The sequence below is a fragment of the Streptomyces sp. NPDC003691 genome, from assembly GCF_053981115.1.
Genome location: NZ_JBSFNQ010000018.1, coordinates 1 through 54,358, shown reverse-complemented (window position 1 = coordinate 54,358; position 54,358 = coordinate 1). Strand labels below are relative to the sequence as shown.

The following is a 54,358-nucleotide window of genomic DNA, read 5'->3' as shown; positions in this document are numbered from 1 at the left end:
GCGGCGCGTGAAGGTTTCCGCGGGACGCCGGACCGCGAGAGCACCGGGGCACCGGACCGCCAGGGCCACCGGCCCGCCGTCGGGACCGCCGGGACACCGGGACACCAGCACCGGCACCGGCACCGGCACCGGCACCGGCACCGGAAACGTACGGTCACCGGCCCCGGGAAACGGGAACGCGAGAGCGCGGACGCCCGGTGGTGATCCGGTGCGTCCGCGCTCCCGTCAACGCTCGGTATTCGGTTGTCCTACGGGCGGGCGGTTACTTCTTGCCCTTGCCGCCCTTGCCCTTGCCGGGCTCGCCACGCTTGTTGGCGACCTCGACATGAACGGGCTGGTCGGCGTTGTCCGCCGTGATGGTGAACGGACCCTTCACGGGGTTGTCCGGCAGGACGTAGCCCTCGGGCACATCCGTCTCCAGCAGGTAGTACGTCCCGAGCGGCAACTCGTCGAACGTGCAGTTGCCGGAGCGGTCCGTGGCGCAGCCGGGGCCGGCCATGGTGTCGGGCGGGGTGCCGTTGAGCGCCCTGGTCTGGAGACCGGCGAAGCCGTTGGTCTCCTCCCACAGCTCGAACACCGCGCCCGCGAGGGGCCTGCCGGTCTTGGCGTCGGTCTTGTGGACGTCGATCTCGCCGGTGGGCGGGGTCGGCGTCCGGGTGTTCTCGGCGGTGACGGACACGCCCTGCGGGGCGTTCTCGGCCGTCAGCGTGAGCGGGAAGACCGGGTTCGCCGGCAGGTCGTAACCCGCCGGGGCCTGCGTCTCCTGCCAGTAGTACTGGCCCACCTCGACCGTGGCCGTGCAGGTGCCGTTCGCGGGCGTCGTGCAGGGGCTGCCGATCGTGGTGTCCGGGTTGATACCGATGGTCTGGAGACCGGGAACCCCGTTGGTCTCCTCCCAGAGCTGGAACACCGCACCCGCGAGCGGGGCGTCCGTCTCCGAGTCCACCTTCACCACGGAGACATCACCGCGGACCGGCGGCGTCTGCGTGTTCTCCGCCGTCACCGTCACCCCGCCCGGAATCTCGTTCTCGGTGAGGATGACCGGGAACACCGGGTCGGCCGGCAGGTCGTAACCCGCCGGGGCGGCGGTCTCGCGCCAGTAGTACGTCCCCGGGACGACGTCCCGGCTGCACCGGCCGTTGGCACCCGTGGTGCACGAGGGGCTGAGCTGCGTGTCCGGGTTCATCCCCGCGACCTGGAGACCGGGAACCCCGTTCGTCTCCTGCCACAGCTCGAACACCGCACCCGCGAGCGGGTCGCCCGACTCCGAGTCGACCTTCACCACGGTGACCGGCGCTTCGCCGGGCGGGGTGGCGGTGTTCTCGGCGGTGACGGTCACGCCCTGCGGGGCGTTCTCGGCCGTCAGCGTGAGCGGGAAGACCGGGTTGGCCGGCAGGTCGTAACCGTTCGGCGCCTGGGTCTCCTGCCAGTAGTACTGGCCCACCTCGGCGGTCTCGGTGCAGGTGCCGTTGGCGGGCGTCGTGCACGGAGCGCCGATGGAGGTGTCCGGGTTGATACCGGTGGTCTGGAGACCGGGAACGCCGTTGGTCTCCTTCCAGAGCTGGAACACCGCGCCCGCGAGCGGGGCGTCCGTCGCCGAGTCGACCTTGAGCACCGAGACATCACCGCGGACCGGCGGCGTCTGGGTGTTCTCCGCGGTCACCGTCACACCGCCCGGAATCTCTTCCTCGGTGAGCGTGATCGGGAAGACCGGGTTCGCCGGGAGGTCGTAGCCCGCCGGGGCCTGCGTCTCCTGCCAGTAGTACTGGCCCACCTGGACGGTGGCGGAGCAGGTGCCGTTGGCGGGCGTCGTGCACGGGCTGCCGACGGAGGTGTCGGGGTTCCCGCCCGTGGTCTGGAGACCGGGGATCCCGTTCGTCTCCCGCCAGAGCTGGAACACCGCGCCCGCGAGCGGGTCGCCGGTCACCGAGTCCTGCTTGACGACCCGTACCGGTGCCTCGCCGGGAGGCGTCCGGACGTTCTCCGCGACGACGGAGACGCCTTCGGCCGCGTTCTCCTCGGTGAGGACCAGCGGGCCGAAGACCGGGTTGAGCGGCAGGTCGTAGCCGGGCGGGGCCGCGGTCTCCTGCCAGTAGTACTGACCGGTCTCGACGGTCCGGGTGCAGGTGCCGTTCGCGGGCGTCGTGCACGGGGTGCCGATCGTGGAGTCCGGGTTGATACCGGTGGTCTGGAGACCGGGAACCCCGTTCGTCTCCTCCCACAGCTGGAACACACCGCCCGCGAGCGGAGCGCCCGTCACCGAGTCCTCCTTGACGACGGAGACGTCGCCGAGGACGGGCTCGGGAATCGCGACGTTCTCGGCGGTGACCGAGACTCCGCCCGGGATGTCCTGCTCGGTGAGCGTGAGCGGGAAGACCGGGTTCGCCGGGAGCTGGTAGCCCGCCGGAGCCGTGATCTCGACCCAGTAGTACGTACCGGCGACGACGTCACGGCTGCACCGGCCGTCCGCGCCGGTCGTGCAGTCCGGGTTGACCTTGGTGTCCGGGGTCATTCCGGTGGTCTGGAGGCCGGGGATCCCGTTGGTCTCCTGCCAGAACTGGAAGACGGCGCCCGCGAGCGGGGCGTTCGTCTCCGAGTCGACCTTGACGACGGTCACCGGGCCCTCGCCGGGAGGTACCGGGGTCTCGGTGTTGGTGACGGCGACGCTCACACCTGTGGAGGCGTTCTCCTCGGTGAGGGTGAGCGGGAAGACCGTCGTGGCGGGCAGGTCGTAGCCGGGCGGGGCCGAGACCTCGCGCCAGTAGTACGTGCCCAGCGGCACGATCCGGGAGCACTCGCCGACCACGTCGGTGGTGCAGTCCGGCGGGAGCTGGGTGTCCGGGTCGGCGCCGGCGGTCTGGAGACCGGGTACGCCGTTGGTCTCCTGCCACAGCTCGAAGATCGCCCCGGCGAGCGGCAGGCCCGTCTCCGAGTCGGTCTTCTCGACGGAGATCTCACCGGTGACCGGGGTCCGGCTGTTGTCGGCCGTGACGGTCACGCCGTCCGGTACGTCGTCGGCGGTCAGGACCACCGGGAAGACCGGGTTGGCGGGCAGGTCGTAGCCGGGCGGGGCCGCGGTCTCCTGCCAGTAGTACGTACCGGGGACGACGGTCTGCGAGCAGGTGCCGTCGACGCCGGTCACACAGGGGGAGCCGACCTGGTCGTCGGGGGAGACGCCGGTGGTCTGGAGGCCCGGAACGCCGTTGGACTCCTCCCACAGCTGGAAGGTGGCACCGGCCAGCGGGAGGCCCGTGGTGGCGTCCTCCTTGACCACCCGCACCGGGGCGGTCGGGACCGGGGTGGAGCAGTCCGGCAGGTCACCGTTGAACGGGTACGCGTGGAACTCCTGGCCACCGCCGGCCCCGACCACACTGGTGTGGGTGATGTTGCCGGTGGAGAAGAAGCGGCCGTTGGTGCCCGGGAGGGTGACGGTCGTGTTCGACGACTGGTTGCCGACCAGGACGCTGCCCTGGAACTGGCCGGTGCCGCGGAGGGTGACCGTCGAGGCGTCCGGGAAGTTCCACAGCAGCCGCTCGCGGAGCTGGTTGAACGGGTCCGTGTCGAACGGGCTGCCGCTGTAGGTGTTGATGGTGCGGCTGGCACCCAGCAGGTTCACCAGGATGGTGGCGTTCGCCGGGATGTTGTTGAAGACGATCCCCTGCTGTCCGCCGGTGTTCGTCTGGAGGTCGAAGTTGACGTTGAAGACCTGGAGCGCGGAGCTGCCGTCACCGGTGAAGGTGGTCTGACCGCCCTCGTTGACCGCCGTTCCGGTGGCCGGGCGCTCCCCGGTCTCGGTGCGCGCGTAGCACTGGCTGGAGGCCGTGAGCTGGTTGCGCAGCGCGGTGTAGGGGGCCGCCGCGTTGGGGTCCTGGATGGGGGTGCCCGTAACCGTGCCGGTCAGAGTGCCCGCGTAGCGGACGTTGCCGCCGTCGGCGAGCAGGCTCTGCCCGGCCGCCACGGAGACGTTGCCGCCGGTGGTGAGGAAGTCGGTGCCGTCGTCCGGGGGGACGCGGGAGCCGACGCCGACGATGCCGATGTTGTAGATGGAGCTGCCGCCCGCGGCCTTGTTCTGGTCGAAGTTGCCGAGGACGACGACCTTGCCCTCGGCCTCGGCCGCCCGCTCGCGGACATTGAAGTTGCCGCCCGCGAAGATATTGATGTTGTTGTCGCGGCCCGTGATGGGGCCGTTGTTGATCGGCGGGTACGGGTTCGGGCAGGGCGGGGTCCCCGGAATGCAGGGGCCGAGCCCGCCGGGCAGCGGGGCCCGCCGGAGCTGGGCCTTGTGGGGCTTGAAGGCACGTGCCTTGTTCCTGGCGGCCTTGCCGCCGCTCTCCTTCCCGTTCCCGGCCCGCTCCGGGGCCGCGCCCCGGTCCTGACCCGTCGGGGAGACGACGCGCTCCTCCTGGGAGGTCGGCGGCGCCGGAGCGGCCCAGGACATACCCGGGCCCAGCGCAAGCGCGGGTGCGGTCGCCGCGAGGACGGCACAGGCGACGCCTGTGGTCCGGGAGCGTTGTCGCAGCCGCGCGAGAACTGCTCGCATCACATCGGCTTCTCTCGTTAGGTGAGGTGAGTCCCGATCCGGGAATCCCCGCCCCAGGCTGATCAGGGGCATCGCGCGGGCGCGGACGACACTCCCCGGGCATCGCCCGGAAAGATCGGACAATCACCCGGGGGTGGTAGCGGCTGTGGACCTCCTGGCCCTATCGGCGCCCGGGCCCTCCGTTCTCGGACGGCAGGGGAACCGGCGGGCGCCGGGCCCGGGCACAGACGGCGGAAACCGGTCCCGGGCGCAACTGAAATTCGCTGGCGCACAGCAGCGGGCGGAGGCAGGCTCACGCGTGAACGCGGTGATCATGAACTTCCGTTCCCTGCCGCAATCCCTTCCCCGATCAGGAACGGCGCCCCCATGCACCTGTCCCCGGCCCTCGATGCCGACGCCGTACGCGCACTGCTCTCCCTGGACGGCACCCCTGTCCGGCGGGTGACGGAAGGGACCGGGCAGGCGATCTGGGCCATCGGCGACGACCGGGTGCTCCGGCTGGCGAAGGACCGGGAGACGACCCGGCGGCAACGGCGGGAGACCGCGCTGCGGGACACCCTGCGCGGACGGCTCCCGGTGCCGGTGCCGGAGACCCTGGCGAGCGGCACATGGGCGCCGGGGCTCTCGTACACCGTGGACACCCGGCTCCCGGGGGTCTCCGCGGAGGAGCGTCCGGTGTCCGGCGCGGGGGAGCTGGACCTGTCCGGGATGCTGGCGGCCCTGAGGTCGTACGGGGCGGAGCGGGTCGCGGGGGTGGAGCGGGCTGCCGGGGCCGGGCCGGGCGCGGGGGACGAGTCGGTGGGGGATGGGCCCGTGGTGGACGGGCCGGTGGTGGACGGGCTCGTGGGCGACGGGCCGGTGGTGGACGGGTCGGTCATAGGGGCCGGCGCAGGGGACGGGCCGGGCGTGGACGGGCTGCTCCGGGAACCGGTCCGCGATCCGGCCGGGCTGCGGGAGGAGGCGCTGCGCGCGGCCCGCGGACCGGCGGCGGACCTGGGGCTCGACCCCGGTCTGGTGCTGCGGCGCCTCGCCGACGTACCGCCGCCCGCCGCCCCGGACACGGCCGTACTCCTCCACAACGGGCTCACGGGCGGGCATCTGCTGACCGGGAACGACGGCGGGATCTCCGGGGTGCTCGGCTGGACGGACGCGGCGCTGGGCGATCCGGCCGAGGACATCGCCGGACTGGCGGGCTCCGTCGGGGCGGCCGCCGCCGTCCGGGCCGCGGCACTGGCCTCGTACGGGCCGGAGGTCTGTCTGCGCGGGCTCTGGCTGGCCCGCTGCGACACCCTCGCCGGGCTGGCCGCGCGACTCCGCGAATCCGGAGCCGAATCCGAACCCGGCTCCGGCTCCGGCTCCGGCTCCGGCTCCGGCTCACTGTCCCTGCTGCGGGCCCGGCGCCGCCGTGCCTGGCAGCTCACCCCGCTCGACCTGTAGGAACGCGGTCGCCAGGGGCCGTTGTCAGTGCGGTGGTGCACTATCGGGAGCGACGGGCAGGACAGCACAGCACAGGCACGAGCAGTACGGGTCACCGGCCGCGGCCGGGAGAGGGCGGGCCGGCATGGCGATCACCAACGAGAAGGTGGCGGGACACGCCTTCCTGGAGCGGCTCTTCAGGGACGACTACTACCCGCGGCATCTGATTGCCGAGGGGCGGACGATCCTGCTGGAGCTGTGCGAGCGGATCGAGCGGGAGCGCCCGGCGGACCTCACCGCGCTCTACGCCCTCACGGCGGAGGCCACCGAGCGGTTCAACGAGCTGGACGAGAAACTGCGGAACGCGGACAGCGAGATAGAGACCGTGGCACGGGACGAGATAGCCGTGGACTTCCACTTCGTGGCGACCGCCTACGGCTTCCCCGAGGCGGATATGGAGGAGCTGGTCGCCGAGCGCGACTGGTGACCCGCGGCAGCGGATCGGCCGGGGCGGGCGGCTGGTTCACCCATTTCTTCGCGGATGCCTCAGCGGGGCGTCAGCCGGAAGAGCCGGATACGGCGCTCCGTCCGCTCCTGGTAGACCGCGTACGGCGGCCAGAAGTCGAGCAGCTCCGCCCAGGCCGCCGCCCGCTCCTCACCCTCCAGCAGCCGCGCCCGGACGGGGATCTCCCGGCCCCGCCAGCTGATCCCGGCCTCGGGGTGGGCCAGGAGGTTGGCGGACCAGGCGGGGTGTCCGGCGCGCCCGAAGTTGGAGCCGACGAGCAGCCATGATTCGGTGTCCGCGCCGTCGTGCCCGCCGTCGGCGGGGCGGTGGAGGGAGGCGAGGGGGATCGTCCGCGGGAGTCCGCTCTTCGCGCCCCGGGCGGTGAGGACGACACCGGGCAGCATCCGCGCGCTGGGCAGCACCCGGCCGCGGGTGAGCCGGTGCACCGCCCGGTCGACGGCCGGGAGGATCCGCGGCGCGATCCTGGCGAAGGCCCTGGTGGCGGAGGCCCGCTGGACCGTGCGGTAGAGCGCTCCCCGGCGGTTCATCCCACATCCTCTCCGGTGGCCGGGCCGGTCCCGGCGACGGCCGGATCCGGCTGATGCTCCTGCTCCTGCTGAGGCCGGGACTGGTTCTGGGGCTCGAGCTGCGAGTGTTGGTCCGCGGCCCGGTTCGCACGGTCCACCGGATCCGTACCGCCCGTCGGGGAAAAGAGCCCCGCCTGCTCGGCGGCATGCGCCCGCAGTGCGTGGACCGGTCCGAACAGCAGCTCGTCGGCCGCGGCCCGTTTGAAGAAGAGATGCGCGTCGTGCTCCCAGGTGAAACCGATGCCGCCGTGCAGTTGGACGGTCTCCGCCGCGACCGTCCGCAGGGTCTCCAGGGCCTGTCCGAGCGCCAGGCCCGCGTCGGCGGGGTGCCGCGCGGCCCAGGCGGCCGCCGAACGGGCCGCTCGGACCCCGACATAGAGGTCGGCGAGCCGGTGCTTGACCGCCTGGAAGGATCCGATCGGGCGGCCGAACTGCTCCCGCTGCCCGGCGTACCCGACCGTGGCCCGCAGCGCGCTCTCCGCCGCGCCGACGGCCTCGGCGGCGACGAACGCGGCCGCCCCGGCGCCCGTCAGCGTGAGCGCCGCGGCCACCGCGCTACCGCTTCCGGCCGTGCCGGGCGCACCGAGGAGCCGGGCCTGGCAGTCACGGAGCTGCACCCGGGCCTGGGGGCGGGTCTCGTCCAGGGTGGTGCGGCGGGTGCGGGTCAGACCGGGGGCGTCGCCGGGGACGAGAAAGAGGAGCGTACGGCTGCGCGGATAGCCGCCGGTGTGCGCGGCAACGAGCAGCAGTCCGGCGCTGTGGCCGTCGAGCACCTGGTCGGCCTCCCCGTACAGCACCCAGTCGTCGCCGGAGGGGCCGCCCGTCCGCCGCGCCTGGACGCCTCCGGCGCGGCCGCCGCCCGCCCAGCTCCCGACGGCCGTACCGCCGCCCGCCCCGGCGACCAGACCGAGCGCGGTGGCCAGTGCCCCGCCGGGGACGGCGAGTGCGCAGGTCAGCGAACCATCGGCGATACGCGGCAGCAGGGCTGCCCGCTGTTCGGGGGTGCCGAGCGCGGCAACAAGGGGGGCGGCGAGCACGGCGGTGGCCAGCAGCGGCGAGGGCAGCAGGGCACCTCCGGTCTCCTCCGCGGCGACGGCCAGCTCCGGCAGCCCGCAGCCGACGCCGCCGTACTCCTCGGGGAGCGCGAGCCCGGGCAGCCCGAGCTTCCCGGCGAGCACCGGCCAGAGCGCGGTGTCATAGCCCTCCGGGGTCCCCACGGCTTGCCGGTTCCGGGGGCCGCCGGCCCGCCGGGCCAACAGGTCGCGCAGGGTGTGCCGGATCCCGTCGTGCGCCCCGGCGGCACCGACGACGGCGTCCCCGCCCGCCGCCACACCCCCGTCGGCACCCATACCCCCGCCCGTCTCCACACCCTCGCCCGTCTCCGCACCCCCGCCCGTTTCGACACCCCCGCCGGTGTCCACGCCCGTGCCCGTGTTCATGTCCACGAGACCCCCCTTTCTGACGGGCCGTCATATTAGAGCGGCGCACCCCGGATGGACACCCCCGCGCGGAAGTCCGCCCGAGGCCCGCCCGAGTCCGCACCCTCCCCCGGCCATCCCCATCTGATGTACCGTCAGATTCATGGCTGCCACCACCACCAGCGCCGGTGTCCGGCCCGGCCGTACCCCCCGGCGACGCACCGCCGTCGCCGGGATCGCCCTCGCGGACTGCGGGCGGCTGGACGGGACCACCCCGTACGCCCTGCACGCCCAGGCCGCCCGCCGGGCCCTCGCCGACTCCGGGCTCGACCGCTCCGTGATCGACGGCTTCGCCTCCGCCGGGCTCGGCACGCTCGCCCCCGCCGAGGTGGCGGGGTATCTGGGCCTGCGCCCGCGCTGGGTGGACTCGACCTCCGTGGGCGGCGCGACCTGGGAGGTGATGGCCGCCCATGCCGCCGATGCCATCGCGGCCGGGCATGCCAACGCCGTACTCCTCGTCTACGGCTCCACCGCACGCGCCGATATCAGGGCGGGCCGCCGTACCGCCGGGCTCTCCCTCGGCAACCGGGGCCCGCTCCAGTTCGAGGCGCCGTACGGGCACACGCTGATCGCCAAGTACGCGATGGCGGCCCGCCGCCATATGCACCGCTACGGCACCACGCCCGAGCAGTTGGCCGCGGTCGCCGTGCAGGCCCGGGCACATGCCGCGCGCAACCCGGACGCCATGTTCCGTACCCCCCTCACCGTGGACGACGTCCTCGGCGGCCCGATGGTCGCCGATCCGTTCACCAAGCTGCACTGCTGCATCCGCAGCGACGGCGGCTGCGCGGTGCTGCTCGTCGCCGAGGAGTACGCCGCCGATATCGCCGGGCCTCCCGTATGGATCCTCGGCACCGGCGAGTACGTCTCGCACTCGGCGATGTCGGAGTGGGAGGACTTCACCGTCTCCCCGGCCGCGGTCTCCGGGCGGCTCGCCTTCGAGCGGGCGGGGGTGTCCCCGGCGGAGATGGACATCGCCCAGCTCTACGACGCCTTCACCTATATGACCCTGGTGACCCTGGAGGATCTCGGGTTCTGCGCCAAGGGCGAGGGCGGCGCGTTCGTGGAGAAGGGGCGGATCGGCCCGGACGGCGAACTGCCCGTGAACACCGACGGCGGGGGGCTCTCGGCCTGCCATCCGGGGATGCGCGGTCTGTTCCTGCTGGTGGAGGCGGTACGCCAACTGCGGGGCGAGGCCGGGCCGCACCAGGTCCGGGGGCGGGACGGCGGCCTGCCGCGGCTGGCCGCGGCATCCGGGACGGGTGGCTGGTTCTGTTCGTCGGCCACGGTCGTCCTGGGCCGCGACTGACCGGCCGGGACGGCGGGCGGGACGGGCAGGCGCCCGGCGGCGCGGCAGCCCCCGCAGGCCCATCGCCCCGCGCCCCCGCGCCCCGCCTGCGACGATCACCCCATGGACACCAACACCCCGGCGACGGCAGGGTCCCAGGACGCCTTCCGCGCACTGCTGCACGCCCAGCGCGTCTGGGAGAGCCCGCTGCCCGCCTTCGACCCGGACACGGCCCCCGGCGAACCGCTGCCCCTCTTCCACCGCTGGTTCGCCGAGGCGGTCGCCGCGGGCCAGCCCGAACCGCACACCATGACCCTGGCCACGGTCGCCGACGACGGCGGACCCGACGCGCGGATCGTGATGCTGCACGACGCGGACTCCCGCGGCTGGCACTTCGCCTCCCACTCCACCAGCGCCAAGGGCCGCCAGCTCGCCGCCCGCCCGGCAGCCGCGCTCACCTTCTACTGGCCGGTGCAGGGGCGCCAGATCCGGCTCCGCGGCAGGGTCACCGCGCTGGGCGCCCACGAGAGCCTGGCCGATCTGCACGCCCGGTCGACGGGTGCGCTCGCCGCGGCCCTCACCGGCCGGCAGAGCGAGCCGTTGCCCGACTCGGCCACGCTGGCCGCGGCCTCGCGGGCGGCCTGGGAGCGCGCACAGGCCGAACCCGGCGCCCCGGTACCGACCTGGACCCGGTACGTACTGGCTCCGGACGAGGCGGAGTTCTTCCAGGGCGACGCGGCCCGCCGCCATGTCCGGCTCCGCTACCGCCGTACGCCCGCCACCGACCGGACGCCCTCCGCCGACCGGACGGCCTCCACCACCGCACCGGGCTGGTCGCGCGGGCTGCTCTGGCCGTAACGGCACAACCGGAGCAGCAGCACAACCGGAGCAGCCGGGCGGCCGCGATGTCCGGGACCACGAGGACGGAGCCCGCGGGGCCGCCTCCTACGGCTGCTCCTCCCGTACCCCCTCCGGGCGGAAGACTGGCACGACAACAGCACCCTCACCCTCCGCCCCTTCCCCTTCTTCCTCCATGACCCGGAAGGTCACCTCCAGCCGCATCCCGATCCTCAGCCGCCCCTCCTCGCACTCCACCACCTCGGTCATCAGCCTGGGCCCTTCCTCCAGTTCGACCACCGCCGCGATATACGGCACCCGGCGGTCGAACGGCGGGAGGTCGTTGCGGTGGACGACGGACCAGGTGTAGAGCGTGGCGCGGCCGGTGGCGGCCACCCACTCACCGTCTCCGCTCCAGCAGTACGGACAGAACTCCCTCGGGTAGTGATGCGGCTTCCCGCAGGCCCGGCAGTGGCGGAGCAGCAGCGCACCGGCGGCCGCGGCGTCCCAGTAGGGGCGGGTGAAGTCGTCGATCTCGGGGCTGGCTGCGGTCACCGGGCGCTTCCCTCCGCTTTGAACTGACGCTCCATCAGTTCTCGTCGGCTCAGTTCACCTCCGGCAGCCCCGAACGCACAAGAGGCGACCCCGGTCGGCCGGAAACGAAAGCGGACGGAGGCCGCGTGATCAATTCGCAATCGATTCCCTTCCCGGCCGAGACCCATGGGGTGACCACGCGATTACGCTCACGCATCATGGACACCGACCGCACCGCCGATATGCCCGTCTATGTCATCGGGGGCGGTCCGGCCGGACTGGCGACCGCCGCCGCCCTGCGGGAGCGGGACGTACGCGCCGTGGTGCTGGAGAAGTCCCCTGCGGTCGGCGCCTCCTGGCGCGGCCACTACGACTGCCTGCGGCTGCACACCAGCCGCCGCAAGTCCGCCCTGCCCGGCCTGTCGATGCCCCGCTCCTTCGGCCGCTGGGTCTCCCGCGACGACGTCGTCCGCTATCTGGAGAAGTACGCGGAGTTCCATGAACTCGATGTCGTGACGGGGGTCGAGGTCAGCCGGGTGGACGCCGTCCCGGCCCCGGACCCCGCCCCGGCCCCGGGACGGTGGAGAGGCCGGAGACGGCGGACGGCCCCGCCGTCCTGGCTGCTGCACGCCACCGGCGGCCGGCGGCTCACGGGGCGCGCGGTCGTCGTCGCCACCGGCTACAGCCACACCCCCCGGCTGCCCGACTGGCCGGGCCTCCCGTCCTTCACCCGGCCGCTGCTCCACGCCCGCGAGTACCGCAACCCGGCACCGTACGAAGGCATGGACGTCCTGGTCGTCGGCGCGGGCAACACGGGCGCGGAGATCGCGGTCGATCTGGCCGGGGGCGGTGCGGCGCGGGTACGGCTGGCGGTCCGCACTCCCCCGCACATCGTGCGCCGCAGCACCCTGGGGTGGACCGCGCAGCACAGCGCGATCCTGACCCGGCGGCTGCCCGTGGCGGTGGTGGACCGGCTGGCCCGCGCACAGGCGGCGGTGGCCGTACCGGACCTCTCCGCATACGGGCTGCCGCGCCCCGAGCGGGGGCTCTACACCCGGGTCCGGGAGGGCGCCCTGCCGGTCCAGGACATCGGCCTGGTGCGGGCCGTACGGCGGGGGGCCGTGGAGCCGGTCGCGGCGGTGGAGTCGTTCGACGGGGACACGGTGGTACTGGCCGGCGGGGAGAAGCTGTCGCCGGACGTGGTGATCGCCGCCACGGGGTACGAGCGCGGGCTCGGCGGGATGCTCGGCCATCTCGGCGTGCTGGACGAGCGGGGACGGCCGTTGAACCGGGGGCACCGCTGCCCGGCCGGGGCTCCCGGGCTGTACTTCACCGGGTTCACCAATCCGCTGACGGGGATGCTGCGGGAGATCGCGCTCGACGCGGAGCGGATCGCGAAGTCGGTCGCCGGCGGCTGACCCGGGCGCGAAGTCGGCCACCGACCGCAGGCCCCGGGTATGTGGAAGCCGGCGTCAGTGGCGTGGACGGCCGGCCGGGGCGCGCCGGGCGGGACACGGCGCGCGCAGCGCCGGGACGGGACGAGCCGCCCCCGGCGGAAAGAAGAGGCCGACGGCGCGGGCGCCGCGGCGATATGGCTGTGTAGCGGTGTTGCGATGCTGCGGTGTTGCGGTGTTGCGGTGTTGCGGTGTTGCGGTGTTGCGGTGTTGCGACGGCATGGACGACCCCGCCGCCGGGGGTGGGGTGAGAGCGTCCGGCGCCGGCCGCGTCCGGCCCCGGGTGCACTTTCACCGTTCTTTACGTTCTTGACCCTCGGTGGTTCCGCACCGCCTGTCGGCGCGCGGAAGTCCTAGGGGATCAGCGGGTGAGACCCGGCTCCCAGTCGGGGTCGACCGGGGCCGCGCCGGGCTCCCAGTCCGGGTCGACGGCTCCCGAGCGGAAGCCGATCACGTCGTTTCCGGCCAGTGCAAACCCCGCCCACCCGTTCATGATCTTCATACTGATACCTCCGGATTTCTCGCAGGGGTGTGACCATGCGCCATCCGACGGTCCCCACCCCGTTGTTCCCAGCGAGCGCATCGTACGTGAGTACGGTTCATCACCTCTCCTTTATTTAGGCGCAGCTCAGAGAGCCGATCAGGGGGTTGCGCGGGGGCGCGGGGCAATGCCCGGGCGAACCGGGCGACGCGCCGCGGACGGATGGGATCCGGATGCGCCGGACAGTGACCGTGGGACTTCCCGCGGTGAATTCACCGGTTACTTCCGGCCAGCGAACAGAGCCCCGGACAGGGGCCGCACAGCCCGGCCGACCGGGCGCCGGAAGGCCCGCGGAGCACGTGCGGGGGCGGACGGATCAGTCCGAATATCGGCGTCTGAAACGAGGGCGCCAGGGTAAAGAAATGGCAAGGGTCATCACGAGGTGGCAGCACCGCCCTTTCCCTGCACGCCTGTTCCTGACATGGCGTCAGTTCTGTAATCTGACTGTGCGTCAGTTAAAGGGCCGGCAGAGACGAGACGAAGGCACGCACGCCCACGAAGCCCGTTCACGGGTGACCGCCCGTTCACGGGCGCACGGGCGGGCACGCTCGACCCGGCACCGGCAACGAGAGTCAGAGCAATGAGCAGCGAGCAACGAGCAGGGAGCGGAGCTCACCGATGCTTGGATCTACTCACGGCACCCTCACCTCGGATCTGCGGGCGCGCGTCGATGCCTGCGGAGAGCAGGCCCGCGACGCCGTCCACGACTCCGCGTCCACCGTGGCGTCCGCCGGGGACACGGATGTCAGCGGCCGCCCCCTGTACGCCCCGGTCCCCGATCTCGACCGCTTCTTCCGTCCGTCGTCCGTCGCGGTGGTCGGCGCGTCCGATGCGGAGGGCCGCCCGAACACCGGCATCACCCGGCAGCTCGTCGCCTGGTCGGAGCGGGTGGGTGCCCGGCTCCACCCCGTACACCCCTCGCGTACCGAGGTCTTCGGCATTCCCTGCGTACCGCGGCTGGCCGCGGTACCGGAGCCGGTCGATCTGGCGGTGCTCCTGGTCGGCGATCCGCTGCCGCTCGTCGGGGAACTGGCCGAGGCGAAGGTGAAGTTCGCCGTCGCCTTCGCCTCCGGATATGCGGAGACGGGCGAGGACGGCGCGGCGGCTCAGGAGCGGCTCGCCGCCGCCGTGGCGCGGGCGGGCGTCCGGCTGCTCGGGCCGAACACCAATCTCAACGCCTTCGAGGAGTTCCGCGAGGACCTCGAAGGACCGGCCATCGCCCTGATCACCCAGTCCGGCCACCAGGGGCGCCCGGTCTTCACCCTCCAGCAGCTGGGTATCCGGCTCTCCCACTGGGCGCCCACGGGCAATGAGGCGGATCTGGAGACGGCGGACTTCATCTCGTACTTCGCGGAGCGGCCCGAGGTCGGCGCCATCGCCTGCTATGTGGAGGGGCTGAAGGACGGCCGCGCGTTTCTGCTGGCGGCCGACCGGGCGGCGCGGCGCGGGGTGCCGGTCGTCGCCGTCAAGGTGGGGCGGACGGAGACCGGGGCCCGTACGGCCGCCTCGCACACGGGCAAGCTGACCGGGGCGGACCGGGTCGTCGACGCCGCCATGCGGCAGTACGGCGTGATCCGGGTCGACGGCCTCGACGAACTCCAGGACACCTCCGCCCTGCTGGCCAGGGCCCGGCCGCCCCGGGCCGACGGGGTGGTGGTGTATTCGATCTCCGGCGGCACCGGCGCGCATTTCGCCGATCTGGCGACGGCGGCCGGGCTGCGGCTGCCCCGGCTCTCCGAGGCCAGGCAGACGGAGCTGCACCAGTGGATCCCGGACGAGCTGAGCGTGGCGAACCCCGTGGACAACGGCGGCCACCCGGTGGGCGACTGGCGCGGCCGGAAGATCATCGACGCGATTCTGGCGGATCCGGCCGTCGGGGTGCTGATCTGCCCGATCACCGGCCCCTTCCCGCCGATGAGCGACCGGCTCGCCCGGGATCTGGTCGCGGCGGCCGAGGAGACGGACAAGCTGGTCTGTGTGGTGTGGGGCTCCCCCGTCGGCACCGAGCCCGCCTACCGGGAGACCCTCCTCGGGTCCTCCCGGGTGGCGACCTTCCGTACCTTCGCCAACTGCATTACGGCGGTCCGCGCCCATCTCGACCACCACCGCTTCACCACGGGATACCGCTCCCCCTTCGACGAGGCGCCCCGCACCCCCTCGCCGTCCTTCCGCAAGGCGCAGGCGCTGCTGCGGCCGGGCTCCCGGCTGAGCGAGCACGGCGCCAAACAGCTTCTCCGGGCCTATGGGATCCGGGTGCCGCGCGAGCAGTTGGTGACCAGTGCGGCGGCGGCCGTCCGGGCGGCCGGTCTGGTGGGCTACCCGGTGGTCATGAAGGCGTCCGGGAGCCTGCTCGCCCACAAGACCGAACTGGGCCTGGTGAAGATCGGGCTGACCTCGGCCAGCCAGGTCAGGGACGCCTACCGGGAGCTGACCGAGATCGCCCGGTGCGAGGGCACGGACCTCGACGGCATCCTGGTCTGCCAGATGGTGGAGCGGGGCGCGGAGATGGTCGTCGGCGTCGTCCGGGACCCGCTCTTCGGCCCGACGGTCACCGTGGGCCTGGGCGGGATCCTGGTGGAGGTGCTCCGGGACACCGCCGTCCGCGTCCCGCCGTTCGGCGAGGACCAGGCCCGCTCCATGCTGGCCGAACTGCGCGGCCGGGCCCTGCTGGACGGGGTGCGCGGCGGGCCACCGCTGGATGTGGACGCGCTGGTGGAGGTGATCCTGCGGGTGCAGCGGATGGCGCTGGAGCTGGGCGACGAACTCGCCGAACTGGACATCAACCCCCTGATGGTCCTGCCCCGCGGTCAGGGCGCGGTGGCCCTGGACGCGCTGGCGGTCTGCCGGTGAGCGTCGCCCCCGCCCCCGGGGTCCTCCACACCTCGGAGAACGGCGTCCTGTGGCTCGTACTCAACCGCCCGGACGTGCTGAACGCCCTCACCGCGGAGCAGCGGGAGCTGCTGATAACCCTGCTGTCCGGCGCCTCGGCGGACCCGGCGGTCCGGGCGGTCGTGCTCACCGCCACCGGCAAGGGCTTCTGCGCGGGCGCGGACCTGCGGAGCGGCCCGGCGGCGGGCGAGCGCACCGCCGGGGATGTTGCCCGGCTGATCCGCCGGGGCGCCCAGCGTCTGATCTCGGCGGTCCTGGACTGCGAGAAGCCGGTGATCGCGGCGGTCAACGGCACGGCGGCGGGGCTGGGCGCGCAGCTCGCCTTCGCCTGCGATCTGGTGATCGCCTCGGCGGAGGCCCGGTTCATCGAGGTCTTCGCCCGCCGCGGTCTGGTCCCGGACGGCGGCGGCGCCTATCTGCTGCCGCGCCTGATCGGCCCGCGGCGGGCCAAGGAGCTGATGTTCTTCGGCGATGCCCTGCCGGCGTCGGAGGCCGAGCGGTGGGGTCTGGTCAACCGGGTCGTCCCGGCGGCGGACCTGGAGAAGACCGCCCGCGCCTGGGCCGACCGTCTGGCAGGCGGCCCGACCCGGGCGCTGTCCCTCACCAAAGAGCTGGTGAACGCCTCCCTGGACACCGACCGCGCCACGGCGTTCGCGGCGGAGGCGGCGGCGGTGGAGATCGCTATGACGACCCACGACGCCCGGGAGGGCGTGGCGAGCTTCCGCGAACGGCGGAGTCCGCGCTACGAGGGCCGCTGAGCGCGGAAGCCCGGCTTACGAGGACCGCCCCAACCCGGATGCCCGCGTTACGAAGACCGCCCGGCCCGGGAGCCCGCGTTGCGGAGGGCGCCGAGCACCCGGTGCGCGGCCCGGGCCACCCGGCCGGTGGGGAGGTCCGGCTCCGGCCGGTCGGCGGGGGCAGCGGGGTCCGCGGGGGCAGCCGCGCCGTAGCCGTCCGCGGCCAGCGCGCTCGCCTCCTGCCAGCTCATCAGCTCCCGGACGCCGGTGAAGAAGGGGGCCGCGTCCGCGGGCTCCAGCACCTTCTCCAGGACGAGGCTGCCGGGGACGCGCGGCAGGAACCGTACGGCCTTGTAGTGGTGCCGGAAGACCGGCGGGTCCAGAACGAGCGTACGGACACCGTCGACCACCGGGATCAGGTCCGGGGCCGTGGCGCTCCATATCCAGCGGCCGGACGGCTCGGCGAAGTTGAAGGACTCCAGGACGCCCGGGGCCTCGTCCAGCCGGCAGACGTCGACCGGGGCGGTACTGCTCAGCGCGACCGCCTCGGCGCCCGGCGCCTCCCCGGGCAGATGCCCGCCGCCGATGAGGACATCCGCCATCAGCGTCTGGAGCTGGTAGTTGCCGGAGATGCCGCTCATCCGCATCCGGAAGGCCCGCCCGGAGGACCGGTCGAGGACCAGCAGGGGCTCGTCGTCGAGGAGCAGCAGCGCCCGCAGTACGCACTGGAGGTCACCGATCTGCGGTTCGAGCCTGCGGGCCAGCTCCACCAGGGCGTCCCGGTCGGCGAGCCCGTCCGGGCCCGACAAGTCGGCCCGCACCCGGGGGTCGGCCAGGACGGCGACGGCGGCCTTCTCCCAGTGGTGCACGGTCAGCCAGCCGAAGTACGGGGTGTGCCAGACCTCCCCGTAGTCGGGGCCGAAGGCCTTCTGCTGCTCCGGGCTCGGCGGGCCGGACGGGTCCGGCGGCTCGCTCTCCGCGCCGTAGTGCTCCGCCCACAGCGCGCTGAACTCCAGGGCCTGCTCCATGGCATGCCGCAGACAGCCGAGCACGGGCCGCGCGCAGTCGACCGCGTCGGCCTCCCACTCGACCAGGGCCCCCACGAAAACGCCGAAGGCGGCCGAGTGCCACTGCGGCAGGTCCTCCAGATGCCGGGCGAGATGCGGCCCCAGCTCCGGGGAGTTCCGCGCCAGGGTGTCCTTGGGGAGCAAGGTGAGACTCCGGTGAGCCGCTTGCAGCCCGGCAATGTCGTGCTCGGCGATCGCGGCGTCGAACGCTTCTACGGCGGCGCGGACGGCCGCGTCTGATGTGATCATCGGCGCAGTGTAGAAGCCTGCCGGGGAAAAGCGCAGGTCAGTTAGGTTCCGGCGGTTCGGCGACAGGGTAGGGCGTGACGGGCTTCCGCGAACGCGAACCGCGCGTGGCGAGGGAGCCGGACCGAGTCCCCGGGGTAGCCGGATACTCGATTCCCCAGTACCCCGGGCCCGGCCCGGACACGATGGGGTGCATGAACGAACACTCCCGCGCCCACCCGGTCACCGGTCCGCGCGATGCTGCCGGAACCGCCGAGGCGGGCAGCGCCCCCTCCCGGCTCTCGGCCGCCGCACGCCGGATCGAGCGGAGAAACCTCGATGAACTCATCCGGGCCGCCGAGGGAGAGCACGGGCCCATCACCGACGAGGAGGTCCAATCACTGCGCGAGCAGCTCACCAGGGCCCGGAGCGGGTGATGGCGGCCGGCCTCAAGGCGCGCTCGCCATCACGCCGATGGCCACCAGGCACGAGGCGAGAGCGCCGCCCGCGTAGCCCCAGAACCAGACGGCGCCGGAGGTGACGGGCTCCTCGTGGGTGCGCGCCCTGCGTTCCACGTAGCAGACGGTCGCCAGCGGCACGGCGGCCAGCACGGCCACCGCCGCCCAGGCCGCCGGGAACCAGAGGGGCTCCAGAAAGAGCACGGGGGCGGCATAGAGCGGGCCGGAGGCCACGGTGATTCCCGTCAGCCACTTCCATCGCACGCCACCGCGCCGGGCGACGGCCAGGTCGGCCAGGGCCAGGACCGGCACGGTGTGGAGCAGCGCCTGCAACGCGCCGAAGGAGAAGGCGACGACGGGAATCATGCCGAGGCTGCCGGTGAGATTGATCAACCCGTCGTACTCGGCCGGCCCCCACTCCCACACGATGACGGCGAACACGTAGAACACCATCAGCACACTGGTCTGGGACGACGCGTACACGAACGCCACCGTGTACAGCGACGGCCTTGCCCCGTGCAGGGGCAGAAACGGATTCCTCTGCGTGCCTGTCGGCATCGTTGCGCTCCGTCCGTCCGGCAGCGGGGTGGTTCAGGGCGCGGCGAGGGCCGCGAAGCCGATGACGACCGTCAGCAGCCAGAGCGCGGCGAAGCCCCAGAGCCACGGGGCGAGGCGGCCCCGGGAGGTCCGGCCCGCGGGACCGGCGCGGTGGGCGCGGTCGGCGGCGCGCAGGGGCAGCAGGGCGGAGAGGGCGACCAGGGCCCAGGTCCGGAGATAGTCCACCGGGCCGCCGAAGCCGAACGGTACGGCGTACAGCGCGCCGAGGCCCAGGACGAAGGCCGCCCGCCACCACCGCACGGCCCCGCCCCGGCGGGCGGCGGCCAGGTCCGCGAGGGCCAGTACCGGCAGGACGTAGGCCAGGGCGGTCAGCGCCCCGAAGATCAGGGCGACGGCCGGGACATAGACGACGGCGGCCATGGTGAGCAGCGCGGTGAGCCCGGCGCCGCCCCCGCCGATGCCCAGTGCCAGGGCTCCGGCGAGGACCACCGCGGCAAGCTGTCCGGCGGCGGGGACGAACGCGGCGCTCGCGAGCGGCAGCCAGCGTTCGGTGTACCCCTCCGAGAGCTGCGGCAGGCACTTCGGTCTGCTCGACGAGGGCAGGAGCATGGACATAACGGCGAGACCCCCAAGTTCACCGAGAACCCGAAACGAACCCGATACCGAGGACGATACGCCTGGTCGCAGCGGTCCGGCGGGTGGGGTGGGCGGTGATAGCTCCCCTGCCCGGCGGCCGGTCCGACCCGACCGGAAGCCGGTCCGGCGGCCGCTCCCGGGAGCCCGGAACCCTTTCCATCTGACACCACGTCAGTTTCAATGGAGGGATGATGGGACACGCCGGTATGGCCGCCGCAGCCGTCCGCTACCTCCGGTCCGCGGGAGCGCCCACGGGACTGCCGCCCGAGCCGTACAACCCCCACCCCCGGGCCGAACTGCGGGCCGTCCGGGACGGCGAGCGGGCCCCGGTGGAGGCGGCGGAGTTCCGGCGCACCCTGGGCCGGTTCGCCGGCGGGGTGACCGTGATCACCGCGCGGGAGCCGGAAGGGCCCACCGGGCCCACCGGACCGGGCGGGCCCGGCAGCCCCGGCAGCCCCGCCGGTTTCGCCTGCCAGTCCTTCTCCTCGCTCTCGCTGGACCCGCCGCTGGTGGTGTTCATGGTCGGACGCACCTCGACGACCTGGCCCCGGATTGCCCGCGCCGGAGCCTTCTGCGTCAATGTCCTGGGCGAGGGCCAGGAAGACCTGTGCCGGGGCTTCGCCGTCCGCGGGGGCGACAAGTTCGCCGGGGTGGCCCACCGGCCCGCGCCGGTGAGCGGGGCGCCGCTGCTGGAGGGGGCCACCGCCTGGGTGGACTGCACGGTCCATGCCGTGCACACGGGCGGCGACCATCTGATCGTCGTCGGCCGCGTCCAGGCCCTCGGCACCTGCGGTGACGGCGATCCGCTGATCTTCCACGAGGGCCAGTTCCGGCGTCTGGAGTGACGACCGCCCCGGCAGAAAACCGGATGCCCCGGTCAACGGATTCCGGTTACGGTCGGAGGATGGAACCGCTCACCGATCAGCAGATCCGCGCCTCCTTCGTGAACTGTTCGAAGGGCGAGGCGAAGCGGCTCCGGCTCCCGGCGGACTTCGCCGACACCCCCTGGGACGACCTGGACTTCCTCGGGTGGATCGACCCGGGCGCGCCCCAGCGGGCCTATCTCGTCGCCCCCGGCCCCGACGGCACTCCGCTCGGCCTGAGCCTGCGCGTCCCGGCGAGCACCAACACCAGCGCCTTCAAGTCCAGCATCTGCAATATCTGCCACACCGGCCACGCCTCCTCCGGAGTGACCCTGCTGGTCGCCCCGCTGGCGGGCCCCCGGGGCCGCGAGGGCAGCACGGTCGGCAGCTACTTCTGCACCGACCTCGCCTGCTCCCTCTACGTCCGGGGCAAGCGCCAGCCCAAGCTCCGCACCCGGCAGCAGGAGGAGAGCCTGACGGCGGCGGAGAAGTCCGCGCGCCTGCTGGGCAATCTCCACGCCTTCACCCAGAAGGTCACCGCGGACACCGTCTGAGCCTGCCCGCCGCCGCCCGTACCGCCGCCCGGTTACCCGGCCAGCGCCGCGTGCGCCGCGTCGAACATCGCGCGCAGTTCGTCCGTCGGTGCCGGTCCGATCTCCATCTGCAGGCAGCACACCTCGTCATGGCCGTTGGGGGTCAGACGGGCGTAGAACGCGTGCTCGCCGTCGAGGGGTTCGGCCTTCAGCCTCAGCGGATTGTTGCGGCCGGGGGTCACCTCCGCCGAGAACCGCCCGCTGTACGGGTCACCGAGGCGGGCGCTCATCCGCGCGGTGAAGTCCAGGGCCTCCGTGCTGTGGATGAACGCGGTGAAGTCCGCCGTCAGCCGACCGCACCAGTCGGCCCGGATCTGCCAGTAGTCCTCGTCGGTCCGGGTCAGCTCCAGCCATGCCTCGTCGCTGCCGAGACGTATCCGTATCCGCTCCACCGTCGTCCTCCGTCGCGCGTGACCAGGACCGGCATCCTAAGGCTGTGTCCGCAAAGTCCCGTCCGGCCCGCGATGCCCGGCACGCACACTCTCCCCCGCAGCCCTGCGGGCGCGGGGGTACCCCCACCCAGCCGCAGGGCTGGGGGAGGCACGCGAGCCCGGCAAGATCCGAAAGAGACGACCTAACCGCCGTCGGCGCCTCCGCCGTTGTCTCCGCCGCCGCTGCGCCCGCCGCCGCGGCTCTTCCCGAGTGCGCGGGCGACCGCTCCGGCGAACAGGGTCACCGCGGCCACCCTCCGGACCCACGGTGGCCCACCGCGCTCGGACCACACCACGCAGACACCCCCGAAGGCGACAAGCACCAGCACACCAATGAGCGCGATCTCCATATGCCCTCCGGCCGACTCTCGGGGTTACTGCCCGACAACAACGACTCGCTCTAGCGGAAGAAGGCTCCCAGGCCCTTGAGGTTGCCCCGACGGTGCCCCCGGCAAGATCCGGAAGAACTCCCCGGGCCGCGTCCGGCGGAAGCACCGGCCCTACGGCGGGAGATCAGACCGGCTACTCCGCCGCCACCAGGCCCGCCGCCAGCCCCACCACCACGTCACGGACCGTCTCCTCCGCATCCGCCGACCCGCCCTGGGCGCCGAGGACCAGGCGGGTGAGCTGGGGGACCGCGCTGGGCCAGGCGGCCAGGCCGATGAGCGAGAGCAGGAGTACGGCGGTACGGGGGCCGGGCTCGACGCCCAGCCGGTCCGCCAGCGCCGTCACCTTCAGGGCATAGCCGTCGGCCCGCCGCTCCTCGCCCGGGAGTTCGCCGTCGCCGCAGCTCAGGGCCTCCCACAGCAGCAGCCGCAGCAGTTCGGGGTGCTCGCGGTGGAAGTCGTACACCGAACCCACCCAGTCCGGGACGGAGTCGCCCGGCTTCCCGACCGCCTCGGTGAGTTCGTCCATGGCGGCTTCGACGACCGCCGCGAACAGGCCCTCCTTGCTGCCGAAGTGCCCGTAGACGCGCTCCTTGTTGACGCCCGCCAGCTCCGCGATGCGGTCGACCCGGGCACCCGCCACCCCGAGGGCCGCGAACTCCCGCCGCGCCGCGTCCAGAAGCTTCTGCCGTGTCACCGCGGTGTCTCTCGCCATGCGCCCACCTTACCCAACCAAACAGTTGGCAAGTCTTGACAACCAACTGGTTGGTTGGTGCCATGGAGCGCATGACGACGACCGGTTCGAACGGCGGACCGCGACCGGCGCCGCCCGAGTCCCCGGGCGGCGCGGCGTTCGCGCCCCGCGTCCTCACCCTCACCGTCCTCACCGTCCTCACCGTCCTGGCCACCCTGGCCGCCCTGGCCCTCTTCGCCGGTGTCCGCGCCGGCCGCCTGCCCGCCCCTACCACCACCGGCACCACCGGCACCACCGCACGGAAGGAACGACCCACCCATGCGATCCCTCGTCCTCGCCCCGGTCCTGGCCATCGGCGGAGCCTGCGTGCTGGGCGCCGCGCTGCTGATCAGCACCGATTCCGGCAGCGCCGCTCCCGGGAGAACAGTCACGGCACCGGCAAGCGCCCCCGGGGAACAGGAGCGGAAGAAAGTGGAACCCGTACGCCCGGACAGCACTGAGGCGCGCACCGCCGCCCAGCAATCCCGGCAGGCCCTGGCCGCCGCGGGGCTCTCGGTCCCGGCCGGCTGGCGGACCGTGCAGGTCCGGGCGGAGCGGCACGAGGACCGCCCGGTGACGGTGGTCCGCTACGAGCGGGGCGCCGCGCGCACGCTCGGCGGCGAGCACCTCACCACCGTCGTGGACGGCGGGGGCACCCTGCTCGGCTACACCCGGATGACCCCGGACGCGCCCGGCCCCGGCCTGCCCTCCGACGCGGCGGCGGAGAAGGCGGCCTTCGACTGGCTGAAGAGCTTCGTACCGGAGCATGCGGACGGGCTGTCCGTGCAGTGGGTGGCCCGGCACGACGAGAAGGTGCGCGACCGTTCCGGCGCCGAGCGGGCGGTCTCCGGCGCGAAGGTCAAGACCCGCCATGAGAACGGCCTGTACACCTGGGTGATCGTGGACGGCCGGGGCGAGGTCGTCACGTACGAGCGGGACATCCGCTGGGACGGTGCCGGGAACCGGCGGGCCACGGCGATGTGGCTGCACGACCGGTGGATCGCGGCCCGCGAGGGCACCGGCCCGCGGCCCGCGCCGCCGTACGCGAAGCCCTGAGCCACCGACCCCGCCACCCCGTCCACCACCCCTGAACCCCCAGGCCCCCCATCCCCGGTCCCGGCAGCCGCCCGTCCCCGCGGACCTCTGCCGGGACCGGCCCCTCCCCCCACCACACCCCCGGTCCCGGCAGCAGCCCATCCCCCGCGGGCTGCTGCCGGGACCGGAGTACGGCCCGCCCCGCCGGTCAGGTACCGGAGACCGCGGCCCCCGGCGCCCGCCGGATCACCAGCGCCATCAGTGATGCCGCCGCGCACAGCGCGCCCGCCGCGTACCAGACCGCGTCGTACGAACCGGTGATGTCCCGCACCACCCCGCTGGCGAAGGCGACCGCCGCCGCGCCCAGTTGGTGCGAGGCGAGCACCCAGCCGAAGACGACGGCGCTGTCGTCGCCGAAGTACTCGCGGCAGAGCGCGATGGTCGGCGGGACGGTGGCCACCCAGTCCAGTCCGTAGAAGACGATGAAGAAGATCATCGGCGGCTGTACGGACGGTGCCAGCAGCACCGGCAGGAACATCAGGCTGATCCCGCGCAGGGCGTAGTAGACGGCCAGCAGCCGCCGTGTCTCGTAGCGGTCGGTCAGCCAGCCCGAGCAGACCGCGCCGATGATGTCGAAGATCCCGACGACCGCGAGCAGCGAGGCGGCGGCGGTGACCGGCATGCCGTGGTCGTGGGCGGCGGGCACGAAGTGGATCTTCATCAGGCCGCTGGTGGTGCCGCCGCAGATCGCGAAGGTGGTGACGAGCAGCCAGAACGGTCCGGTGCGCGCGGCGGTGAACAGCACCGTCACGGCCCGGCGCGCGGCGCCCTTCACGGGCGGCGGCTTGGGGACGACGGTGTCGGTGCCGTACGCGGGGAGGCCGACGTCCGCCGGATGGTCGCGCAGCAGCAGCCAGACGAAGGGGACGACGGCGAGGGCGACCAGCGCGACGGTGACCGCGGCGGGCCGCCAGCCCTGCTCCGCCACCAGCCAGGAGAGCAGCGGGAGGAACACCAACTGGCCGGAGGCGCCCGCGCCGGTGAGCACGCCGGTGACCAGTCCGCGCCGCCGGACGAACCAGCGGTTGGTGACGGTCGCGGCGAAGGCGAGGGCCATCGAGCCGGAGCCGAGGCCGACGAGGACGCCCCAGAAGAGGACGAGCTGCCAGGCGGCGGTCATCCAGACGGTCAGCAGCGAGCCGAGGGCGATCACGGTCAGGGCGGCGGCGACGACCCGCCGGATGCCGAACCGGTCCATCAGCGCGGCGGCGAACGGCGCGGTCAGCCCGTAGAGCGCCAGGTTCACCGAGACGGCGAAGCCGACGGTGCCGCGCGACCAGCCGAACTCCTGGTGCAGCGGGTCGAAGAGGAGACCGGGGAGAGAGGCGAAGCCGGCCGCGCCGACGATCGTCACAAAGGTGACGGCGGCGACGGACCAGGCGCGGTGCGGACGACGGCGGCGGGCGGGGGCGGGGAGCCGGGGCGGGGCCGGGCTGCGGATCACATCGGTCACGGGAAACAGCTTCCGGCCGCCCGGGTATCCGCATCGAGTGGCCCGTACGACACCGTTCGCTAGGATCGGGCCATGACCGGTGACCCGATTCCGGACCGCCATCGTGTGGTCGTGCTGGCCCTGCCCGATGTCATCCCGTTCGAGCTGGGCATCCCGCACCGCATCTTCGGCCGGGCCCTCGCGCCCTCCGGGGCGGAGCTGTACGAGGTGGTGACCTGTACGCCGGTGCCCGGCCAGGTCCCGGTCAACGCCGACTTCACGATGTACGTCGAGCGCGGCCCGGAGGAGCTGGAGCGCGCGGACACGGTGATCGTCCCGGCCGCGTACCATCCGGCCGAGGTCTACGAGAGCGGCCGGCTGCCGGACGATCTGGTGGAGGTCTTCGCCCGGATCCGGCCCGGCGCCCGGATCGCGTCCATCTGTACGGGCAGCTTCTTCCTGGCCGCCGCGGGGCTGCTCGACGGCCGCCCCGCCACCACCCACTGGTGGTGGACGGACCACTTCCAGCGGCTCTTCCCGTCGGTGCGGGTCGACCGGGACGTGCTGTACGTGGACGACGGAGACGTCCTGACCTCGGCGGGCGTCGCGGCGGGCATCGACCTCTGTCTCCATATGGTCCGCCGGGACCATGGCGCGGCGGTCGCGAACGACACGGCCCGCCGCAATGTGGTGCCGCCGCACCGCACGGGCGGCCAGGCGCAGTACGTGAACCGCCCGGTCCCCGAATCGAGCGCCCCGTCGACGGCGACGGCCCGCGCCTGGGCCCTCACCCGCCTCCACGAGCCCCTCCAGCTCCGCGATCTGGCGGCACGCGAGTCGATGAGCGTCCGCACCTTCACCCGCCGCTTCCGCGAGGAGGTCGGCATCAGCCCGGGCCAGTGGCTCACCGTCCAGCGCATCGAACGCGCCCGCCAGCTCCTGGAGTCGACGGAACTGTCGATGGACCTGGTGGCCCGGGACGCGGGCTTCGCGACGGCCCAGTCGATGCGGGCGCATGTCCGCTCGGCGCTGGGCGTCTCCCCGACGACGTACCGCCGCACCTTCCGCGGCCGCACCCCGGGCCCCCTGACGTCAGGGGGCCCGGGGGCCACGCCACCGTTCTACGAGGCCCCCGGCGCCGGGCTCTCCGCGGACCATGCTGCCTCTCGGTGAGGGGAGCAGACCACGATGCCCGGCGCCGGGACGAGCACGCCCGCCGGTCCGGACCGTGACCGGCCCCCGGCGGGTCAGGGTGTCGTGCCCGGAGCCCGCAGCGAGTCGAGCCAGTCCAGGAGGCGGGCGCCCTGGCGGGTCATGAGGTCCGGGTCGCGCAAGGCGTTGGCCAGGAGCGACATGCCCTGGTAGGCGCAGACGAGGGTGACGGCGAGGTCGTCCGGGTCGGGCAGGCCCAGGGCGCGGAACTGGTCCGCGGTCCATTCCAGCAGGCGCCGGATGACCGCCCCGGCCTCCGCGTCGAGGGTCCCGTCGGCGCGTTTGTCGAGTTCGACGGCGAGGGTGCCGGTGGGGCAGCCGTAGCGGGCGGCGGTCTCGCGCTGGTCGACCCAGGCGGCGACCAGGGCCTTGAGGCGGTCGCGCGGGTCGGGCAGCCGGTCCAGACGGCCGGTGAACTCGTCCAGGTGTGCGCTGTGTTCGGAGAGGGCGGCCAGGATCAGCTCGTCCTTGGTCTTGAAGTAGTAGTAGACGTTCCCCACGGGGACATCCGCCGCGCGCGCGATATCGGCGAGGGTGGTGCGCTCGACGCCCTGCTCGTGCAGGACCCGGGCCGCCTCCGTCGTGAGTCGTCGGCGCTTGTCGGCCGCCCGCGCCCCGGGCTTCACTGAGTCAGTCACCCAACTAACTATAGACAACCCCCGGCCCGACCGTGCTACGGTCTGAGTAAGTCAGCCAACTAACTAACTCACTTGGGGAGACATCATGATCGTGGTGACCGGAGCGACCGGCAATATCGGACGGACCCTGGTGCCCCTGCTGGCCGCGGCGGGCGAGGACGTCGTGGCCGTCTCACGGCGTCCCGAGTACGAAGGACTGCCGGCCGGCGCGAGGCACGCACGGGCCGACATCGGGAACGGTGCGAGCCTCCGGCCCGTCCTCGACGGCGCCGACGCCCTCTTCCTCATGCTGGGCGGCGAGCTCAACGGAGCCGGTGAGAGCCCGGACGCCCTCCTCGGCGCGGCCCTGGACTCCGGGGTCAAGCGGATCGTCCTGCTCTCCTCCCAGATCAACTCCACCCGCCCCGAGGCCCCCTCCCACACCCGGCTGCGCGCGTTCGAGACAGCCGTCCGGGCGTCCGGAGCGGACTTCACGATCCTGCGCCCCGGCGGCTTCGCCTCCAACGCCTTCGCCTGGGCCGAGTCGGTGCGCACGAAGCGCACGGTCTTCGCTCCGTTCGGCGATGTGGCCCTGCCGGTCGTCGACCCGGCTGACATCGCCGCGGTCGCCGCGGCGGCACTGCGCGAGGACGGACACTCCGGCCGTACGTACGAACTGACCGGCCCCCGGGCCGTCAGCCCCCGCGAGCAGACCGCGGCGATCTCCCGGGCCCTGGGCGAGGAAGTCGCCTTCGTGGAACTCTCCCGCGACCAGGCCCGCAGCCACCTGGCGCGGTTCATGCCCGGGGAGGTCATCGACGGCACCCTGGACATCCTCGGCGTCCCGCTGCCGTCCGAGCGGGCCGTCAGCCCCGATACGGAGAGCGTCCTCCACCGTCCGGCCGGGCCCTTCGACGCGTGGGTCGCGCGCCATCTGCCGGCCTTCCGGTAGGGCCGCCGGACCCGGCGGCACCCCGTCCCCCTCAGAACGTCAGCACCGCCCGCGCCCCCTCCCCCACCCCCGTAGCCGCCTTCGTGAAGTCCTCCACCGGGTGGGTTTCGGTGACCAGTTCGTCGAGAAGGAGATGACCTCCGGTGTAGAGGTCCGCGTAGCGGGCGATGTCGTGCTGGGGGCGGGAGGAGCCGTAGCGGCAGCCCAGGACCGACTTGTCGAGGAACAGGCCGGCCGGGTGGAAGGACGCCTCCGCCGTCGGTGGGGTCATGCCCAGGAGGACCGCCTGGCCGCCGCGGTCCAGGAGGGTGATCGCGGCGTGGATCAGGGCGGGGCGGCCCACGCATTCGAAGACGTGGTCCGCGCCCGTCGGGAGGAGGTCGCGGGCCTCCTCCGTGGACGGTACGAAGTCGGTGGCCCCGAAGCGGCGCGCCAGGGGCTCCTTCGCCGGGTTGGTGTCGACCGCGACGATGCGGGAGGCGCCCGCCAGGCGGGCGCCCTGGACGACGTTGAGGCCGATACCGCCGGCCCCGATGACGACGACCGTGTCCCCGGGGGCGGTCCGGGCCCGGTTGAGTACGGCCCCGACTCCGGTCAGCACCGCGCAGCCGAGGACCGCCGCCGAGGTCAGGGGCAGTTCGCGGGGGATACGGATGGCCTGGACCGCGGCGACGAGCGTGCGTTCCGCGAAGGCCGAGTTGGCGGCGAACTGGAAGAGCCGTCCGCCGCGGCGGGAGAACGGCCGGTCCGGGCGCCCGATGGCCGACCGGCAGAGCGTGGGGCGGCCCCGGTCGCAGTCCGCGCAGGCCCCGCAGCTGCGGAGGGTGGAGAGCGCGACATGGTCCCCGGGCCCGACATGCCGGACCCCGGGCCCGACCGCCTCGACCACACCCGCGCCTTCGTGTCCGAGGACCACCGGCACCGGGAAGGGGATCGTGCCGTCGATCACCGACAGGTCGCTGTGGCAGAGTCCGGCCGCGGCGATCGCCACCAGCACCTCGCCCGGCCCCGGGTCCCGGATCTCCAGATCGTCCACGACCTCCGGCCGTGTGCCGTCGAAGACGACTCCCCGCATGGGCCGTTCACCCCTTCGGTTCTCTCGGGAGGCCGAGCACCCGCTCGGCGATGACCGTGCGCTGGATCTCGTCGGAGCCGCCGTAGACGGTGTCGGCCCGGCTGAACAGGAACATCCGCTGGTCGGGGGCGAGTTCGTACGGCGCGTCCGCGCGCCACTCCCCCGGCCCGGCGGTCGCCGCCGCACCCCGTACCGCCATTGCCAGCTCGCCGAGGGTGCGGTGCCAGCGGCCCCACAGGAGTTTGGCGACGGCGGGGTCCCCGGGGGCGGGCGGCCCGGCGAGGGCGTGCCAGCGGAGGGCGCGCAGTCCGGCCCACTGGCGGACGAGCCGTTCCCGTACGACCGGATCGGCCGCTGCGCCGGTCGCCACCGCGGTACGGACGACCTCCCGCAACTCGGCCTCGAAACCGATCTGCTGGGCGAGGACGGCGATCCCGCGCTCGTCGTCCAGGAGTCCCATCGCGACGGCCCAGCCGTTGCCCTCGCCGCCGACGACATGCCCGGCGGCGGCCACCGCCCCGTCGAAGAAGACCTCGTTGAACTCGCTGGTGCCGGTGAGCTGCCGGATCGGCCGGACCTCGACCCGCCCCGGCTGGTCCATCGGCACCAGCAGCAGCGAGAGGCCCCGGTGCCGCCGGGAGCCGGGTTCGGTGCGGGCCAGGACAAAGCACCAGTCGGCCTCCCGGGCCAGGGAGGTCCAGATCTTCTGCCCGGTGATCCGGTAGTCCGTGCCGTCCCGGACCGCGCTCGTCCGGACGGCGGCGAGGTCCGAGCCCGCGTCCGGCTCGCTGTACCCCTGGCACCACAGCTCCTCGCCCCGGGCCACCGGCGGCAGAAAGCGGTCCCGCTGCCCGGTTGTCCCGTGCCGGATCAGCGTCGGCGCGAGAAGGTTCTCGCCGATGTGCCCGACCCGGCCGGGCGCCCGGGCCCGCGCGTACTCCTCCGCCCACACGACCTGCCGGTCCCGGTCCACCGACCGGTTGCCCCAGCGGGCCTCGGGCCAGCCCAGGCCGATCCACCCCCCGCGGCCCAGTTCGCGCTCCCACTCCCGGCGGACCGCGACCCCCTCGTGCTCCCGGCCGGGCCCGCCGCCCGCATCCCGGTGGGTATCGGTGAGATGTCCGGCCAGCCAGGCCCGGACCTCGGCCCGGAAACCGCGGCAGCCGCGGCAGTCCTCCGCCGTACGGTCGTCGTCCATGGCGTACGCCTCCCCCGGCTCAGGTGTTGGGCCGCTCGCCGGCCTTCGCCGCCCGCGCCATCTCGGTGAGCGCCGCCAGCATCGGCATCGGGTCGGTGCCGACCGTGCCGGGCAGGAAGGCGGCGATCTTCTCGGGCGTCCACCGTCCGTCCGTGTATCCGGCGCGCAGCTCACGGGGCTGCGCCCAGACCGCGATCTTGGGTCCGGCGACCGTGTAGACCTGTCCGGTGATCTCCCGGGCCCTGTCGGAGAGCAGATAGACCACCATGGCGGCGACGTCCTCCGGTTCGCCGATCTCCGCCAGCTCCATGGGCACCCCGGCGGACATCCGGGTCCTGGCGACCGGCGCCACGGCGTTCGCGGTGACCCCGTACTTGTGGAGTCCGAGCGCGGCGCTGCGGACCAGCGAGATGATCCCGCCTTTCGCGGCCGCGTAGTTGGCCTGGGCGACGGAGCCCTGGTGGTTGCCGCTGGTGAAGCCGATCAGGGTGCCGGAGCCCTGTTTGCGCAGTACGGCGGAGGCGGCGCGGAAGACGGTGAAGGTGCCCTTGAGATGGGTGGCGACGACGGGGTCCCACTCCTCCTCGGTCATATTGAAGAGCATTCGTTCGCGCAGGATGCCCGCGGTGCAGACGGTGCCGTCGAGCCGTCCGTACGCGCCGAGTGCCGTGTCCACGAGCCGCTGTCCGCCCGCCATGGTGGAGATGTCGTCGGCGACCGCCACCGCGTCGCCGCCCGCCGCGGTGATCTCCTTCGCCACGGCCTCGGCGACCTCGGACGCGGGTTCGGAGCCGCCGACCGACACCCCGTAGTCGTTGACGACGACCCGAGCGCCCTCGGCGGCCGCGGCGAGGGCGACCGCGCGGCCGATGCCGCGGCCCGCGCCGGTGACGGCGACGACCTTCCCTGCCAAGAAGTTCCCCACGCCCGGCCCCTTCCCGCGGTTTCTGACGGTCCGTTAGATTCTAAGCGGGTCCGGCCACTCCGGCACAGCCCCCGGACAGCCACCGCCGGACAGCCACCGCCGGGCAGCCGCCACCGGGCAGCCGCCGGACCCCGGGCACCACGCAGCCGAAAGGGACCGCCATGCCGATGCCGCGCGAGTTCCACGAGATCGCCGAGCGCGTGAACAACTGGGGCCGCTGGGGCGAGGCCGATGAGATCGGCACCCTCAACCTGGTGACCGACGCGGTGGTACGGGCCGCGGCCGGGACCGTCCGGTCCGGCCGGCGCGTCGCGCTCGCGCTCCCGCTGCACCGGGACGGTGTGCAGACCGGGCTGGTCCCGGGCCGGGTCAACCCCTGCCACACCATGATTCAGATCAACTACGAGATGTTCGGCCCGGGCGCGGTCGCCACCAGCGACGACACCGTGACCATGGCGCTCCAGGCGGCCACCCACTGGGACGCACTGACCCATGTGTCGCACAGCGGCACGCTCTACAACGGCCGCCCGGCCACCACCATCACCCCGCACGACCGCTCCCGGTTCAGCGGTATCGACAAGATCCCGTACGTGATCTCCCGGGGCGTCCTGCTGGATGTGGCCCGCGCCAAGGGCGTCGACCGGCTGGCCCCCGGGCACGCGGTCACCCCGGAGGACCTCGACGAGGCGGCGGAGTTCGGCGGGGTGACGGTCGGCGCGGGAGACATCGTGCTGGTACGGACCGGGCAGATGGGGCTGCTGCTGGCCGGGGAGAAGCGGGCGTACGGCTTCCCGTCACCCGGGCTCTCGGTCCGTACGCCGGAGTGGTTCCACGCCCGGGACGTGGCCGCCGTGGCCACCGACACGCTCCCCTTCGAGATCATCCCGCCGGAGATCGACGATCTGTGGCTGCCGGTGCACGCCCTCCACCTGGTGGAGATGGGGATGCTCCAGGGACAGAACTGGAATCTCGAAAAGTTGTCCACAGCCTGTGGAGAAGAATCCCGGTACGCGTTCCTGCTCTCGGCCATGCCGGAGCCGTTCACGGGCGCCACGGGCACACCGGTCGCCCCGGTCGCGGTCTTCTGAGCGGGCGGCGGACGGCAGGCAAGGGGCGGCGGACGGCGGGCGGACGCCGTGGAGACGCGGACACCGCGAGCACCGGTGGACCGGCGGCGCTCACACCGCAAAGCGCCCGCACCGCAAAGAGCCCGGACCGTAAGGAGCTCCGCCGCCGGAAGCGCCCGAGTGCCCCGGCGCCCTCAGCGCCGGACCGCCGCCAGTTCCGCGGGTGCCCCCGTACGCGCCACCCCGCCGCGCGCGCCGCCCGGGCCCGCGCCGGGCCCCGGCTCCCGCACCGCAACCGTCCCCGGCTCCCGTACGACGACGGTGCCCGGATTCCTTACGACCACCGTCCCGCTGCCGGTACCGACACCCCGGGCCGCCGCGGTCGCACTCTCCCGCACGCTGCCGCCCAGCGGCCCGCCGCACGCGCCGCGGACGCCCCGCGTGTCGTCCGGGTAGGGCGCCGCGCCGGGCACTCCCCGGTCGACCTCGCACCAGATCGCCTTGCCGTTGCCCTCCTGGCACCAGCCCCAGCGGTCGGCGAGGCCGTCCACCAGTTCCAGGCCCCGGCCGTTGGTCTCGTCGTCCTCCGCGGTGCGCCGCCGCGGCGGCCGCGAGCAGCGGTCGGCGACCTCGACGCGGACCGTGCCCGCCTCCTCCTGACCGAAGCCGAACAGCATCCGCAGCACGGCCGGACAGCCGGTGTGCACGACCGCGTTGGTCACCAGCTCCGAGATCAGCAGGATCAGCGTCTCCGCCAGCGGTTCGTCGTGCTCTATCCCGGAGCCGACGAGCCGGGACCGCGCCCATCTACGGGCCCGTCCCACCTCCGCGGGATCGGGACCGACCTCCAACTGAACCTGGAGCACCTGCACCGCTCACACCATCCGAACCGGCGGACACATCGCCTCGCGCCTCGACTGGGTCTTTCCCGGCAGGGTCACCGACCGTGACTCCCTTACCGGACAGCTTGGTTGACGTACAGTCACCGCAACAAGCGCTTCGGGCATATTCCAGCACGAAGGAGTACCCCGCGCACCCCCTGTGCGACGCTTGCCACGGCGAGTCGAACAGGGGCTCGCGACCCGCTCACCCGTGGTGTGAGCGGCGCGCATTTCCGGGCACGGGGACGCCGCGGGGGCATCACCGCGGCCGTCACGCCTCGGTACGACTCGCATTTCACGGAGCGTACCGGAGCGAACACGCAACGACGGCCCGTGACGAGTCATCCGAAGGACACAACCCGATATCGACGCAACGTGACACCGGATGGTGCTATAGCGAACGGGGTGGCGCGGACGGGGTGGCGGTGGCCGCCAGGGCCTCGGCCGCGGCCTCCTCCGCCTCGGCGGCGACGGGCCGGGTCCGGGCCCGTACCCAGGCCCGTTTGAGGTGGAGATGGATGTCCGCTTCCCAGGTGAAGCCCATTCCGCCGTGGATCTGGACGCAGTCGCGGGCATTGGCGGTGGCGGCCTCGTCGGCGAGGAGTTTGGCCCCGGCGGCCTCGGCCGGGTCGCCGCAGACGGCCGCCGCATAGACGGCGGCCCGGGCGAGTTCGGTCCGGACCAGCATGCCCGCGCAGAGGTGTTTCACCGCTTGGAAGGACCCCACCGGACGGCCGAACTGCTCACGCTCCCGGGCGTACCGGACGGCCAGTTCGGTGACGCGGCCCGCCGTGCCGAGCTGCTCGGCGGCGGTGAGCAGAGCGGCGAGCGGGTCCCAAGGGGCAGGTGGGATGGATGGGCCGGGTTCGGGGATCCGGTGCAGGGGGGTGAGCGGATCGACGGACCGCAGGGGTACGGCTCCGGCGACCGCGGTGGCCAGGGCGGAGTCCAGGAGCCCGCCGCCCCGAAGCCCCTGCCCCGTCCCCGAAGCCCCCTCCACCACGTCCGCGTCCGCCAGCCAGGCCACCAGCCCGCCGTCCACCCGGGTCACCACCGTCTCCCCGGTCGCCGCGCCCGGCACTCGCCCGGCCGCGAGGTGTGTGGCGACCAGCGGGCCGGGGGCCAGGGCCCGCCCCAACTCCTCGAAGACGAGTACGGCCTCCGGCATCCCGAGGCCGACGCCCCCGGCCTCCTCCGGCAGCCGCAGCGCGAACACCCCGGCCTCCGCGAGCGCCGTCCACACCGCCCGGTCGAGCCGCGGGCCCCCGGCGGTATCGGCGGTATCGGCGGGGGCCCGGAGGGCCTTGGGCGGGCAGACCCGGTCCAGCAGTTCACGGGTGGCGGCCTTCAGCGCCCGCTGGTCGTCGGTGAGCCGGAACCTCATCTCAGGCGCCGCCCTTCGGCAGGCCGAGCAGCCGCTCGGCGATGATGTTCCGCTGGATTTGGGAGGTCCCGGCGGCGATGGTGTACGAGAGCGACGACAGCCGGTCGACGGCCCACTCCCGGTCCAGGTCCAGGGCGTCGGGCCCGAGGACATCGGCAGCCGCCTCGTACAGCTCCTGCCGGGCCTGCGAGTAGCGGAGCTTGAAGACCGAGCCGCCGGGGCCGGGCACCCCGCCGCCTTCCCCGGCCTCGCTGACGTTCCACTGGATGAGCCGCCAGAGCGCCGTGAAGTCGGTGTGCAGCCTGCCCAGCCTGCGGCGGAGCACGGGGTCGTCCCACCGGCCGGTCTCCCGGGCGCGGGCGGCGAGCGCGACGAGGGTGCGGCGGCAGGCGACGACCTCCCCGACGAAGGCGGTACCGCGTTCGAAGGAGAGGGTGACCATGGTGACCCGCCAGCCGTCGTTCTCGGCGCCGACCCGGTTGGCGGCGGGAACCCGCACCTCGTCCAGGAAGACCTCGGCGAACTCGGCCGTCCCGGTGAGGGTCCGCAGCGGCCGTACGGTGACGCCCGGCGCGTCCATCGGCAGGGCCAGCCAGCTGATGCCCCGGTGCCGGGGTGCTTCGGGGTCGGTGCGGACGAGGAGTTCGCACCAGTCGGCGACCTCGGCGTGCGAGGTCCAGATCTTGGACCCGGTGACGACGTACGTATCGCCGTCGCGGACCGCCCGGGTGCGCAGGGAAGCCAGGTCGGACCCGGCGTCCGGCTCGCTGAAGCCCTGGCACCAGATCTCGTCACCCCGCAGGATCGGCCCGAGCCAGCGTTCGCGCTGTTCCGGGGTGCCCTCAGCGGCGATGGTGGGCCCGGCGTGCAGCAGCCCGACGAAGTTGGCGCCGACATAGGGCGCGCCCGCGCGTTCGGTCTCCTCCAGGAAGAGCAGCCGGAGGCCGGGGGACGCCTCCCAGTGGAGCCGGGCATAGCCCGCGTCGTGGAGCATGCGCTGCCAGTGGGTGTCGTACGCGCGCCGGCCCGGCCAGTCGTCCGGCGAGGGTTTCGGGGGGAGCCGCGGCAGAGCCGTGGCCAGCCAGGCGCGCAGCTCCGCGCGGAAGGCCGTCTCCTCCTCCGTCGGGCCGAAGTCCATACGACCGGGCCACCCCGCCTTCGCCGTACCGAATCTGACGCATCATCAGTTACGAACGGACTCAGGCTAGCCCCGGACCCCTGGACCGGCAAGCCGCGGCACCCTACTCTCCCGATGAGATCTGACGAACCATCAGAACCAATCGACGGCGGGGAGCGGAGGCGTACGGAGATGGAGAACCTGCCCACGGAGACGGAAGCGCCCGACCGGACCGGAACGGCGGTGGAATCCCCCGAGGAGACCACCGCCCGCGCGCTCGCCGCCTCCCGCACCCTCTGGGAGCTGATCGACCGCCGCGCCGCACTCACCCCCGGCCGCCGGGCCCTCCTCCAGGGCGACCGCGCCCTCACCTTCGGTGGCCTGCGCGACGCCGCCGAGCGCACGGCCGCCGGGCTGTACGGGCTGGGCATCCGGCCCGGGAGCGTCGTCGCCTGGCAGTTGCCCACCACCGTCGAAACCGTCGTGCTGACCGCGGCGCTGGCCCGTATCGGCGCCGTACAGTCCCCGGTCATCCCGTTCTACCGGGACCGGGAGGTCGGCTTCGCGCTCCGCGCCTGCCGCGCCGAACACTTCGCCGTGCCCGGTGAGTGGCGCGGTTTCGACCATACGGCGATGGCGGAGCGGATCGGCGCCCGCGGCGTCTTCGAGGCGTACGGCACCCTCCCGCAGGGCGATCCGGCGGTCCTGCCGCCACCGCCCGCCGACGGCACGGACGTCCGGTGGATCTACTGGACCTCCGGCACCACCTCCGACCCCAAGGGCGTCCGCCACACCGACCGCTCCCTGATCGCCGCGGGCTCCTGTCTCGCCCACGCCCTCCGCCTCACCCCGGACGACATCGGTTCCGTCGCCTTCCCCTTCGCCCATATCGGCGGCGCGGACTATCTGGTGATGCTGCTGCTGTACGGGTTCCCCGCGGTCCTCTTCGAGCAGTTCGCGCTGCCCGGCGCGCTCGCCGAGTACCGCCGCCACGGCGTCACCACCGCCGGGGGCTCCACCGCCTTCTACGCCATGTTCCTCACCGAACAGCGCAAGCTGCCGCCCGGCGAGAAGCTGATTCCCACGCTGCGGCTCCTCGCGGGCGGCGGGGCACCCAAACCGCCCGAGCTGTACCACGCGGTCGTCCGCGAACTGGGCTGCGCGCTGACCCACGGCTACGGCATGACCGAGGTCCCCATGATCACCATGGGCTCCCCCGCCGACTCCCCCGACGACCTGGCCCATACCGAGGGACGGCCGCCGGAGGGCATGGAGATCCGGATCACCGACGGGGAGGTACGGCTCCGGGGCGAGGCAGTCTGCCGGGGCTACCTCGACCCGGCCGAGACCGCGGCCGCGTTCGACTCCGAGGGCTTTCTCCGCACCGGTGACCTCGGGTACCTCACCCCCTCCGGGCATCTGGTCCTGACCGGCCGCCGCAAGGACGTGATCATCAGGAAGGGCGAGAACATCTCCGCCAGGGAGATCGAAGACCTGCTCCACACCCATCCCGGTATCGCCGAGGCCGCCGTGATCGGCCTCCCGGACGAGACCCGGGGCGAACGGGTCTGCGCCGTCCTGGAGCAGCGGCCCGGGACGGAGCCGCCGACCCTGCCCGAGGTGGCCGCCTTCCTCACGGGCCTCGGCCTGGCCCCGTACAAAGTGCCCGAACAGGTGGAGGTGGTCGACGCCCTGCCGAGGAACGAGACCCTGCGGAAGGTGCTCAAGTACCGGCTGCGGGAGCGCTTCGGCTGAGCCCCTTGTGCCCCGTTCGGGTCAGCCGCCGCGCGCCGCCGGAGCGGCGCGGCGTTCTTCACGTCCGATGCGCCGGGGAGCGGCGTACGGTCGCGACGGACCGGTGACCGCCGATGGGCGAAGGAGCGACAACGGCTGTGGACGACGCGAGCGGCACATCGCAGGTCGGCGAGGTACAGCCGGGGCGCGGGCGGCGGTGGACCATGCTCTCCGTGCTCTGTCTGAGCCTGCTGATGGTGGCCCTGGACGCCACCATCCTCAATGTCGCCCTGCCCTCCCTGATCGCCGATCTCGACCCCGACGCCCTCCAGCAACTGTGGATCATCGATGTCTACGGGCTGATCCTCGGCGGCCTCCTGGTCACCTCCGCCGGAGTCGGCGACCGCTACGGCCGGAAGCTCCTCTTCCTGTCGGGCGTCGCCCTCTTCGGCGCGGCCTCGGTGGTCGCCGCCACCGCCGACTCCTCGGCGCAGCTCATCGCCGGACGGGTACTGCTGGCCATCGGCGGGGCGATGGTGATGCCCTCCACACTCTCCCTGATCCGCAATATCTTCCACGACCCGCGGGAACGCACCCTCGCCATCGGGGTGTGGGCGGCCGTCGCGGGCGCGGGCGCGGCGATCGGGCCGCTGGTCGGCGGGGTGCTGGTGGAGGAGTACGGCTGGTCCGCGGCGTTCTGGGTGAACATCCCGGTGGTGGTGCTGACGTTCGCCGCGGGGGTATGGCTGCTGCCCGAGTTCAAGGACCTGGGGCACGAGCCCCTGGACTGGCTGGGCGCGCTGCTGTCGGTCGCCGGGATCATCGCCCTGGCCTGGGGCATCAAGCACCTCGCGAAGAGCGGGGTGGACGCGGAGGGTGTGCTGGTACTGCTGGCCGGCCTGGCGCTGCTCGCCCTCTTCGCCCGCCGCCAGCTCTCCCTCCCGGACCCGCTGCTGGACGTGCGGCTGTTCCGCAGCCGCCCGTTCACGGCAGCGGCGGTCGGCACCCTGATGGCGATGATGGCGATCGGAGCGGCGCTGTTCCTGCTGTCGCTCTGGCTCCAGTACGTCCACGGCTACTCGCCCTCCGAGGCCGGCCTGCGCACCCTCCCCGCGGCCCTCGCCGCGCTCGCGGGCTCCCTGTCGGCGCCCTGGGTGATGCGGCACGTGGGCGTCCGGTTCGCGATGACCGTGGGCCTGGCGTTCATGGTCGCGGGCTTCCTGGTGCTGGCGCTCGCCCCCCTGCCGACGACCTATCCGTATGTCGCGGTGGTCTTCGTCGCCCTGGGCCTCGGTGACGGCCTCGCCATCACCACGTCCGCCGCCGTCCTGGTCTCCGCGGTCCCCGCCGAGCGGGCCGGGCAGGCGGGCGCGGTCTCCGAGACCTCGTACGAACTCGGCGTCGGCCTCGGAGTCGCCCTCCTCGGCTCCATCCACACGGCGGTCTACGCCGACGCGATGGCGGGCCGCCCGCCCGCCGCCCGGGAGTCGATCGGCCAGGCGGCGGAGCTGGGCGACCCGTCGGTCCTCGCGGCGGCCCGCGCCGCGTTCGACACGGCGCTGACCACGACATCGTGGGTGTCGGTGGGCTTCGTGGCGGCGGGCACGGTGCTGGTGGCGTGGCTGGTCCCGAAGGACTTCACCGCGACCTCGGCGCACTGACGCGGTTGGGCGCGTCAGTTGGTGGAGAACCCGCTGTTCTTGATGCCCGTCACGAGTCCGGCGAAGGCGGAGACGGAGACCATGAGCACGGGCCCGTCGGTGTGCTTGCTGTCGCGGAGGGGGACGGTGCCGGTGGCGGACGCGTGCGCGGGGGCCCACTCGACGCAGGCGCCCCCGTTATTGCTGTAGGAGGACTTTGTCCAGTTGAGGACGTCGTACGTCATGGTGGTTCCTCTCGTCAGATCGTGCTTGGGCAACCGGTCTTGATGCCCGCCACGAAGGCGGAGAAGGCGCCCGCAGAGACGGCCAGCGCGGGCCCGGCCGGGTTCTTGGAGTCGCGGACCGGAACGACGCCTTGGGAGACGGCGAGGTTCGCGGCGACCTCGACGCACTGGCCGCCGTTGTTGCTGTAGGAGGACGTGAACCAGTGCGGGGAGTCGGTTTCGGTCGTCACATGAGCCCCTTCGTCAGACGATGCCCAAGCCGTCGGCTTTGACGGCCTGCACGAATCCGGCAAATGCGGAGGCGGATACCCGGAGCACGGGTCCGTCAGCGCGCTTGCTGTCCCGCAGGGGGACTGTGCCGGTTGCGGCGGCATGCGCGGGGGCCCATTCGACACAAGTCCCACCGTTGTCGCTGTACGAAGACTTGACCCAGTCGCGGGAGTCGGCTGTCACCAGGAATCCTCTCGTCGCCGCAAGGCCGGGTCGCCGGCCTTGACCGCTGTCACCAAGGCGGTGAACGCACCCGCGGGGACGGCCAGGACCGGCCCCGCGGGCTGCTTCGAGTCACGGACGGGCACGACACCGTGGGAAACGGCGAGATTGACGGCGACCTCGACGCACTGGCCGCCGTTGTCGCTGTAGGAGGACGTGAACCAGCGGGGGGAGTCGTTCGTGATGGTCACGGGGAGCCCCTTCGTCAGATGGTGTCCAGGTCTCCGGCCCTGACGCCCGCCACGAGTCCGGCGAAGGCGTGAGCCGAGACTATGAGGACAGGCCCGTCAACGTTCTTGCTGTCGCGGACGGGGACCATTCCCGTAGCAATTGCGTGGCCCGGAGCCCACTCAACGCAGGAGCCACCACTTCCGCTGTAGGAGGACTTGATCCAGTTGAGAGAGTCGATCGTCACAAGGAGACCTTTCGTACCTGCCTGATCATGGCCACGGATTCTGCTTGCGAGGGCGCTTCTGTTTGCAGTTGATGGTAGGCCCTCACCAGCGGCATCACGGAAGGCATCTCGCGCTCCAGGTAGCCCTGCGTCTGCGACTCGACATAGGCAACGACGGCCCGGTCCGCAAGTGTCAGCAGGTGGAGCAGACGGTTGAAGGGGCGTCGTTCTCCCATCGCGAACGGCGCGATCTGGAGTGAGGTGTTCGGCCTCTCGGCGAACTGGATCAGATAGCTCAACTGCGCATCCATGACGCCGGGTCCGCCGATCAACCGACGGATACAGCTCTCGTCCAACACTGCAAACACCAGTGGCGGCAGGGAGCGCCTTTGCAGCATTGCTTGACGCTCTATCAGGACATCGACTCGCTCTGCCGCCTGCTCCGGCGTAATGCTGCCCCGCTTGACGTGTCCCGCTTCAATGGCTGCCGCGTACTCCCGCGTCTGCAGCAGACCAGGAATGACACCCACCTCGAAGATCCGAATCTCTGCGGCTCGGGTCTCATGGCCCACATACTCCGGAAACCCTTCCAGCAGTGCGCCATGCCGGATCTCACGCCACTGCCGCTCGAACGTGTCTACGGATCCTTCAAGACCAAAGATGGTGTCAGCACTCTGCGAAAACTGACGAGTTGGCGGCCTGCGCCCCGTCTCGACAGCCGAAATATGCCGCCCCGAGTACCCCATGCGGTCGGCCAAGTCGTCTTGAGTCCAACCCTTCGCCTCCCGTGAGCTGCGTAACCGCGCCCCGAACGCCTCTGCCGGGCTGCCATCGGGGTTCAACTCCTTGCGGTTCACCAATGCGCCCTCCGAGTTTCGTCTCGTTGAAGAGATTTCCACCCTAGGCAACTCTGAAGCTCCTTGTAGTGGAAACGCTACAGAGAGGAGCGAGCCATGCCCGCCGACCAGAGCTCACCCAGCTCACCGCCCTGGGAGCCGCACATCGGTGAAACCGTCCGGGACGTACCCGGGAAGAGAATCGGGCGGGTCGTCGACCGGACCCATACGCGCTACTGGCTGCGCCCCATCGGCGGGGGCATCGAGTGGGATGTGCCCGCGGACGAACTGGAGCCCGTCACCGCGTCCGAGCTGCTCGCCGGGGCCGTCGCCGAGGCCAACGAACGCAGCACGGGGGCACCGGCGTGACCGGCGAAACGACCGCGGACGACGATTGCGCGCGCTGCCGCAAACTCACGGCAACCGAGCGGGAGGCGACCTCCGCCGGGGACGGGTCCCGGGCCGCGGACTGCCGCGTACTGCGGCGCCGGCACGAGGATGCCGGGCATCCGGCCGAACCTCCCGCCGCCTGATGCCATCTGGAAGGACGAGCGCCCCGGCGGACCGCCCCAACGGTCCGCCGGGGCAGCGGAGGTGACCATGACCCGCGACGCCCTCGTCGCCGCCGACGGCCCGCAGCCTTTTGACGCGATCTGCGTCCGCTGCCGGGCCGAAACCTGTGCCCCGACCGCGGTCGGGACCATAGAACGCGCCAGCGGACCACCCGTCGTCCTCTACGCCTGTCCCCGCTGCGTCGTGGGCCACGGCGCGGGCCCGACCCCGGACGAGGTCATCCGTCCGTAGTCCCGGCTGCGGGAATGCGTACGGTCTCCGCCCAGGGCGGCGGTTCCGGCGGGTCCTGGCCGATGAGGGCGGCGATCAGGCGGGCGGAGACGGGCTCCGCGGGCCAGGGGGTGTAGCCGTCGGTGAGAACGACGACGATGTTCGGCCGATCCGGGGCGGCGAGCGCCCTGGCGATGCCGACGGTCATGTCCGTACCGCCGCCGCCCGCGAGTTCGACCTGGTCGACGGCGGTCACCCGGGCCACGGCATGGACATCGGCATCGCAGGCGAGGACGGCGACCCGGTTTCCGCCGACGCCCACTTCGCGCAGCACGCCCGACACCTCGGCCAGCGCGGCGGCGAGGTCGTCCTCGCCCATCGAACCGGAGGTGTCGACGACGATCGCGACCCGGGGCAGGGGCCTGCGCAGGCTGGGCAGCACCACCCGGCCGCCGAGGGCGGGGGTGCGGCGCGAGGGGCGGCGGTAGGTGTAGTCGACCGCGCCGCCCGCCCAGGCCGCCGCTTCGCGTACGGCGCCGGTGAGGGCCTTGCGCCAGTCGACGGTGGGTTCCAGGACCTCTTCCGCCCAGCGCTGCCAGCCCGCCGGAACCGTGCCCCGGGACCGTACCTGGGCGCGGACGGCCTGGGCGGTCGCCCGGCGCAGGGCCTCGGCCTCCGCCGGGCCGAGACCGGTCGTACCGATGCCGGTGCCTTCGCCGAGATCCCATGCGGTGGAGCAGCCGTGGGCCCCGGAACCGCAGTCCGGTGAGTGCGGGGGCGAGGGCGGGAGGTCCCGCAGGTACTCCTCGAAGAGCCGGCCGCCCGGCAGTCCGAAGAGCCGCGGCTCCATCCGCCCCTCGGGCAGCCGCAGACCGTCGGCGAGGAGGTCGTCGTTGATCTCGCAGTCCTGGGCGATATTGACCCGCCGGTGGTCCCGCTGGTCGGCGGCCGTCAGCCGGTCGGCGCGGCCGTGGTGGTCGCGCAGCAGATGCGCCGCCTCGTGGATCCACACCCCGGCCAGTTCGTCGACGGGGGTCGCCTCGACGAAGGCGGGCGCGACATAGCAGCGCCAGTGCCGGTCCACGGCCATCGTGCTCACCCGTTCCGACGGTACGACGGTGAGGGCGTACAGGGCGGAGGCGAGATACGGGCGCGCCTCGGCCGCCTGGTAGCGGGCGGCCAGCAGCTTGGCCCGGTCGAGGGGGACGGGAACGGTCATACGGCGGCCGGTCAGCGGGCGCCCGGCAGTGCGCCCGCGAGCTGGAGCAGTTCGAGGAAGGCGTCGATGCCGGACGGGATGGGCCAGTGCGGTTCGCGCATCATGGCGAGGTCGCGGGCCGCGCGGGCCGCCACATCGGGCACCCCGGCGTCCACGGCCTTGGCGAGGACCTCCCAGCCCGCTTCCCAGCGGGGGCGGGTCGGTTCGCTCTGTACGGCGGCGACCACGGCGATGAGGAACGCCAGTTGCCGGTCGCCGCGTTCGGGCAGCGCGAAGGCCGACGGGTCGGCGAGCACCCGGTCGGGGTCGGGCAGGTCCAGGTTCTCCAGATAGGAGAGGAGTTCGAGCCCGGCGGCCTCGCCGACGGCGCCCATCAGGGCGGCGGCCTGTGCCTCGCGCCCGGCGCCCGAGGCGTATCCGGTGGCCAGCAGCCGGAGCGCCATCTCCCAGGTGCGGGGCGAGGGCCAGGCGCGGCCCCGGCCCTCGGCGTCCTTCGGCAGATGGTGCGCGAGCCCTGGACGGGCGGTGAGGAAACCGCTGATGACGCCCCGGGCGCGGGCGGCGGCGCCGGAGACACGTCCCGGCTCCACCGTCGGCAGGACCGTCTCGGGCCAGGTCCCGGCCATGCCGCGGGCGACGGTGCGCGGGTCGTGCGTCCAGTCGAGGTGGACGAAGCGGTTGGCGAGCGGCGGGCTGAGGTGCCAGCCGTCGGCGGCGCTGGCGGGCGGGTTGGCGGCGGCCACGATACGTACCGAAGCGGGCAGTGCCAGGCTGCCGACCCGGCGTTCCAGGACCACGCGCAGCAGAGCGGCCTGCACGGCCGGGGGCGCCGAGGACAGTTCGTCGAAGAACAGCAGGCCGTGCCCGGTACGGGCGAGCCGGACGGCCCAGTCCGGCGGCGCCATCGGCACACCGTCGGCCGCGGGGTCGTCGCCGACGATCGGGAGTCCGGCGAAGTCGGACGGTTCATGGACGCTGGCGACGACGGTCTCCAGGTGTACGCCGAGAGCACCGGCGAGCTGTTCCATACCGGCGGACTTGCCGATACCGGGCTCGCCCCACAGCAGGACGGGCTGGTTCGCCGTCACGGCCAGGGCGAGGGCCTCCAGCTGCGGGTTGGCGGCGGGTTCGGTCCTGGTGGCGCTCAGCCGGGTGTTGAGGTCGTCGGCGGCGGCGAGGGCCGCGGGCACGGCGGCGCGGGCGGGAGCGGGAGCGGTCACGGGTGGCTGTCCTCGTCGTCCTCGTCGTCTTCCGGCTCCTCCTCGTACTCGTACTCCTCGTCCCACTCGTCCTCATCGGAGTCCCGCTGGTCCATATGGTCGTCGAACCAGTCGGAGCCGATGCCCGGGTGCTCCTGGACCACCCGGTCGCTCAGGAACGCCAGATCGGTCCGCTTGTAGCGGCGGATCACCTGGGCGAGGGAGAGTTCCATCTCGTCGGTGACGTCGATCCTGGCCCCGGCGGCGAGCAGGTCCCGGACCAGCTCGGCGGAGCCGCCGTCGTGGACGGCGCTCTGGAGCGGGGTGCGCTCTACCCCGTCCTTCGTCTCCAGGTCGAGCCCGGCGGCCAGCAGGCGCGGCAGCAGCTCCCGGTGGTCGAGGAGATGGAGGACATGCAGCAGGCCGCGGCCTCTGCCGTCACGGATATGCGGATCCGTACCGGCGTCGAGGAGTGCGGTCACGGCGGGGGTGTCGCCGTGCTGGGCGTGCAGGAAGAGTGCGTTGCGCTGTTCCCGCAGGGCCTTCGGCAGCCGCCCCTCGCCGCTGGTCCACGCGGCCTGTGCGGCGAAGCAGCCGCTGATGGTGCCGCCGAAGGCGCGCAGCGCGAGTTCGCGCTGCCGTTCCTGTTCGGTGTGCGGGCCGGACAGTGTGCCGTCGCGCGAGACGACTTCGTGCCATACGCCGCCGCAGCGGACCCGGACGGGCTCGGGCAGCCGCGGGCCGGGCGGCGGCCCGGTCGCCGGCCCGGCGTCGGGGAACAGGGCGGCGGTGACCAGCGGGTGCAACTCCTCGGGCCGGATCCGCCCGGCCCGCAGCAGACCGATGTCGGGCAGCCGCTCCCAGACGTACGAGGGGACCCGGGGATTGTCTTCCTGCTGGCCCCGGTCATGGCCGGTGACCCGAGGCGGGGCGCCGTCGGGGTCGGCCGGGTCCAGCTCGAACAGCAGATGGCCTCGCCACCCGGCGGCGAGGAGGAATCCCGGCCCGCGGCCCGCGCGGGCGAGCAGGCTCAGCTCGGGAGCGATACGGGTGAGGTCGGGGGCGATGGACGAGACCATCTGGGCGACATCGAGCTTCCCGGAGAAGTGGCGGCCCTGCGCCGGCGGAGTGAGGTCGAGGCCGAGACCGGCGGCCGCGTACGCCTCGGTGTGCTCGCCGCGTGCCTGGAGGACCGCGGTCCATTCCGCGAGGGCGGCGGGGTCGCCGCTGCCGGGATGCTCGTCCGGCAGCTCCTCGGGCGTGAGGGGTGTGCCGTCGGGGTGGAGGAACGGCAGCCTGCCCCGGGCGTTCGCGGCGCCCGCGCTCAGGCGCAGTTCGCCGGTGCGGCGGGCGTCCCAGAAACGGCGGGCGGCGGTCCAGTCCTGCGTGGAGTACTCCAGTCCGTGCCGCATGTCGCGACCGGGCGGGATGGCGGGGACAAGGTGCAGGAGGAGTCGCTGCGGCCCGTTCAGCATCGGGGTGTTCGTGAGTGACAGGACGGGGCCGAATTCGCCGTACGCGGCGAGGACGACGCGGTGGGCGGGAGCAAAAGTGGTCTGGCCGCCGAGCACCCGCGGAAAGTGCCAGCGCAGCAGGTCGGGCGCCAGATGCCGCAGGTCGTCGGCGACCCGGGCGGCCACGTCGGGGCCGTACCGGTCGGCGATCCGCCAGGGGTCGAGGTCGTCGGGTGCGTCCACGGCCGCCGCGGCGCAGGCGGCCCGCCAGTCACCGGCCTCCCGGGCCTCCGTGGCCCGTTCGATCATCCAGCGGGGTACGGCGTAGCGGCGGATGCGGGCCCAGGAGGAGGCGTCCTCCGGGGCGAGGCCGCCGGGCGGGACCGGTCGCGCGGTCACCGGTACACGCTCCCGATCGCCCGCAGGTCGGGGTGGGTCGGCAGGACCGGCCGCAGCCGCTCGGCGAAGGAGCGCTTGACGCGGCGGGGTGTGCCGGGGCCCAGGCCCACGTATTCGAGGCGGTGCCCTTCCGGCAGTGCGGCGAGCAGGCTTTTGGCGCCCCGGCCGGTGATGCCGGTGTGGCACAGCTCCAGGCGGCGCAGCGGGCTGCCGGGCAGGGCGGCGGCCAGGGTACGGGCGCCGTCGTCGCCGGTGGTGTTGCCGGGGGCGCCGAGGCTGCGTTCGGACATGGCCCGGCCCAGGTCGAGGGTTTCGATACCGCCGAGGGCGTCGGCGAGGGCGCGGGCTCCGGCGGGGCCGATGCCGTTGCCGCCCAGGCCGAGCCGTACCGGCCGGGCCGGGTCGGTGGCCGCGGCCAGCACGGCGGTGCCCTCGTCACCGAGGTGGTTGGCCGGGAGGTACAGCTCGCGGACCCCGGCGTCGCGCACCAGGGCGGCCAGCAGCGGGGCGTCGGCGGCGGTCAGTCCGTTGCCCCCGAGGAAGAGCCGTTCGAGCGGGGCGCCGCGGTCCAGGAGTGCGTCGAAGAGGATCCGTACGCCCCCGGGTCCGATTCCGGAGTTGACGAGGTCCAGGGTGCGCAGCGCGCTGTTGCGGCGCAGCAGTACGGCGAGGGTACGGGCGCCGGTCTCCGTGACCGGGTTCCGCTTGAGCCACAGGGCGCGGACCGTGGGGTCGTCGGCGAGCGCGTCCGCGAGGGCGGTGACACCGTCCGGGCCGATGCGGTTGCAGCCGAGGTAGAGGGTCCGGATGCCGTGCGCGGTCCCGGCGTCCCGGGCGGCGGTCAGGGCGGCGGCGACGGACCGGGCGCCCTCGTCGCCGAGCGCGTTGGTGCCGAGCAGCAGGTGCTCCGCGTGCGGGGAGGCGGCGGCCGCGGGCAGCAGGCGGGCCGCGCCTCCGGGGCCGAGTCCCTGCTTGCACAGGTCCACCCGGCCGTCGGCGCGGAGGGTGCCCAGCGGGAACGTCTCGTCCGCGGCGACGGGCCGCGCGTCGGCCAGCCGGGCCGTCAGCGGTGCGAGCAGCGCGGGATCGGCGAGCGGCAGATCGGGGTGCTCGATCGCGGGGCAGCGTACGGGCGTTGTCGGCTGGTCCATCACCACTCCACCGGTCCTCCGCCGGGGCCCGGCGTGCGCGTCGACAGCAAGTAGACGCAAGACCGGTCGGATTCGAACCGACGTCCTCCAGCTCGATGCTTGGGCGCGACGACCTCTGCGCTACGGCCTTGCTGCGGAGGAGCATAGCCTCAAACACCACGGTTTTCGATCACTAGTTTGATATTCGATCACGCTCTTTTTCGCCCCCGGATTCCCGGGCCGCCCGGACTCCCGGTGGCCGGATGGCGTGGCCGGTTCGGCTTTCTGTACACCGGGGCCGTGCGGTCGCCATCGTGGAGGCGGTTCAGCACTCCCCCGGCGTCCCGGTCGGTGCCGCCGGGGCCGTACCGGACGACTTGGTGGAGGGGAATCGGTATGCCTCGGATCCGTGACCGTGACGCGACGTTCGACATCCCGGACGGTGAGGTGTTCATCCACCTCGCCGGGCAGCCCAATCTGGTGTGGGACATGGCCGGCGCCTCGCAGCAGGCGGGCGGACGCATGCTGCTGTGGCCGCGGCACGGCGGTGCCAACCAGCGCTGGCGGGTGACCGTCTTCAACGACGAGAACCAGTTCTACACCTGGTTCCGGATCACCAACGTGCACAGCGGTATGGCCCTGGTCCACCAGCTGGAGGGCGACACCTTCGTCCAGCAGCCCCTCGCCGCGGACGGCTGGTCGCAGATCTGGGCCATGGGCTATCCCGGCTCCGCCGGTTCGAGCTACAGCCCCGCCAGGCCCGCCGAGCCGCACCCCACCGGCTCCGACGGTCTCCGCCTGCGCTACAAGGGGGGTCACAGCGGCGGGGGTGTCGTGGCCGTCGCCGCCCCCGAGACGTCCGGCACCTATGTGTCCTCGGTCAACCGGGGGGACGGCTTCGAAACCGGCTGGAGGTTCGTGGCAGCCTCCTGACGGCCGGTCACCCTCTGCCCGGGAGAAGACGGTGGTCCTCCCCGGGCGCGGAGGGCCGGGGACCGGCTCCAGGCCGGTGCTCCGGACACTCCGGGAACTACGGCTGCTCCGGAGTGACGTAGTACGCGGCGAACGCCTTCAGCACCTCGTCCTCGCGGATCCGGCCGTCGCCGTCGCCGTCGAGGGCGCGGGAGGCCACGGCGGCGAGGTCGGGGGCGACGCCCAGGACGGTCAGGACCCGCTCGGCGGCACCGGTCGTCACGCCCTGCCCGTCCGTGTCCGCCACCGCGATCACCGCGCGGAGGAAGGGGCGGGCGATCTCGGCGAAGCGCTCCGGATTGTCCCGGAGCCGCTTGACCGCGCCGGTGATGAACTCCTGGCGGCTGACGCGCTGGTCGCCGTCGACATCCGCAATTCCGGCCATGCCCTGCCAGAACGCCTCGGCGCCGCTGTAGAGGGCCTGCCCCTTGTCGCAGCGGGGAGTCGTGGAGAACTCGGCGAGCAGCCTGGCGGCCGCCCCGCTGAAGTCCTCGCGGTCGATGTAGCCGTTGCCGTCCTGGTCGAATACGGCGAACCGAGACGCGATCTTGCGCTCGTACTCTGCGCTGTCCATGCGGGGAGCGTAAGGCCCCGGGAGGCTGACGCGTGCAACTACCCGCCAATTGACCCCACGGGAACGGAAAACAAACCGCTGGTGACAGGCCGGAGAGCAGCCCCGGAGCCCCGGCCGCCGACGGCGACCTGCAAGGACGCCGGGGGCCCGTGGGCCCCATACCACCTCGGCCCGCCTCCGGGGGCGCACTTGGCGCAAAGGGGCGTGCACTACCCGGTGCGCGCATTACATTTCGGGAAGCGGAACGGGTACGGGCAGGGATACGGACGGACGACACACGACAGCGACGGCAACAGCGGCGGCAGCGGCTACAGCAACGGCAGCGATGGCGGACGAGGGCGGACAGGGTGGGGGCCGGGACCGATGGCTAAGGACACGCAGCCGCGCTGGGACCGCCGGATGCAGCAGCGGCTGGCCCGGGGCGAGGCCGCGGCGCTCGGTGAGCTGTACGACAAGTTCGCCTCGCTCGTCCACAGCCTGGCGCACCGGGTGCTCGACGACGACGAGGCCGCCGACCAGATCACCCGGGACGTCTTCGGCTATCTCTGGGAGAACCCCGGCGCCTACGACCCGCGGCAGGGGTCGATGCGCTCCTGGGTGGCCGGGGTGACCAACCGGCACGCCGTGGAGAGACTGCGCCGTACCGGCGCCGCCGAGCTGGCCCGGGGCGCGGACGGCACCACCGAGCAGTTGGAGCAGCGGGTACGGCGGGCCGCCGCCGAGGCCCGTGCCGACTACATACGCACCTCGATGCCGGCGCCCCTGCGCCGGGCCCTGGAGCTGGCGTACTTCGAGCGGCGGGACTACCGCCAGACCGCCGCGGACCTCGGGGTGACCGAGGACGAGGCCCGGCGGCGGCTCCGGCTCGGGCTGCAACTGCTGTCGACCGCCCACAGCCGCCCGGCGGAGGGCGGCTCACCCCCGGGTCACGGGCGCTCCCTGTGACCGGGCCGCCGCTGGAGGACGACGGATCCGGGGAGGCGGTCCGCCACCCGGCCGCCGGGACCGGTGCGCCCCGTACCCCGGGGACACCGGATGAACCGGCCACGGCGGGGGCGGCCGCCGATGGCGGGGAAGCCGATCGCGGTGCCGGTCCTGGTGCTGGTGCTGGTAACGGTGCCGGTACCGATCCCGATGCCGGATCCGATGCCGATGCCGGATCCGACGGGCCGCTCACGCACCGCGTGCTGAAGTCCCTGCTCGGTGCCTGGGCGCTGGCCGCCTGCTCCGCGGAGGAGACCGCCGCCGTCGAGGCCCATCTCGGCGACTGCTCGCCCTGTGCCGACGAGGCGCTGCGGCTGCGCGGCGCGGTCGAACTGCTCCACACCGAACGGGAACTCGACCTGCCGGCCTCCCTGCGGTTCCGGGTGCTGGAGAACTGCCTGGTCCGCCGCCCGCCCGCGATTCCGGTGCCGGACTGGGCCGCACCGTACGACGCCGAGACGGCCCGGCTGGACGCCCTGCTGCGGGACATCCGCGGACGCGACTGGGACGTTCCGGTGCCGCTGCGCTGGTTCGACGGGCGGCAGGCGGTCGAGCAGTGGACGACCGTCAGCCGGGTGATCGGTCATCTGATGAGCGTCGACGGGCTGGTGGCGAGCGCCCTCGGGCTCGCCGATCCGATCGGGCGCGAGGCGCCGCGGGTACCGGCGGAGCGGACCGAGAAGTTCTGGCGGGCCGAGTCGGGGCCGCGCGGCCGGGCGGTGCTGCCGCCGTGGCGCGACCAGAGCCATGCCCTGATCCGTACGGTCTCGTTCGCCGGACCGGGCGCCGCCGATCTGTCGGTGTCGTACGGCGACTTCTCGCTCCCGCTGCGGGACTCGATGATCGACCGCGCCTTCGAGTGCTGGATCCACGCGGACGACATCGCGGGCGCGGTGGCCTATCCGTACGATCCGCCGCGCGGACCGCATCTCAACCGGATGATCGACCTGGCGGCCCGGCTGCTGCCCGCGGCGCTCGCGGGACGGCGGCGGGCCGGGCTCGCGGGCCCGGTGAAACAGCTTGTCGCGGCGGGTGCGCCGGGGCGCTCCGTCCATCTGGAGGTGGAGGGCGCGGGCGGCGGGAACTGGTACATCCCGCTGGACTCCCCGGCCGCGCTCGGCTCACCGGACCACACCGTCGCGCAGGTGGCGCTGGACGCGGTGGAGTTCTGCAAGCTGGTGGCCGGGCACGTACCGCCGCACGAGGCGGCGGCCGGGCAGGACGGGGACCGGGAGGCGATCCGGGACGTGCTGTTCGCGGCGGCGTCGCTGAGCAGGCTCTGAGCAGGCTCTGAGCGGGCCCTGAGCGGGACTCGGCGCCCGGCCAGCGGCGGGGCGGTGCCGGGCCGGGTCTCATGACCCCGGGACACCGCCACCCCGCCGGGGGACGGTCCGGTCAGGCGAAGACGACCGTACGACGCCCGTTGAGCAGGATCCGGTGCTCGGCGTGCCACTTCACCGCACGCGCCAGCGCCTGGCACTCCACATCACGGCCGACCGCGACCAGCTGGTCCGGGGTGACCTCGTGGCCGACGCGCTCGACCTCCTGCTCGATGATCGGGCCCTCGTCGAGATCGGCGGTCACATAGTGGGCGGTGGCCCCGATCAGCTTCACACCGCGGGCATGGGCCTGGTGGTAGGGCTTGGCGCCCTTGAAGCTCGGCAGGAAGGAGTGGTGGATATTGATGATCCGGCCGCTCAGCTCCTTGCAGAGGTCGTCGGAGAGGACCTGCATATAGCGGGCGAGGACGACCAGCTCGACATTCTCCTCCCGGACCAGCTTCAGCAGCTCGGCCTCGGCCTCCGCCTTGTTCTCGCGGGTGACCGGGAGGTAGTGGAAGGGGAGGTTGTACGAACCGACCAGCGCTTCGAAGTCACGGTGGTTGGAGACGACCGCGGCGATCTCCACCGGCAGTGCGCCGATCCGGGAGCGGAAGAGAAGATCGTTGAGGCAGTGACCGAATTTGCTGACCATCAGGACCACCCGCATGGGCTGGTCGGCGCGGTGGATCTGCCAGTCCATCGCGAAGGAGTCGCCGACGGCGGCGAAGCTGGCCCGCAGCTTGTCCACGGTGACCGGCGGTTCGGCCGAGAACTGGACCCGCATGAAGAACAGACCGGAGTCCTGGTCGCCGAACTGGCTGCTGTCCTCGATATTGCAGCCGGTGATGAAGAGATAACTCGACACCGCGTGCACAATGCCCTGTTTGTCCGGGCAGGAGAGCGTCAGCACATACTGTTCGGTCATCTTTGTAGGGTGCCATAGAGGCGCCCCGGGCAGGGGTTTCGTCCGCCGACCGGACACGGGCGCCCCGCACGGGCCCGCTCCGGGCTTCCGGACCTCCGAGCCTCCGGACTTACAGGCTTCCGGACGGGAGGGTTCCGTTCAGTCCGCCGCTCAGGCGGACCGGTTCATGATCCTCAGGATGTCCAGCGACCGCGGAGGGGTATCCGGGTCCTCGCCGTCGTTGCCCGCGAGCCGCACATGCGCCTCGCGCGTCGCCCGGACCGCGTCCGGCCAGCCGGGGTGCTCCAGATAGGCGGAGACCGGGGCGTCCGGGCCGACCTGGTGCATGATGCGCAGCACCCGCAGCACCGCCGCGTCCACCAGGGCGGCCTCGGTGGCGTCCCGGAAGATCGTCCCGATGTACTTCTCGGCGGACCAGTTGTCGAGCCAGGTGTCCTCGACCAGCCGGTAGACGGCGTCGGTCACATCACCGTAGCCCTCCCTCCCCGCCAGCCAGGTGTCCTGGTGGAAGGTGGGGTCGGAGAGCATGTGCAGCGCCGAGCGCACATTGCTGCGCCAACGCCACCAGGGCATGTCATTGAGCGGCATACCACCCATGGTGGAGGAGCGGCGGGCGCGGCGGGAAGGGGGATTCGGGGCGGACTGCACGCCTTCGATCGTACGTTCCCACCCCTCACGCCCCGGCGGCCCCCCGGTTCCCGCTGTTCACCAGCCCGCCATCTCGCCGCCCGCGACGCACACACCGCCGTTACCCGGGTGGCGGAAACGTGAGGGCGCATGACGGACAGCAGGCGTCACTTCCCCCTATCCGGAGCCCGCGGCGGGCCCGTTCCCGACGGCATCCGGCCGCACCGGACCGGCGGGCCGTCCGCCGGCCTGGCGGACTGCCCGGCCGGACCCCGGACCCGCGGCCGCGGCAGGCGGAGGGGTACCGCGGGGGCCGCGGCCCTGGCCGGTGTGCTCCTTCTCACGGGCTGCGGAACCCTCCCCGGCCTCGGCGACGGCCCCGAAACGATCACCGTGATGACCTTCGCCCCCGAGGGCACCGACGCCACCAATATGCCCGGCATGCCCGCCATGGCGAAGGCGTACGCCCGCTGGGCGAATGCCACCGGCGGTATCGACGGCCATGAGCTGAAGGTCATCACCTGCAACGAGGGCAACACCACGCGCGGGGCGTCCGACTGTGCGCGCAAGGCGGTCAGCGAGAAGGTCGACGCGGTCGTCGGCTCGTACAGCCAGCACGGCAGGGACTTCCTGGCGCCGCTCCAGGCGGCGTTCATCCCGTTCATCGGCGGTTACGGGGTCTCCGAGAGCGAGTTCACGTCGCCGGTCTCCTTCCCGGTCAACGCGGGGCAGGCGGCACTGCTGGCCGGGCAGGGTGTCCAGCTCGCCGGCGAGTGCCGCCGGGTGGCGATCGTTCGGCCCGACACCGCGGCGGGCGACGCACTGCCGGAGCTGCTGGCGGCGGGGCTCGCCCACGGCGGCCGGCCCGCCCCCGCCGATGTCCGCGCCCCCGACAACGCCAACGGCTACACCAGGGAGGCCGCGGCGGCCCGGAAGCGGGCCGGAGCGGGGGCCGAGGGCAGCTCCGACGAGCGGCCGGGCTGTGTCACGGCGGCGCTCGGGAACCGTACGGAGACCTTCGTCGACTCGTACCGCAGACTGCCGGAGGACGGGCGCGAGATCCGGTTCTCGTCGGTCAGCGGCAGCGTCGACCAGCCGCTGATCAACCGCACCGGCGGCCGGACGGGACCCTACGAGGGGGCGTTCGTCACCGGCTGGTACCCGGCCGCGGACGACTCCCGCTGGAACCTGATGAAGAAGGTCATCGAGGAGCACGCCTTCGGCGACGACCGGATCGACCCGGCCGACGCGGGCGTCCAGACCACGTGGATCGCCTACTCGGTCCTGACCGCGGCGATCCGCGCGGCGGACTCCGACACGATGAACTCGCGGCGGCTCCTCCGGGCGCTGGAATCCGGCGCCGAGTTCACCACCGGGGGCCTGACGCCCACCCTGCACTGGGACTACGCCGAACTCCAGGGCTTCAGCGGCTACCCGCGGGCGGCAAACCGCTCGGTGACCTTCCAGGTGGTCCGCGACGGCCGCCTGATCTCGCAGGGCAAGGGCATCCCGGACATCGGCAAAATCATCTGACGGGGGGTGCGTGTCCCTGCGGGGCGTTGGGGGGTGTGGGGTCGCGCCATGCCGGGCGGGGTTCGCTGTCCGACTGCTGGCCGTCGTGGGCTTGTCGCGCAGTTCCGCCCCCTATGCCTTCGGCATGGTGGGACCCCCAGCGCCCCTTCTTGCCCGTACCCAGCCCTGTTTCCTTGCCCATCCTG

General features: G+C 73.0%; 53 protein-coding genes, 1 tRNA gene and 1 pseudogene. 22 read left to right on the top strand and 33 right to left on the bottom strand.

Going from position 1 to position 54,358, the window contains the following annotated elements; all coding sequences use genetic code 11:
• Positions 1-262 precede the first annotated feature (262 nt).
• Positions 263-4,540 carry a SpaA isopeptide-forming pilin-related protein gene (locus ACWDR0_RS11915; RefSeq protein ID WP_456351518.1) on the bottom strand — a complete coding sequence of 1,426 codons (4,278 nt, stop codon included), beginning with the start codon at positions 4,538-4,540 and terminating at the stop codon, positions 263-265.
• Between the two features lie 366 nt (positions 4,541-4,906).
• Here ACWDR0_RS11915 and ACWDR0_RS11910 point away from each other — a divergent pair, with 366 nt between their 5' ends.
• On the top strand, positions 4,907-5,977 hold the full coding sequence (locus tag ACWDR0_RS11910) for a phosphotransferase family protein (RefSeq protein WP_456351517.1): 1,071 nt from the start codon (positions 4,907-4,909) through the stop codon (positions 5,975-5,977).
• 124 nt (positions 5,978-6,101) lie between these two features.
• The gene (locus ACWDR0_RS11905) at positions 6,102-6,443 is read left to right on the top strand and encodes a DUF5713 family protein (protein WP_456351516.1); all 342 of its coding nucleotides are present in this window, start codon (positions 6,102-6,104) and stop codon (positions 6,441-6,443) included.
• A 59-nt stretch (positions 6,444-6,502) separates the two neighbouring features.
• Here ACWDR0_RS11905 and ACWDR0_RS11900 read toward each other — a convergent pair whose 3' ends face one another.
• Together ACWDR0_RS11900 and ACWDR0_RS11895 are read right to left on the bottom strand one after the other, a co-directional pair.
• On the bottom strand, positions 6,503-7,009 hold the full coding sequence (locus tag ACWDR0_RS11900) for a nitroreductase family deazaflavin-dependent oxidoreductase (protein WP_456351515.1): 507 nt from the start codon (positions 7,007-7,009) through the stop codon (positions 6,503-6,505).
• Entirely contained in the window at positions 7,006-8,493 is a 1,488-nt protein-coding gene (locus ACWDR0_RS11895; RefSeq protein ID WP_456351514.1) for an acyl-CoA dehydrogenase family protein, read from the bottom strand. Before ACWDR0_RS11895 ends, ACWDR0_RS11900 begins: the two co-directional genes overlap by 4 nt.
• 136 nt (positions 8,494-8,629) lie before the next feature.
• Between ACWDR0_RS11895 and ACWDR0_RS11890 the strand changes: the two genes are divergently transcribed.
• Both ACWDR0_RS11890 and ACWDR0_RS11885 read left to right on the top strand, forming a co-directional pair.
• Entirely contained in the window at positions 8,630-9,835 is a 1,206-nt protein-coding gene (locus tag ACWDR0_RS11890) for a thiolase C-terminal domain-containing protein (RefSeq protein WP_456351513.1), read from the top strand.
• Positions 9,836-9,937: 102 nt separating this feature from the next.
• Positions 9,938-10,672, top strand: coding sequence for a pyridoxine/pyridoxamine 5'-phosphate oxidase (locus ACWDR0_RS11885; protein ID WP_456351512.1), 735 nt, complete (start codon positions 9,938-9,940; stop codon positions 10,670-10,672).
• Positions 10,673-10,759: 87 nt separating this feature from the next.
• On the opposite strand, the gene ACWDR0_RS11880 is transcribed toward ACWDR0_RS11885, so the two are convergent.
• The gene (locus ACWDR0_RS11880; RefSeq protein ID WP_456351511.1) at positions 10,760-11,206 is read right to left on the bottom strand and encodes a Zn-ribbon domain-containing OB-fold protein; all 447 of its coding nucleotides are present in this window, start codon (positions 11,204-11,206) and stop codon (positions 10,760-10,762) included.
• Between the two features lie 197 nt (positions 11,207-11,403).
• Here ACWDR0_RS11880 and ACWDR0_RS11875 point away from each other — a divergent pair, with 197 nt between their 5' ends.
• On the top strand, positions 11,404-12,603 hold the full coding sequence (locus tag ACWDR0_RS11875) for a flavin-containing monooxygenase (RefSeq protein WP_456351510.1): 1,200 nt from the start codon (positions 11,404-11,406) through the stop codon (positions 12,601-12,603).
• 397 nt (positions 12,604-13,000) lie between these two features.
• Here the strand turns inward: ACWDR0_RS11875 and ACWDR0_RS11870 are convergent, their stop codons facing one another.
• Positions 13,001-13,141: a hypothetical protein gene (locus ACWDR0_RS11870; protein ID WP_456351509.1), complete on the bottom strand. Its 141-nt coding sequence runs from the start codon at positions 13,139-13,141 to the stop codon at positions 13,001-13,003.
• Between the two features lie 657 nt (positions 13,142-13,798).
• Here ACWDR0_RS11870 and ACWDR0_RS11865 point away from each other — a divergent pair.
• Both ACWDR0_RS11865 and ACWDR0_RS11860 read left to right on the top strand, forming a co-directional pair.
• Positions 13,799-16,030, top strand: coding sequence for an acetate--CoA ligase family protein (locus ACWDR0_RS11865; protein ID WP_456351508.1), 2,232 nt, complete (start codon positions 13,799-13,801; stop codon positions 16,028-16,030).
• A complete protein-coding gene (locus tag ACWDR0_RS11860; protein WP_456351507.1) occupies positions 16,027-16,827 on the top strand; it encodes an enoyl-CoA hydratase/isomerase family protein in 801 nt (266 codons plus the stop codon). The genes ACWDR0_RS11865 and ACWDR0_RS11860 overlap by 4 nt, the downstream gene beginning before the upstream one ends.
• Positions 16,828-16,874: 47 nt before the next feature.
• Here ACWDR0_RS11860 and ACWDR0_RS11855 read toward each other — a convergent pair whose 3' ends face one another.
• Positions 16,875-18,122 (bottom strand): hypothetical protein, encoded by a 1,248-nt coding sequence (locus ACWDR0_RS11855; RefSeq protein WP_456351506.1) that lies wholly within the window; start codon positions 18,120-18,122, stop codon positions 16,875-16,877.
• 191 nt (positions 18,123-18,313) lie between these two features.
• On the opposite strand from ACWDR0_RS11855, the gene ACWDR0_RS11850 reads away from it, so the two are divergent.
• The gene (locus ACWDR0_RS11850) at positions 18,314-18,535 is read left to right on the top strand and encodes a CopG family transcriptional regulator (RefSeq protein WP_456351505.1); all 222 of its coding nucleotides are present in this window, start codon (positions 18,314-18,316) and stop codon (positions 18,533-18,535) included.
• Positions 18,536-18,547: 12 nt separating this feature from the next.
• Here ACWDR0_RS11850 and ACWDR0_RS11845 read toward each other — a convergent pair whose 3' ends face one another.
• Together ACWDR0_RS11845 and ACWDR0_RS11840 are read right to left on the bottom strand one after the other, a co-directional pair.
• Positions 18,548-19,114, bottom strand: a complete 567-nt coding sequence (locus ACWDR0_RS11845; protein WP_456351504.1) for a hypothetical protein — start codon at positions 19,112-19,114, stop codon at positions 18,548-18,550.
• A 33-nt stretch (positions 19,115-19,147) separates the two neighbouring features.
• Positions 19,148-19,729 carry a hypothetical protein gene (locus tag ACWDR0_RS11840; protein WP_456351503.1) on the bottom strand — a complete coding sequence of 194 codons (582 nt, stop codon included), beginning with the start codon at positions 19,727-19,729 and terminating at the stop codon, positions 19,148-19,150.
• Positions 19,730-19,938: 209 nt separating this feature from the next.
• Here ACWDR0_RS11840 and ACWDR0_RS11835 point away from each other — a divergent pair, with 209 nt between their 5' ends.
• Together ACWDR0_RS11835 and ACWDR0_RS11830 are read left to right on the top strand one after the other, a co-directional pair.
• Entirely contained in the window at positions 19,939-20,595 is a 657-nt protein-coding gene (locus tag ACWDR0_RS11835) for a flavin reductase family protein (RefSeq protein ID WP_456351502.1), read from the top strand.
• Between the two features lie 59 nt (positions 20,596-20,654).
• On the top strand, positions 20,655-21,167 hold the full coding sequence (locus ACWDR0_RS11830; RefSeq protein WP_456351501.1) for an FBP domain-containing protein: 513 nt from the start codon (positions 20,655-20,657) through the stop codon (positions 21,165-21,167).
• A 32-nt stretch (positions 21,168-21,199) separates the two neighbouring features.
• On the opposite strand, the gene ACWDR0_RS11825 is transcribed toward ACWDR0_RS11830, so the two are convergent.
• The 3 genes from ACWDR0_RS11825 to ACWDR0_RS11815 all read right to left on the bottom strand — a co-directional run bounded on the left by ACWDR0_RS11825 (position 21,200) and on the right by ACWDR0_RS11815 (position 22,738).
• Complete coding sequence (locus ACWDR0_RS11825) at positions 21,200-21,598, bottom strand: hypothetical protein (protein ID WP_456351500.1); 399 nt, start codon at positions 21,596-21,598, stop codon at positions 21,200-21,202.
• Positions 21,599-21,780: 182 nt separating this feature from the next.
• Positions 21,781-21,987 carry a hypothetical protein gene (locus ACWDR0_RS11820; protein ID WP_456351499.1) on the bottom strand — a complete coding sequence of 69 codons (207 nt, stop codon included), beginning with the start codon at positions 21,985-21,987 and terminating at the stop codon, positions 21,781-21,783.
• A 172-nt stretch (positions 21,988-22,159) separates the two neighbouring features.
• Positions 22,160-22,738, bottom strand: a complete 579-nt coding sequence (locus tag ACWDR0_RS11815) for a TetR/AcrR family transcriptional regulator (protein WP_456351498.1) — start codon at positions 22,736-22,738, stop codon at positions 22,160-22,162.
• Positions 22,739-23,035: 297 nt separating this feature from the next.
• Here ACWDR0_RS11815 and ACWDR0_RS11810 point away from each other — a divergent pair, with 297 nt between their 5' ends.
• Complete coding sequence (locus ACWDR0_RS11810) at positions 23,036-23,812, top strand: hypothetical protein (RefSeq protein WP_456351497.1); 777 nt, start codon at positions 23,036-23,038, stop codon at positions 23,810-23,812.
• Between the two features lie 187 nt (positions 23,813-23,999).
• Here ACWDR0_RS11810 and ACWDR0_RS11805 read toward each other — a convergent pair whose 3' ends face one another.
• Positions 24,000-25,304 carry an MFS transporter gene (locus ACWDR0_RS11805; RefSeq protein ID WP_456351496.1) on the bottom strand — a complete coding sequence of 435 codons (1,305 nt, stop codon included), beginning with the start codon at positions 25,302-25,304 and terminating at the stop codon, positions 24,000-24,002.
• A gap of 72 nt (positions 25,305-25,376) precedes the next feature.
• Between ACWDR0_RS11805 and ACWDR0_RS11800 the strand changes: the two genes are divergently transcribed.
• Positions 25,377-26,456, top strand: coding sequence for a GlxA family transcriptional regulator (locus ACWDR0_RS11800; protein ID WP_456351495.1), 1,080 nt, complete (start codon positions 25,377-25,379; stop codon positions 26,454-26,456).
• Positions 26,457-26,530: 74 nt separating this feature from the next.
• Here the strand turns inward: ACWDR0_RS11800 and ACWDR0_RS11795 are convergent, their stop codons facing one another.
• Positions 26,531-27,133, bottom strand: coding sequence for a TetR/AcrR family transcriptional regulator (locus tag ACWDR0_RS11795; protein ID WP_456351494.1), 603 nt, complete (start codon positions 27,131-27,133; stop codon positions 26,531-26,533).
• Positions 27,134-27,218: 85 nt separating this feature from the next.
• On the opposite strand from ACWDR0_RS11795, the gene ACWDR0_RS11790 reads away from it, so the two are divergent.
• On the top strand, positions 27,219-28,064 hold the full coding sequence (locus tag ACWDR0_RS11790) for an SDR family oxidoreductase (protein ID WP_456351493.1): 846 nt from the start codon (positions 27,219-27,221) through the stop codon (positions 28,062-28,064).
• 31 nt (positions 28,065-28,095) lie between these two features.
• On the opposite strand, the gene ACWDR0_RS11785 is transcribed toward ACWDR0_RS11790, so the two are convergent.
• From ACWDR0_RS11785 to ACWDR0_RS11775, 3 genes are read right to left on the bottom strand one after another with little or no spacing between them, the layout of a single operon-like run.
• Positions 28,096-29,139 carry a Zn-dependent alcohol dehydrogenase gene (locus ACWDR0_RS11785; RefSeq protein WP_456351492.1) on the bottom strand — a complete coding sequence of 348 codons (1,044 nt, stop codon included), beginning with the start codon at positions 29,137-29,139 and terminating at the stop codon, positions 28,096-28,098.
• 7 nt (positions 29,140-29,146) lie between these two features.
• Positions 29,147-30,337, bottom strand: coding sequence for an acyl-CoA dehydrogenase family protein (locus ACWDR0_RS11780; protein ID WP_456351491.1), 1,191 nt, complete (start codon positions 30,335-30,337; stop codon positions 29,147-29,149).
• A 19-nt stretch (positions 30,338-30,356) separates the two neighbouring features.
• A complete protein-coding gene (locus tag ACWDR0_RS11775) occupies positions 30,357-31,262 on the bottom strand; it encodes an SDR family oxidoreductase (RefSeq protein WP_456351490.1) in 906 nt (301 codons plus the stop codon).
• A 161-nt stretch (positions 31,263-31,423) separates the two neighbouring features.
• Between ACWDR0_RS11775 and ACWDR0_RS11770 the strand changes: the two genes are divergently transcribed.
• Positions 31,424-32,350, top strand: coding sequence for a cyclase family protein (locus ACWDR0_RS11770; RefSeq protein WP_456351489.1), 927 nt, complete (start codon positions 31,424-31,426; stop codon positions 32,348-32,350).
• Between the two features lie 446 nt (positions 32,351-32,796).
• Here ACWDR0_RS11770 and ACWDR0_RS11765 read toward each other — a convergent pair.
• The 3 genes and pseudogenes from ACWDR0_RS11765 to ACWDR0_RS11755 form a co-directional block, all read right to left on the bottom strand.
• Positions 32,797-33,201: pseudogene (locus ACWDR0_RS11765) on the bottom strand (ATP-binding protein); the annotation flags it as partial.
• A gap of 400 nt (positions 33,202-33,601) precedes the next feature.
• Positions 33,602-34,594, bottom strand: a complete 993-nt coding sequence (locus ACWDR0_RS11760; protein WP_456351488.1) for an acyl-CoA dehydrogenase family protein — start codon at positions 34,592-34,594, stop codon at positions 33,602-33,604.
• A 1-nt stretch (position 34,595) separates the two neighbouring features.
• The gene (locus ACWDR0_RS11755; RefSeq protein ID WP_456351487.1) at positions 34,596-35,732 is read right to left on the bottom strand and encodes an acyl-CoA dehydrogenase family protein; all 1,137 of its coding nucleotides are present in this window, start codon (positions 35,730-35,732) and stop codon (positions 34,596-34,598) included.
• Positions 35,733-35,903: 171 nt separating this feature from the next.
• On the opposite strand from ACWDR0_RS11755, the gene ACWDR0_RS11750 reads away from it, so the two are divergent.
• Complete coding sequence (locus tag ACWDR0_RS11750; RefSeq protein ID WP_456351486.1) at positions 35,904-37,466, top strand: class I adenylate-forming enzyme family protein; 1,563 nt, start codon at positions 35,904-35,906, stop codon at positions 37,464-37,466.
• A 137-nt stretch (positions 37,467-37,603) separates the two neighbouring features.
• Positions 37,604-39,106, top strand: coding sequence for an MFS transporter (locus tag ACWDR0_RS11745; protein WP_456351485.1), 1,503 nt, complete (start codon positions 37,604-37,606; stop codon positions 39,104-39,106).
• A gap of 14 nt (positions 39,107-39,120) precedes the next feature.
• Here the strand turns inward: ACWDR0_RS11745 and ACWDR0_RS11740 are convergent, their stop codons facing one another.
• The 6 genes from ACWDR0_RS11740 to ACWDR0_RS11715 are packed head-to-tail and all read right to left on the bottom strand — an operon-like array spanning position 39,121 to position 41,073.
• Positions 39,121-39,330, bottom strand: coding sequence for a DUF397 domain-containing protein (locus ACWDR0_RS11740; protein WP_456351484.1), 210 nt, complete (start codon positions 39,328-39,330; stop codon positions 39,121-39,123).
• Between the two features lie 14 nt (positions 39,331-39,344).
• Positions 39,345-39,560, bottom strand: a complete 216-nt coding sequence (locus ACWDR0_RS11735; protein ID WP_456351483.1) for a DUF397 domain-containing protein — start codon at positions 39,558-39,560, stop codon at positions 39,345-39,347.
• A 13-nt stretch (positions 39,561-39,573) separates the two neighbouring features.
• Positions 39,574-39,783, bottom strand: coding sequence for a DUF397 domain-containing protein (locus ACWDR0_RS11730; protein ID WP_456351482.1), 210 nt, complete (start codon positions 39,781-39,783; stop codon positions 39,574-39,576).
• A complete protein-coding gene (locus ACWDR0_RS11725; protein ID WP_456351564.1) occupies positions 39,780-40,007 on the bottom strand; it encodes a DUF397 domain-containing protein in 228 nt (75 codons plus the stop codon). The genes ACWDR0_RS11730 and ACWDR0_RS11725 overlap by 4 nt, the downstream gene beginning before the upstream one ends.
• Positions 40,008-40,027: 20 nt before the next feature.
• Positions 40,028-40,237, bottom strand: coding sequence for a DUF397 domain-containing protein (locus tag ACWDR0_RS11720; RefSeq protein WP_456351481.1), 210 nt, complete (start codon positions 40,235-40,237; stop codon positions 40,028-40,030).
• Entirely contained in the window at positions 40,234-41,073 is an 840-nt protein-coding gene (locus ACWDR0_RS11715) for a helix-turn-helix domain-containing protein (RefSeq protein WP_456351480.1), read from the bottom strand. Before ACWDR0_RS11715 ends, ACWDR0_RS11720 begins: the two co-directional genes overlap by 4 nt.
• A 96-nt stretch (positions 41,074-41,169) precedes the next feature.
• Between ACWDR0_RS11715 and ACWDR0_RS11710 the strand changes: the two genes are divergently transcribed.
• Together ACWDR0_RS11710 and ACWDR0_RS11705 are read left to right on the top strand one after the other, a co-directional pair.
• Positions 41,170-41,421 (top strand): hypothetical protein, encoded by a 252-nt coding sequence (locus ACWDR0_RS11710; protein ID WP_456351479.1) that lies wholly within the window; start codon positions 41,170-41,172, stop codon positions 41,419-41,421.
• A gap of 231 nt (positions 41,422-41,652) precedes the next feature.
• Positions 41,653-41,856: a hypothetical protein gene (locus tag ACWDR0_RS11705; RefSeq protein WP_456351478.1), complete on the top strand. Its 204-nt coding sequence runs from the start codon at positions 41,653-41,655 to the stop codon at positions 41,854-41,856.
• Here ACWDR0_RS11705 and ACWDR0_RS11700 read toward each other — a convergent pair.
• The 5 genes from ACWDR0_RS11700 to ACWDR0_RS11680 form a co-directional block, all read right to left on the bottom strand.
• On the bottom strand, positions 41,843-43,054 hold the full coding sequence (locus ACWDR0_RS11700) for a vWA domain-containing protein (RefSeq protein WP_456351477.1): 1,212 nt from the start codon (positions 43,052-43,054) through the stop codon (positions 41,843-41,845). The two genes, ACWDR0_RS11705 and ACWDR0_RS11700, sit on opposite strands and share 14 nt — an antisense overlap.
• Before the next feature lie 11 nt (positions 43,055-43,065).
• Entirely contained in the window at positions 43,066-44,274 is a 1,209-nt protein-coding gene (locus ACWDR0_RS11695; protein WP_456351476.1) for an AAA family ATPase, read from the bottom strand.
• Entirely contained in the window at positions 44,271-46,106 is a 1,836-nt protein-coding gene (locus ACWDR0_RS11690) for an ankyrin repeat domain-containing protein (protein WP_456351475.1), read from the bottom strand. Before ACWDR0_RS11690 ends, ACWDR0_RS11695 begins: the two co-directional genes overlap by 4 nt.
• A complete protein-coding gene (locus tag ACWDR0_RS11685) occupies positions 46,103-47,257 on the bottom strand; it encodes a gala protein (protein ID WP_456351474.1) in 1,155 nt (384 codons plus the stop codon). The genes ACWDR0_RS11690 and ACWDR0_RS11685 overlap by 4 nt, the downstream gene beginning before the upstream one ends.
• A gap of 57 nt (positions 47,258-47,314) precedes the next feature.
• Positions 47,315-47,387: transfer RNA gene (locus ACWDR0_RS11680), tRNA-Arg, on the bottom strand.
• A gap of 245 nt (positions 47,388-47,632) precedes the next feature.
• On the opposite strand from ACWDR0_RS11680, the gene ACWDR0_RS11675 reads away from it, so the two are divergent.
• Positions 47,633-48,169 (top strand): RICIN domain-containing protein, encoded by a 537-nt coding sequence (locus tag ACWDR0_RS11675; RefSeq protein ID WP_456351473.1) that lies wholly within the window; start codon positions 47,633-47,635, stop codon positions 48,167-48,169.
• Between the two features lie 97 nt (positions 48,170-48,266).
• Here the strand turns inward: ACWDR0_RS11675 and ACWDR0_RS11670 are convergent, their stop codons facing one another.
• Positions 48,267-48,782 carry an EF-hand domain-containing protein gene (locus ACWDR0_RS11670; protein ID WP_456351472.1) on the bottom strand — a complete coding sequence of 172 codons (516 nt, stop codon included), beginning with the start codon at positions 48,780-48,782 and terminating at the stop codon, positions 48,267-48,269.
• Between the two features lie 363 nt (positions 48,783-49,145).
• Between ACWDR0_RS11670 and ACWDR0_RS11665 the strand changes: the two genes are divergently transcribed.
• Complete coding sequence (locus ACWDR0_RS11665) at positions 49,146-49,727, top strand: sigma-70 family RNA polymerase sigma factor (protein WP_456351471.1); 582 nt, start codon at positions 49,146-49,148, stop codon at positions 49,725-49,727.
• Between the two features lie 11 nt (positions 49,728-49,738).
• Positions 49,739-51,049: a maleylpyruvate isomerase N-terminal domain-containing protein gene (locus tag ACWDR0_RS11660; protein ID WP_456351563.1), complete on the top strand. Its 1,311-nt coding sequence runs from the start codon at positions 49,739-49,741 to the stop codon at positions 51,047-51,049.
• A gap of 112 nt (positions 51,050-51,161) precedes the next feature.
• Here the strand turns inward: ACWDR0_RS11660 and purU are convergent, their stop codons facing one another.
• A complete protein-coding gene (purU, locus tag ACWDR0_RS11655; protein ID WP_456351470.1) occupies positions 51,162-52,013 on the bottom strand; it encodes a formyltetrahydrofolate deformylase in 852 nt (283 codons plus the stop codon).
• Positions 52,014-52,163: 150 nt separating this feature from the next.
• Positions 52,164-52,610: an SCO4402 family protein gene (locus ACWDR0_RS11650; RefSeq protein WP_456351562.1), complete on the bottom strand. Its 447-nt coding sequence runs from the start codon at positions 52,608-52,610 to the stop codon at positions 52,164-52,166.
• A 360-nt stretch (positions 52,611-52,970) separates the two neighbouring features.
• Between ACWDR0_RS11650 and ACWDR0_RS11645 the strand changes: the two genes are divergently transcribed.
• Positions 52,971-54,173 carry an ABC transporter substrate-binding protein gene (locus ACWDR0_RS11645; RefSeq protein WP_456351469.1) on the top strand — a complete coding sequence of 401 codons (1,203 nt, stop codon included), beginning with the start codon at positions 52,971-52,973 and terminating at the stop codon, positions 54,171-54,173.
• Positions 54,174-54,358 lie beyond the last annotated feature (185 nt).

Bases quoted from the DNA above. Each gene is read 5' to 3' on its own strand.
- ACWDR0_RS11665 (WP_456351471.1), top strand. From the start codon at position 49,146: ATGGCTAAGGACACGCAGCCGCGCTGGGACCGCCGGATGCAGCAGCGG.
- purU (WP_456351470.1), bottom strand. From the start codon at position 52,013: ATGACCGAACAGTATGTGCTGACGCTCTCCTGCCCGGACAAACAGGGC.
- ACWDR0_RS11845 (WP_456351504.1), bottom strand. From the start codon at position 19,114: ATGCCGACAGGCACGCAGAGGAATCCGTTTCTGCCCCTGCACGGGGCA.
- ACWDR0_RS11900 (WP_456351515.1), bottom strand. From the start codon at position 7,009: ATGAACCGCCGGGGAGCGCTCTACCGCACGGTCCAGCGGGCCTCCGCC.
- ACWDR0_RS11820 (WP_456351499.1), bottom strand. From the start codon at position 21,987: ATGGAGATCGCGCTCATTGGTGTGCTGGTGCTTGTCGCCTTCGGGGGT.
- ACWDR0_RS11910 (WP_456351517.1), top strand. From the start codon at position 4,907: ATGCACCTGTCCCCGGCCCTCGATGCCGACGCCGTACGCGCACTGCTC.
- ACWDR0_RS11835 (WP_456351502.1), top strand. From the start codon at position 19,939: ATGATGGGACACGCCGGTATGGCCGCCGCAGCCGTCCGCTACCTCCGG.
- ACWDR0_RS11685 (WP_456351474.1), bottom strand. From the start codon at position 47,257: ATGGACCAGCCGACAACGCCCGTACGCTGCCCCGCGATCGAGCACCCC.
- ACWDR0_RS11865 (WP_456351508.1), top strand. From the start codon at position 13,799: ATGCTTGGATCTACTCACGGCACCCTCACCTCGGATCTGCGGGCGCGC.
- ACWDR0_RS11830 (WP_456351501.1), top strand. From the start codon at position 20,655: ATGGAACCGCTCACCGATCAGCAGATCCGCGCCTCCTTCGTGAACTGT.
- ACWDR0_RS11755 (WP_456351487.1), bottom strand. From the start codon at position 35,732: ATGGACTTCGGCCCGACGGAGGAGGAGACGGCCTTCCGCGCGGAGCTG.
- ACWDR0_RS11915 (WP_456351518.1), bottom strand. From the start codon at position 4,540: ATGCGAGCAGTTCTCGCGCGGCTGCGACAACGCTCCCGGACCACAGGC.
- ACWDR0_RS11740 (WP_456351484.1), bottom strand. From the start codon at position 39,330: ATGACGTACGACGTCCTCAACTGGACAAAGTCCTCCTACAGCAATAAC.
- ACWDR0_RS11670 (WP_456351472.1), bottom strand. From the start codon at position 48,782: ATGGACAGCGCAGAGTACGAGCGCAAGATCGCGTCTCGGTTCGCCGTA.
- ACWDR0_RS11890 (WP_456351513.1), top strand. From the start codon at position 8,630: ATGGCTGCCACCACCACCAGCGCCGGTGTCCGGCCCGGCCGTACCCCC.
- ACWDR0_RS11810 (WP_456351497.1), top strand. From the start codon at position 23,036: ATGCGATCCCTCGTCCTCGCCCCGGTCCTGGCCATCGGCGGAGCCTGC.
- ACWDR0_RS11750 (WP_456351486.1), top strand. From the start codon at position 35,904: ATGGAGAACCTGCCCACGGAGACGGAAGCGCCCGACCGGACCGGAACG.
- ACWDR0_RS11800 (WP_456351495.1), top strand. From the start codon at position 25,377: ATGACCGGTGACCCGATTCCGGACCGCCATCGTGTGGTCGTGCTGGCC.
- ACWDR0_RS11760 (WP_456351488.1), bottom strand. From the start codon at position 34,594: ATGAGGTTCCGGCTCACCGACGACCAGCGGGCGCTGAAGGCCGCCACC.
- ACWDR0_RS11710 (WP_456351479.1), top strand. From the start codon at position 41,170: ATGCCCGCCGACCAGAGCTCACCCAGCTCACCGCCCTGGGAGCCGCAC.
- ACWDR0_RS11650 (WP_456351562.1), bottom strand. From the start codon at position 52,610: ATGGGTGGTATGCCGCTCAATGACATGCCCTGGTGGCGTTGGCGCAGC.
- ACWDR0_RS11850 (WP_456351505.1), top strand. From the start codon at position 18,314: ATGAACGAACACTCCCGCGCCCACCCGGTCACCGGTCCGCGCGATGCT.
- ACWDR0_RS11700 (WP_456351477.1), bottom strand. From the start codon at position 43,054: ATGACCGTTCCCGTCCCCCTCGACCGGGCCAAGCTGCTGGCCGCCCGC.
- ACWDR0_RS11675 (WP_456351473.1), top strand. From the start codon at position 47,633: ATGCCTCGGATCCGTGACCGTGACGCGACGTTCGACATCCCGGACGGT.
- ACWDR0_RS11705 (WP_456351478.1), top strand. From the start codon at position 41,653: ATGACCCGCGACGCCCTCGTCGCCGCCGACGGCCCGCAGCCTTTTGAC.
- ACWDR0_RS11840 (WP_456351503.1), bottom strand. From the start codon at position 19,729: ATGTCCATGCTCCTGCCCTCGTCGAGCAGACCGAAGTGCCTGCCGCAG.
- ACWDR0_RS11770 (WP_456351489.1), top strand. From the start codon at position 31,424: ATGCCGATGCCGCGCGAGTTCCACGAGATCGCCGAGCGCGTGAACAAC.
- ACWDR0_RS11875 (WP_456351510.1), top strand. From the start codon at position 11,404: ATGGACACCGACCGCACCGCCGATATGCCCGTCTATGTCATCGGGGGC.
- ACWDR0_RS11815 (WP_456351498.1), bottom strand. From the start codon at position 22,738: ATGGCGAGAGACACCGCGGTGACACGGCAGAAGCTTCTGGACGCGGCG.
- ACWDR0_RS11855 (WP_456351506.1), bottom strand. From the start codon at position 18,122: ATGATCACATCAGACGCGGCCGTCCGCGCCGCCGTAGAAGCGTTCGAC.
- ACWDR0_RS11790 (WP_456351493.1), top strand. From the start codon at position 27,219: ATGATCGTGGTGACCGGAGCGACCGGCAATATCGGACGGACCCTGGTG.
- ACWDR0_RS11870 (WP_456351509.1), bottom strand. From the start codon at position 13,141: ATGAAGATCATGAACGGGTGGGCGGGGTTTGCACTGGCCGGAAACGAC.
- ACWDR0_RS11785 (WP_456351492.1), bottom strand. From the start codon at position 29,139: ATGCGGGGAGTCGTCTTCGACGGCACACGGCCGGAGGTCGTGGACGAT.
- ACWDR0_RS11905 (WP_456351516.1), top strand. From the start codon at position 6,102: ATGGCGATCACCAACGAGAAGGTGGCGGGACACGCCTTCCTGGAGCGG.
- ACWDR0_RS11780 (WP_456351491.1), bottom strand. From the start codon at position 30,337: ATGGACGACGACCGTACGGCGGAGGACTGCCGCGGCTGCCGCGGTTTC.
- ACWDR0_RS11885 (WP_456351512.1), top strand. From the start codon at position 9,938: ATGGACACCAACACCCCGGCGACGGCAGGGTCCCAGGACGCCTTCCGC.